Origin of the sequence: Nonomuraea sp. NPDC049480, assembly GCF_044465905.1 — a bacterium.
Lineage (GTDB): Bacteria > Actinomycetota > Actinomycetes > Streptosporangiales > Streptosporangiaceae > Nonomuraea.
Genome location: NZ_JBITMD010000044.1, coordinates 1 through 54434 on the forward strand (window position 1 = coordinate 1; position 54434 = coordinate 54434).

At 68.5% G+C, this 54434-nt stretch carries 59 protein-coding genes and 4 pseudogenes; 22 read left to right on the forward strand and 41 right to left on the reverse strand.

Annotated elements, in window-relative coordinates:
* From ACIBX3_RS57330 to ACIBX3_RS57345, 4 genes are all read right to left on the reverse strand, one after another.
* The coding region (locus ACIBX3_RS57330; protein WP_397129275.1) for a Tn3 family transposase at nucleotides 1-2863 on the reverse strand (2863 nt) is incomplete at its 3' end.
* A 251-nt stretch (nucleotides 2864-3114) separates the two neighbouring features.
* Entirely contained in the window at nucleotides 3115-3624 is a 510-nt protein-coding gene (locus tag ACIBX3_RS57335) for a RidA family protein (protein ID WP_397129276.1), read from the reverse strand.
* Nucleotides 3621-4727 carry a M24 family metallopeptidase gene (locus ACIBX3_RS57340; protein ID WP_397129277.1) on the reverse strand — a complete coding sequence of 369 codons (1107 nt, stop codon included), beginning with the start codon at nucleotides 4725-4727 and terminating at the stop codon, nucleotides 3621-3623. Before ACIBX3_RS57340 ends, ACIBX3_RS57335 begins: the two co-directional genes overlap by 4 nt.
* On the reverse strand, nucleotides 4727-5830 hold the full coding sequence (locus ACIBX3_RS57345) for an aminotransferase class V-fold PLP-dependent enzyme (RefSeq protein ID WP_397129278.1): 1104 nt from the start codon (nucleotides 5828-5830) through the stop codon (nucleotides 4727-4729). Before ACIBX3_RS57345 ends, ACIBX3_RS57340 begins: the two co-directional genes overlap by 1 nt.
* Before the next feature lie 308 nt (nucleotides 5831-6138).
* On the opposite strand from ACIBX3_RS57345, the gene ACIBX3_RS57350 reads away from it, so the two are divergent.
* Nucleotides 6139-6960: an IclR family transcriptional regulator gene (locus ACIBX3_RS57350; RefSeq protein WP_397129279.1), complete on the forward strand. Its 822-nt coding sequence runs from the start codon at nucleotides 6139-6141 to the stop codon at nucleotides 6958-6960.
* On the opposite strand, the gene ACIBX3_RS57355 is transcribed toward ACIBX3_RS57350, so the two are convergent.
* The 7 genes from ACIBX3_RS57355 to ACIBX3_RS57385 form a co-directional block, all read right to left on the reverse strand.
* Nucleotides 6938-7732, reverse strand: a complete 795-nt coding sequence (locus tag ACIBX3_RS57355) for an SDR family NAD(P)-dependent oxidoreductase (protein WP_397129280.1) — start codon at nucleotides 7730-7732, stop codon at nucleotides 6938-6940. The two genes, ACIBX3_RS57350 and ACIBX3_RS57355, sit on opposite strands and share 23 nt — an antisense overlap.
* The gene (locus ACIBX3_RS57360; protein WP_397129281.1) at nucleotides 7732-8715 is read right to left on the reverse strand and encodes an alpha-ketoacid dehydrogenase subunit beta; all 984 of its coding nucleotides are present in this window, start codon (nucleotides 8713-8715) and stop codon (nucleotides 7732-7734) included. The genes ACIBX3_RS57355 and ACIBX3_RS57360 overlap by 1 nt, the downstream gene beginning before the upstream one ends.
* Entirely contained in the window at nucleotides 8708-9697 is a 990-nt protein-coding gene (locus tag ACIBX3_RS57365) for a thiamine pyrophosphate-dependent dehydrogenase E1 component subunit alpha (RefSeq protein ID WP_397129282.1), read from the reverse strand. The genes ACIBX3_RS57360 and ACIBX3_RS57365 overlap by 8 nt, the downstream gene beginning before the upstream one ends.
* A gap of 78 nt (nucleotides 9698-9775) precedes the next feature.
* The gene (locus tag ACIBX3_RS57370) at nucleotides 9776-10849 is read right to left on the reverse strand and encodes an ABC transporter ATP-binding protein (protein WP_397129283.1); all 1074 of its coding nucleotides are present in this window, start codon (nucleotides 10847-10849) and stop codon (nucleotides 9776-9778) included.
* A 71-nt stretch (nucleotides 10850-10920) separates the two neighbouring features.
* Nucleotides 10921-11622, reverse strand: a complete 702-nt coding sequence (locus ACIBX3_RS57375; protein WP_397129284.1) for an ABC transporter permease — start codon at nucleotides 11620-11622, stop codon at nucleotides 10921-10923.
* Between the two features lie 86 nt (nucleotides 11623-11708).
* Nucleotides 11709-12596, reverse strand: a complete 888-nt coding sequence (locus ACIBX3_RS57380) for an ABC transporter permease (protein ID WP_397129285.1) — start codon at nucleotides 12594-12596, stop codon at nucleotides 11709-11711.
* A 116-nt stretch (nucleotides 12597-12712) separates the two neighbouring features.
* Nucleotides 12713-13753 carry an ABC transporter substrate-binding protein gene (locus ACIBX3_RS57385; protein ID WP_397129286.1) on the reverse strand — a complete coding sequence of 347 codons (1041 nt, stop codon included), beginning with the start codon at nucleotides 13751-13753 and terminating at the stop codon, nucleotides 12713-12715.
* Between the two features lie 221 nt (nucleotides 13754-13974).
* Between ACIBX3_RS57385 and ACIBX3_RS57390 the strand changes: the two genes are divergently transcribed.
* Complete coding sequence (locus ACIBX3_RS57390) at nucleotides 13975-14154, forward strand: hypothetical protein (protein ID WP_397129346.1); 180 nt, start codon at nucleotides 13975-13977, stop codon at nucleotides 14152-14154.
* A gap of 21 nt (nucleotides 14155-14175) precedes the next feature.
* On the opposite strand, the pseudogene ACIBX3_RS57395 reads toward ACIBX3_RS57390, so the two are convergent.
* A pseudogene (locus ACIBX3_RS57395) lies at nucleotides 14176-14274 on the reverse strand (helix-turn-helix domain-containing protein); the annotation flags it as partial.
* Between the two features lie 274 nt (nucleotides 14275-14548).
* Here ACIBX3_RS57395 and ACIBX3_RS57400 point away from each other — a divergent pair.
* A complete protein-coding gene (locus tag ACIBX3_RS57400) occupies nucleotides 14549-15523 on the forward strand; it encodes an AraC family transcriptional regulator (RefSeq protein WP_397129287.1) in 975 nt (324 codons plus the stop codon).
* Between the two features lie 31 nt (nucleotides 15524-15554).
* Here the strand turns inward: ACIBX3_RS57400 and ACIBX3_RS57405 are convergent, their stop codons facing one another.
* From ACIBX3_RS57405 to ACIBX3_RS57450, 10 genes are all read right to left on the reverse strand, one after another.
* A complete protein-coding gene (locus ACIBX3_RS57405) occupies nucleotides 15555-16322 on the reverse strand; it encodes a 2-keto-4-pentenoate hydratase (RefSeq protein WP_397129288.1) in 768 nt (255 codons plus the stop codon).
* 4 nt (nucleotides 16323-16326) lie between these two features.
* Nucleotides 16327-17769, reverse strand: a complete 1443-nt coding sequence (locus ACIBX3_RS57410; protein ID WP_397129289.1) for an aldehyde dehydrogenase — start codon at nucleotides 17767-17769, stop codon at nucleotides 16327-16329.
* Nucleotides 17766-17966 carry a 2-hydroxymuconate tautomerase gene (locus ACIBX3_RS57415; RefSeq protein ID WP_397129290.1) on the reverse strand — a complete coding sequence of 67 codons (201 nt, stop codon included), beginning with the start codon at nucleotides 17964-17966 and terminating at the stop codon, nucleotides 17766-17768. Before ACIBX3_RS57415 ends, ACIBX3_RS57410 begins: the two co-directional genes overlap by 4 nt.
* A 16-nt stretch (nucleotides 17967-17982) precedes the next feature.
* Nucleotides 17983-18762, reverse strand: coding sequence for a 2-keto-4-pentenoate hydratase (locus tag ACIBX3_RS57420; RefSeq protein ID WP_397129291.1), 780 nt, complete (start codon nucleotides 18760-18762; stop codon nucleotides 17983-17985).
* 24 nt (nucleotides 18763-18786) lie between these two features.
* Nucleotides 18787-19596: a 2-keto-4-pentenoate hydratase gene (locus ACIBX3_RS57425; protein WP_397129292.1), complete on the reverse strand. Its 810-nt coding sequence runs from the start codon at nucleotides 19594-19596 to the stop codon at nucleotides 18787-18789.
* A complete protein-coding gene (locus ACIBX3_RS57430; RefSeq protein WP_397129293.1) occupies nucleotides 19593-20075 on the reverse strand; it encodes a RidA family protein in 483 nt (160 codons plus the stop codon). Before ACIBX3_RS57430 ends, ACIBX3_RS57425 begins: the two co-directional genes overlap by 4 nt.
* An 82-nt stretch (nucleotides 20076-20157) precedes the next feature.
* The gene (locus ACIBX3_RS57435) at nucleotides 20158-21201 is read right to left on the reverse strand and encodes an amidohydrolase family protein (RefSeq protein WP_397129294.1); all 1044 of its coding nucleotides are present in this window, start codon (nucleotides 21199-21201) and stop codon (nucleotides 20158-20160) included.
* A complete protein-coding gene (locus tag ACIBX3_RS57440; protein ID WP_397129296.1) occupies nucleotides 21185-21739 on the reverse strand; it encodes a 3-hydroxyanthranilate 3,4-dioxygenase in 555 nt (184 codons plus the stop codon). Before ACIBX3_RS57440 ends, ACIBX3_RS57435 begins: the two co-directional genes overlap by 17 nt.
* 43 nt (nucleotides 21740-21782) lie before the next feature.
* On the reverse strand, nucleotides 21783-22307 hold the full coding sequence (locus ACIBX3_RS57445) for a flavin reductase family protein (protein WP_397129298.1): 525 nt from the start codon (nucleotides 22305-22307) through the stop codon (nucleotides 21783-21785).
* Nucleotides 22308-22394: 87 nt separating this feature from the next.
* Nucleotides 22395-23852 (reverse strand): 4-hydroxyphenylacetate 3-hydroxylase family protein, encoded by a 1458-nt coding sequence (locus ACIBX3_RS57450; RefSeq protein ID WP_397129299.1) that lies wholly within the window; start codon nucleotides 23850-23852, stop codon nucleotides 22395-22397.
* A gap of 192 nt (nucleotides 23853-24044) precedes the next feature.
* Here ACIBX3_RS57450 and ACIBX3_RS57455 point away from each other — a divergent pair, with 192 nt between their 5' ends.
* The 6 genes from ACIBX3_RS57455 to ACIBX3_RS57480 all read left to right on the forward strand — a co-directional run bounded on the left by ACIBX3_RS57455 (nucleotide 24045) and on the right by ACIBX3_RS57480 (nucleotide 30054).
* Nucleotides 24045-25010, forward strand: a complete 966-nt coding sequence (locus ACIBX3_RS57455) for an amidohydrolase family protein (RefSeq protein WP_397129300.1) — start codon at nucleotides 24045-24047, stop codon at nucleotides 25008-25010.
* Nucleotides 25011-25015: 5 nt separating this feature from the next.
* A complete protein-coding gene (locus ACIBX3_RS57460) occupies nucleotides 25016-25336 on the forward strand; it encodes a NifU family protein (protein WP_397129302.1) in 321 nt (106 codons plus the stop codon).
* Nucleotides 25337-25338: 2 nt separating this feature from the next.
* A complete protein-coding gene (locus ACIBX3_RS57465; protein ID WP_397129303.1) occupies nucleotides 25339-26268 on the forward strand; it encodes a CobW family GTP-binding protein in 930 nt (309 codons plus the stop codon).
* Nucleotides 26269-26320: 52 nt separating this feature from the next.
* Nucleotides 26321-28045, forward strand: a complete 1725-nt coding sequence (locus ACIBX3_RS57470) for an amidohydrolase (RefSeq protein WP_397129304.1) — start codon at nucleotides 26321-26323, stop codon at nucleotides 28043-28045.
* Between the two features lie 4 nt (nucleotides 28046-28049).
* Nucleotides 28050-29714 carry an amidohydrolase gene (locus ACIBX3_RS57475; RefSeq protein WP_397129305.1) on the forward strand — a complete coding sequence of 555 codons (1665 nt, stop codon included), beginning with the start codon at nucleotides 28050-28052 and terminating at the stop codon, nucleotides 29712-29714.
* 85 nt (nucleotides 29715-29799) lie between these two features.
* Entirely contained in the window at nucleotides 29800-30054 is a 255-nt protein-coding gene (locus tag ACIBX3_RS57480; RefSeq protein ID WP_397129342.1) for a DUF5996 family protein, read from the forward strand.
* Here the strand turns inward: ACIBX3_RS57480 and ACIBX3_RS57485 are convergent.
* Nucleotides 30041-30427, reverse strand: a pseudogene (locus ACIBX3_RS57485) (helix-turn-helix transcriptional regulator); the annotation flags it as partial. The gene ACIBX3_RS57480 and the pseudogene ACIBX3_RS57485 sit on opposite strands and share 14 nt — an antisense overlap.
* 137 nt (nucleotides 30428-30564) lie before the next feature.
* Here ACIBX3_RS57485 and ACIBX3_RS57490 point away from each other — a divergent pair.
* On the forward strand, nucleotides 30565-30960 hold the full coding sequence (locus tag ACIBX3_RS57490; protein WP_397129306.1) for a RidA family protein: 396 nt from the start codon (nucleotides 30565-30567) through the stop codon (nucleotides 30958-30960).
* Between the two features lie 208 nt (nucleotides 30961-31168).
* Here the strand turns inward: ACIBX3_RS57490 and ACIBX3_RS57495 are convergent, their stop codons facing one another.
* Entirely contained in the window at nucleotides 31169-31531 is a 363-nt protein-coding gene (locus tag ACIBX3_RS57495; protein ID WP_397129307.1) for a hydantoinase B/oxoprolinase family protein, read from the reverse strand.
* Between ACIBX3_RS57495 and ACIBX3_RS57500 the strand changes: the two genes are divergently transcribed.
* On the forward strand, nucleotides 31505-31675 hold the full coding sequence (locus ACIBX3_RS57500) for a hypothetical protein (protein ID WP_397129308.1): 171 nt from the start codon (nucleotides 31505-31507) through the stop codon (nucleotides 31673-31675). The two genes, ACIBX3_RS57495 and ACIBX3_RS57500, sit on opposite strands and share 27 nt — an antisense overlap.
* Entirely contained in the window at nucleotides 31672-31947 is a 276-nt protein-coding gene (locus ACIBX3_RS57505; RefSeq protein WP_397129310.1) for a hypothetical protein, read from the forward strand. Before ACIBX3_RS57500 ends, ACIBX3_RS57505 begins: the two co-directional genes overlap by 4 nt.
* A 263-nt stretch (nucleotides 31948-32210) precedes the next feature.
* Here the strand turns inward: ACIBX3_RS57505 and ACIBX3_RS57510 are convergent, their stop codons facing one another.
* Nucleotides 32211-33248 (reverse strand): FAD-dependent monooxygenase, encoded by a 1038-nt coding sequence (locus ACIBX3_RS57510; RefSeq protein WP_397129311.1) that lies wholly within the window; start codon nucleotides 33246-33248, stop codon nucleotides 32211-32213.
* A gap of 75 nt (nucleotides 33249-33323) precedes the next feature.
* Between ACIBX3_RS57510 and ACIBX3_RS57515 the strand changes: the two genes are divergently transcribed.
* A complete protein-coding gene (locus ACIBX3_RS57515) occupies nucleotides 33324-33911 on the forward strand; it encodes a TetR/AcrR family transcriptional regulator (protein WP_397129313.1) in 588 nt (195 codons plus the stop codon).
* Nucleotides 33912-34136: 225 nt separating this feature from the next.
* Here the strand turns inward: ACIBX3_RS57515 and ACIBX3_RS57520 are convergent, their stop codons facing one another.
* Both ACIBX3_RS57520 and ACIBX3_RS57525 read right to left on the reverse strand, forming a co-directional pair.
* The gene (locus tag ACIBX3_RS57520) at nucleotides 34137-34301 is read right to left on the reverse strand and encodes a hypothetical protein (protein ID WP_397129314.1); all 165 of its coding nucleotides are present in this window, start codon (nucleotides 34299-34301) and stop codon (nucleotides 34137-34139) included.
* 238 nt (nucleotides 34302-34539) lie between these two features.
* Nucleotides 34540-34764 (reverse strand): annotated as a pseudogene (locus ACIBX3_RS57525) (IS3 family transposase); the annotation flags it as partial.
* Nucleotides 34765-34808: 44 nt separating this feature from the next.
* On the opposite strand from ACIBX3_RS57525, the gene ACIBX3_RS57530 reads away from it, so the two are divergent.
* From ACIBX3_RS57530 to ACIBX3_RS57540, 3 genes are all read left to right on the forward strand, one after another.
* A complete protein-coding gene (locus tag ACIBX3_RS57530; protein WP_397129315.1) occupies nucleotides 34809-34964 on the forward strand; it encodes a DUF5372 family protein in 156 nt (51 codons plus the stop codon).
* A 13-nt stretch (nucleotides 34965-34977) separates the two neighbouring features.
* Nucleotides 34978-35055, forward strand: coding sequence for a DUF5372 family protein (locus tag ACIBX3_RS57535; RefSeq protein WP_397129343.1), 78 nt, complete (start codon nucleotides 34978-34980; stop codon nucleotides 35053-35055).
* A 213-nt stretch (nucleotides 35056-35268) separates the two neighbouring features.
* Nucleotides 35269-35739: a helix-turn-helix domain-containing protein gene (locus ACIBX3_RS57540; RefSeq protein WP_397129316.1), complete on the forward strand. Its 471-nt coding sequence runs from the start codon at nucleotides 35269-35271 to the stop codon at nucleotides 35737-35739.
* Between the two features lie 40 nt (nucleotides 35740-35779).
* Here the strand turns inward: ACIBX3_RS57540 and ACIBX3_RS57545 are convergent, their stop codons facing one another.
* The 3 genes and pseudogenes from ACIBX3_RS57545 to ACIBX3_RS57555 all read right to left on the reverse strand — a co-directional run.
* Nucleotides 35780-36166 (reverse strand): transposase, encoded by a 387-nt coding sequence (locus ACIBX3_RS57545; protein WP_397129317.1) that lies wholly within the window; start codon nucleotides 36164-36166, stop codon nucleotides 35780-35782.
* 216 nt (nucleotides 36167-36382) lie between these two features.
* Nucleotides 36383-36598 carry a Tn3 family transposase gene (locus ACIBX3_RS57550; RefSeq protein WP_397129344.1) on the reverse strand — a complete coding sequence of 72 codons (216 nt, stop codon included), beginning with the start codon at nucleotides 36596-36598 and terminating at the stop codon, nucleotides 36383-36385.
* Nucleotides 36599-36955: 357 nt separating this feature from the next.
* A pseudogene (locus ACIBX3_RS57555) lies at nucleotides 36956-37339 on the reverse strand (universal stress protein); the annotation flags it as partial.
* 115 nt (nucleotides 37340-37454) lie between these two features.
* Between ACIBX3_RS57555 and ACIBX3_RS57560 the strand changes: the two are divergent.
* From ACIBX3_RS57560 to ACIBX3_RS57575, 4 genes are read left to right on the forward strand one after another with little or no spacing between them, the layout of a single operon-like run.
* The gene (locus ACIBX3_RS57560; RefSeq protein WP_397129318.1) at nucleotides 37455-37913 is read left to right on the forward strand and encodes a hypothetical protein; all 459 of its coding nucleotides are present in this window, start codon (nucleotides 37455-37457) and stop codon (nucleotides 37911-37913) included.
* A gap of 3 nt (nucleotides 37914-37916) precedes the next feature.
* Complete coding sequence (locus ACIBX3_RS57565) at nucleotides 37917-38312, forward strand: nuclear transport factor 2 family protein (RefSeq protein WP_397129319.1); 396 nt, start codon at nucleotides 37917-37919, stop codon at nucleotides 38310-38312.
* Entirely contained in the window at nucleotides 38290-38847 is a 558-nt protein-coding gene (locus tag ACIBX3_RS57570; RefSeq protein WP_397129320.1) for a CGNR zinc finger domain-containing protein, read from the forward strand. The genes ACIBX3_RS57565 and ACIBX3_RS57570 overlap by 23 nt, the downstream gene beginning before the upstream one ends.
* A gap of 30 nt (nucleotides 38848-38877) precedes the next feature.
* Nucleotides 38878-40296 (forward strand): aldehyde dehydrogenase family protein, encoded by a 1419-nt coding sequence (locus ACIBX3_RS57575; protein WP_397129321.1) that lies wholly within the window; start codon nucleotides 38878-38880, stop codon nucleotides 40294-40296.
* Here the strand turns inward: ACIBX3_RS57575 and ACIBX3_RS57580 are convergent.
* The gene (locus ACIBX3_RS57580) at nucleotides 40186-40821 is read right to left on the reverse strand and encodes a pyridoxamine 5'-phosphate oxidase family protein (protein WP_397129322.1); all 636 of its coding nucleotides are present in this window, start codon (nucleotides 40819-40821) and stop codon (nucleotides 40186-40188) included. The genes ACIBX3_RS57575 and ACIBX3_RS57580 overlap by 111 nt on opposite strands.
* Nucleotides 40822-40839: 18 nt before the next feature.
* On the opposite strand from ACIBX3_RS57580, the gene ACIBX3_RS57585 reads away from it, so the two are divergent.
* The gene (locus tag ACIBX3_RS57585) at nucleotides 40840-41202 is read left to right on the forward strand and encodes a BON domain-containing protein (protein ID WP_397129323.1); all 363 of its coding nucleotides are present in this window, start codon (nucleotides 40840-40842) and stop codon (nucleotides 41200-41202) included.
* A gap of 277 nt (nucleotides 41203-41479) precedes the next feature.
* Here the strand turns inward: ACIBX3_RS57585 and ACIBX3_RS57590 are convergent, their stop codons facing one another.
* From ACIBX3_RS57590 to ACIBX3_RS57635, 10 genes are all read right to left on the reverse strand, one after another.
* Nucleotides 41480-42949 (reverse strand): NADH-quinone oxidoreductase subunit C, encoded by a 1470-nt coding sequence (locus ACIBX3_RS57590; protein ID WP_397129324.1) that lies wholly within the window; start codon nucleotides 42947-42949, stop codon nucleotides 41480-41482.
* The gene (locus tag ACIBX3_RS57595; RefSeq protein ID WP_397129325.1) at nucleotides 42946-44394 is read right to left on the reverse strand and encodes a proton-conducting transporter membrane subunit; all 1449 of its coding nucleotides are present in this window, start codon (nucleotides 44392-44394) and stop codon (nucleotides 42946-42948) included. The genes ACIBX3_RS57590 and ACIBX3_RS57595 overlap by 4 nt, the downstream gene beginning before the upstream one ends.
* Complete coding sequence (locus ACIBX3_RS57600; protein ID WP_397129326.1) at nucleotides 44394-45053, reverse strand: hypothetical protein; 660 nt, start codon at nucleotides 45051-45053, stop codon at nucleotides 44394-44396. Before ACIBX3_RS57600 ends, ACIBX3_RS57595 begins: the two co-directional genes overlap by 1 nt.
* A 14-nt stretch (nucleotides 45054-45067) precedes the next feature.
* On the reverse strand, nucleotides 45068-46012 hold the full coding sequence (locus ACIBX3_RS57605) for a respiratory chain complex I subunit 1 family protein (RefSeq protein ID WP_397129327.1): 945 nt from the start codon (nucleotides 46010-46012) through the stop codon (nucleotides 45068-45070).
* On the reverse strand, nucleotides 46009-48030 hold the full coding sequence (locus tag ACIBX3_RS57610; protein ID WP_397129328.1) for a proton-conducting transporter membrane subunit: 2022 nt from the start codon (nucleotides 48028-48030) through the stop codon (nucleotides 46009-46011). The genes ACIBX3_RS57605 and ACIBX3_RS57610 overlap by 4 nt, the downstream gene beginning before the upstream one ends.
* On the reverse strand, nucleotides 48027-48509 hold the full coding sequence (locus ACIBX3_RS57615) for an NADH-quinone oxidoreductase subunit B family protein (RefSeq protein WP_397129329.1): 483 nt from the start codon (nucleotides 48507-48509) through the stop codon (nucleotides 48027-48029). Before ACIBX3_RS57615 ends, ACIBX3_RS57610 begins: the two co-directional genes overlap by 4 nt.
* A gap of 149 nt (nucleotides 48510-48658) precedes the next feature.
* A complete protein-coding gene (locus ACIBX3_RS57620) occupies nucleotides 48659-49006 on the reverse strand; it encodes an ArsR/SmtB family transcription factor (protein WP_397129330.1) in 348 nt (115 codons plus the stop codon).
* On the reverse strand, nucleotides 49006-49206 hold the full coding sequence (locus ACIBX3_RS57625) for a hypothetical protein (RefSeq protein ID WP_397129331.1): 201 nt from the start codon (nucleotides 49204-49206) through the stop codon (nucleotides 49006-49008). The genes ACIBX3_RS57620 and ACIBX3_RS57625 overlap by 1 nt, the downstream gene beginning before the upstream one ends.
* Before the next feature lie 211 nt (nucleotides 49207-49417).
* Nucleotides 49418-52054 carry a family 78 glycoside hydrolase catalytic domain gene (locus tag ACIBX3_RS57630; protein ID WP_397129333.1) on the reverse strand — a complete coding sequence of 879 codons (2637 nt, stop codon included), beginning with the start codon at nucleotides 52052-52054 and terminating at the stop codon, nucleotides 49418-49420.
* Between the two features lie 102 nt (nucleotides 52055-52156).
* A complete protein-coding gene (locus ACIBX3_RS57635; RefSeq protein ID WP_397129334.1) occupies nucleotides 52157-53509 on the reverse strand; it encodes an MFS transporter in 1353 nt (450 codons plus the stop codon).
* 208 nt (nucleotides 53510-53717) lie between these two features.
* Between ACIBX3_RS57635 and ACIBX3_RS57640 the strand changes: the two genes are divergently transcribed.
* A complete protein-coding gene (locus ACIBX3_RS57640) occupies nucleotides 53718-54344 on the forward strand; it encodes a TetR/AcrR family transcriptional regulator (protein ID WP_397129335.1) in 627 nt (208 codons plus the stop codon).
* Nucleotides 54345-54434 lie beyond the last annotated feature (90 nt).

The following is a 54434-nucleotide window of genomic DNA, read 5'->3' on the forward strand; positions in this document are numbered from 1 at the left end:
CCCGACAGAACCTCGACAGGAGCCCATGGTCACTGTCCGTCGACCTACTCGTTGACCAGGGGGAACCCTGCGGTATTTCGGTCAACGGGTCCTCCATGCCGCGCTCGTAGCCGCGCTTCAGCTGGCCCAGGTTGCCGAAGAACACCGCTCGGGCCAGCCCGTTGCGGCCCTCGCCGACATTCAGCTGGGCGCCTATCATCCGCCGGTAGTCCTCCAGATGGGCCACGTGCAGCAGGTGCATCGACTTGAAGATCCGCCCGTAGTGCGCGAACGCCCGCCCCAGGCCGGTGATGCGGCCCTCGGCCATCATCATCCGGATCAGGTCATAAGCCCGCACCTGATTGGTGACCAGCGACCCGGCGACCTGAAGCATGTCCGGCCAATGCTGCTTGATCGCCGCGATGTTCACCCGCCGCAGGTTCAGCTCGTTCAACCGACCGTACCCGTTGGCCGACGGTGAGGTGCGCTTGTCGGCCAGGCCGACGTCGGCCGGGTCAATCCACCACTGCTGGGCGTCGGAGATGTCGGCGATCCGGGGCGCGAACTGATAGCCGCAGATCGCGAACAGACCGAACACGATGTCGCTGTACGACGCCGAATCAGTGGTGAGGATCTCCGGCTGCTCTTGGGCGTCCAAGCGGTGCAAAGCGTCCAAGATGAACAGCGAGTCACGCATCGTACCGGGCACCAGCAGCCCGCCCAGGCCCATCACTCGGTCGGAGACCACCGCCAGCCAGGTAGCGCCCTTGGAGCGCTTGGACTTCCCGAAGTAGTGCGGGTTGGGCCGCCCGTACAGGGAACGGACCGGAACCACGAACCGCAACCCGTCTGCGGAGGCGACCAGCCCACCTCCCCAGTCCTCCCGGGCGATGTCGATATCGGCCTGCTTGACGATCAACCGACCCGACGCCGCGCCCATCCCCTCGTGCTGGAAGTAGCCCTTCTCCACCCCGATCAGCCGATGCAGGCCCAGCGCGGGATCGCCGAGCTTGACCACCGGCTTCAACCCGACATTGCAGGAGCGAGCCACCATCAACGCCGCCAGGCTGATGTCCAGATCCGCCCGCCGCGACGTCGACCCGGAGATGTGGTCGAAGGCATCGAACATGCCGGTATGACCGTGCACCTCCAGCAGCAGCTCGGGGTAGTCGATGCGCGGCAGCATCGCCTTCACCGCCTCATACGCTTCCGGCAGCGGCACGGCCTCCAGCTTGGTCAGGTTCAGCTTCCCGCCCTTGATCGTGATGGCCGGGTTGGCCTCCAGCCCGTCGGCCAGGCCCCGGTACACCTCATCCAGGTCGACCGCGAGTTTGCGCAGATGTGCGTCCGGATCGGCCTCCAGGCCGAGCGCGGTCAAGACGCCGGGCCCGTGCACGCTCCACAGGGCATCGGAGATGAGCTTGGCTCGCGGGTCACCTGACTTGTCCGCGCCGACCGCGTAGACGTTCTTGCTGCGCAGCGCCGACCACAGCGCCTCCAGCACGCAGAAGGTGTAGGCATGCCTGTCGATCTGCCTGTCGCCCAGGTCGGGGTTGTCATACACCAGCCGCCGCCACGACCCCGACACCAGCTCCCGGTGCGCCTCGATGTGCTGGACGCCCGCGTGCTTGCCGTAGGCCAACACCTGGGGCAGCCCCCGCAACGCCGCAATCACCGGCGCACCGGCCTCGGTCCCGCCCCACGGGATCGTGTCGGCCAGCAACTCCACGAACCCGCGCACCGAGGCGAACCGGTTGGTCAGCTCGGCCCGCCACTCCAGATCGGCGTCGTCTTGTTCGGCCGGAAGAAACTCCTTGATCACCGCGAGCGCGGCCTCCAACTGCTCGATCGGCACCACCTGCGCGATCCGCGCGATCACCTCCGGTGCCGTCGTCACCCGCACCACCGGCTCCACCCCCGACCGTGACCCGTCCTCGGCCTCCTGCGCGGACCTGTCCGGCTGGGTCATCGGGGTATCCAGCGCCGCCCGCAGCGCCGATTCGGCCTGCAGAGCGGCCTTACGCAGCCGGGGCAGCGACTTCAGCTTCGCCTTCTCCTCATCGCGGCCCGCCCGCGCCAGCAGCTTCGTCGCCATCAACAGATCGAACAGCAGCAACGCGTCGTCGACCGAGACGCCCTCCAGATGCCGCATGGTCGCCAACAGCGTCGCGACCCGACGGGTGCCCTTCAGCCGCTCGATCTTCGGGGCCTTGGCGTGCATGCCGTAGGCGGCCAGCTCCGCCAGCTTCACCGGCGCCACCCCGCCGGCATCGACCGCACCCGCGCCGAACGCCCACACCGTCGCCGACCGGTTCAAGGCCTCCTTCATGCCCGACCCCGACACGTTCACCACCGCGGTGCGCATCCACTCCAGCGACGAAACCTTCTTTCCGTGGGGTACGACCAGGGTGGCCAGCAGCTCCCGCCGCATCTCAGGCGGCGTCTGCTCCACCAGATGGTCGTTGATCGCCGCCAGGCGTTCGGCCCGCACGCCTGCGACCAACGGTGCCAGTGTGGTGATCCCCGGCAGCAGCACCCGGCCCTCGATCAACCACAACACCGCCCGATCGAACAGCTCCCGCCGCGAGTCCCGAGTCTGCGCCGCCCGCGAGGCCACGAACGTGCACACCTCCGCCTCGGCCTCGGCGAACTCCCGGTACCCCAGCAGAGCGCGGATCTGGCGGGCATGCTCATGCTGGGTCGGCAACCGCTCCCGGTAGTGCTTGATACAGGAGGGGTCGGTCACACCCAGCTGCTCGGCCACGAACTCCACCGCGACGTGCGGAACATCTCCCGCATCAGACAGGAACGTGCCCAACATCCGCACCGTCCCCCACTGCACCGCGAAGCCCAGGCGGTTGTGATCGCGTCGCTTCTTCGCCACCTCGGCCAACGCCGCGGCATCCAGATAAAGAACCGCTCCAGGTCCCCCGGCGACGGATCGGCCAAGAACCGCCGATACCGAGCCTGCTGCTCACCAGATAAGTATTCAAACGACACAAACCGTGACCGTAGGAGATCAACGATCACCTACCAGTCGGTACACCCAAACCGAGACCAACACCGCAACCACACCACCACATCACCCCTTGACCTGCACCGGGAGGCTTAGCGTTCAATTTCAGCCGGATGGTCTCAGGACCCCGATTCGTCGCCTCTCTCGGCGGCGGATCGCGTGCTACCGTTCCGCAACGCGACGACGGCCTCGACTTCTACGGTGAGCTCCGGGGAGGCAAGCGCGGAGACGACGGCGAGAGAGTGCGCCGGGACGTCGCCATCGGGATACCAATCCGCGAAGACCTCCTCCCGGGCGGCGTAGAAGCCGGGCAGGTGGTTGGTGCCCGCCACGAAGGTCAACAGCTTGACCAGATCGCGCGGTGTCGCCCCTAGTTCCTCGAAGGCGGTCTGCAGATTGGCGAACACCTGGCGGGTCTGGGACAGAGCGTCCGGGCCTACGAGCGAGCCGTCCCGGAAATTCCCCACCTGCCCTGATACGAAAACCAGCGTGTAGCCCTCGGGCACCTCGGCCAGATGGCTGTATCGGCCGACCGGTGCGGGCATGGCCGCCGGAGTCCAGCGCCTTGACAACATGATCACCTCATCACTGATGACGTTCGGTACTTGCACGGAGGTGTAACGCTTCATGTCCAGACCGCACCTGGACAGAGTTCGCGTGCTCCGTCTTCGGCGATGAAGACAGGGCCGCCGATCATCGCGGTCTCCCCGCCAGGACGACGCACTGCTACGTGGATGGCGACGACGGCACCCGCAGCGACGATCCGACCTATGCCGTAGAGCAGGCGTGGATGCTCGGGGGTGTCGCAGCCCAGGCCGTGGCCGAAGTCGTATTCCTTGAATGCGAGTAGCCCATGTTCGGCCAAGACGGTGTCGCCGGCCGTGACGACTGCTTCCACGCTTCGGCCGGGGCGCAGGGCGTCGATCAACGCCGTCCGTGCCGCCCGGCATGCGGCGATTGCCCGGTAGTCCACAGGTCGTGACGGGGCGGGGGTAAGGGTGGTGTTGACGTGCATGAACGCGCCCGCGGCGTACAGGCTGACCTCCAGGCCGACCGGCTGGCCTGGAGCGACGACGACGCCGGTCGCCTCGGTGATCACTGCGCCGTCTCCGATGCCGACCAGGCACAGGCAGCGGAGCGCCCCTGCGGCGCGCGCCGCCGCCTCGACCCGTGCGGCGATCTCGTAGTCACTCATGCCGGGAACTGCCACGTCTCCCGCGGCGCGTAGCGCCAGGTCGCCGATGTGCGCGGCGTGTGTGAGGAGCTCGCGTTCGGGGTCGGTCTTGTGCTGGCGTGCTTCCGTGGCCCACGCGACCAGGTCGACAGGGTCGATGTTCCGGCTCCTCAGCCCCTCCAGCAGGGCGGGGGTTCTCTCGTCGATGACGAGGTCGCCGGCCAGCAGGCCGATCCTTTCGACGTCGGCCGGGATCAGGTCGAGCGGCGAGGACATGGGGACCGTGTGCACCCCGCTGTGTCGGGCGCGCTCCACCTCGAAGGGGAATTCCACGCCCAGCACGGGCTCACCTGCGGTGGGCATCCACAGCGCCGCGCTGTTGGAGATGAATCCTGGCGCGTATCCGGTCAGCCACGTGACGGCCGACCGTCGGCGGGAGTACACCAGGGCTCCGCGCAAGCCCAGTCGGGCGAGGTGATCGCGCAGGTGGGCGCGCCGGGTGGCGGCCGCCATGGCGATGGTGTCCTTGAGGGATTCGGTGGCAGCGGGGAACCTCATCACAGCGTGGATGCACCTCGCAGGGCGCTCGCGGCCCTCTCGACATCGGAGTTGTTGTTGAAGTAGTGGAAGCCGACTCGGAGTCGGTCGCCGAGCAAGGTCGCCCGTACACCGTCTCGTGCCAGTTGGGCGCCGACCGCGGCTGGATCGGTCACGCGTACCACGGCGATGTGGCTTTGGCCGCCGCCGACGACGGCGCCGATGTCGATCGCGCGGGCGCGAAAGTCGGCGGCGAGCTGTACACAGTGCCGTTCGACCTGCTCGGCGTCGAGGTCGAGCAGGAGGTCGAGCGCGGGCAGGGCGCCGATCCAGGACAGCCAGGCCGGCGAGGTGTCACAGCGGGCGGCGCCGCGGGCGGGGACGAACGGTCCGCCGAAGTATCGATGCGGTGGGTCGGTCGACTTCCAGCTCGGCAGCAGGGGGATGAGGTCCTCGGTCAGCTCCGGCCTGGTCGCCAGCCAGGCGGTTCCGCGGGGGCACAGCATCCATTTGTAGCCGTGCACTGCGAGGTAGTCGGGGCGTATCTTGCCCATGTCGAGGTGGAGGGCGCCAAGTGACTGGGTCGCATCGACGAACAGGTGGGCGCCCACATCGTTCGTGGCCTGGCGCAGCGCCATGAGGTCGGCTCGGTGGCCGTCGATCGACAGCACATCGCTGATGGCGAGAAGGGCGGTGCGCGTGTCGAGAGCGGCCACGATGTCCTCGGTTCGGGTGTGGCCGTCCCGGGCTGGTATCAGGACTATCTCGTGGCTGGTCCGCTCCAGTTGCTGCCAGGGAAAGAGGTTGCTGCGGAACTCTTGAGCGGGCACGATGATCCGGCCGGGCGGCAGTGACTTGGCCACGGTCGCGGCTGCTTCGGCGACTGATCCCATGAGGGCGATCTGCTCCTCGGCGATGTCCAGCAGCCGGGCGATGGAACTCTTGCTCGCGGCGGGTGCGCGGTCCCACTCCGTCCAGTCGAACTCCCCGTACAGCCACGCGTCCATGGCGGACTGCAGCGCTCGCACGACACCGAGCGCTGCCGGCGGGCTGGCTGGTGTGTCCAGCCAGACGTGGCGCTGCAACGCGGGAAAGTGTGCGCGAAACTGCTCCGAGGTGAGCATGTGATCCTTTCTGTCCGGATGATGGCTGCGACACCTGCCAGGTGCTTCGCAGCATGACCCGTCCGTGGACACCAGCCCCACTTGGCGGCGAGTCTTTTCGCTATAGTCGAAAAATCGGATCGACAATCCTAAGGTGTGCCTGGCCTGCGGCTTAGCGTGTGACCATGGGGCCGACCATGGGGCCGACCATGGGGCCGACCATGGGGCCGACCATGGGGCCGACCATGGGGCCGACCATGGGGGCGGCCCTTCGCGTAGAGGGCACCTGGCGGCGCCCTCTACGGGCCAGCCTTCTCTGGGAGCGCATCATGACCGACCCAGTCGTATCGAGCACGGCGACCGAGGACGACAAGAATGGCGTCCTGCAGACCTTGGTACGTGGGCTCGATGTGTTGCAGGCTGTCGCGGAGATGGGCGGCGGGGCCACAGCCAAGAGCCTCAGCCGGCACCTCGGCCTCAGTCTGGGCCGCTGCTACCACATCTTGAGGACGCTCAAGACGGCGGGTTACATCGTGCGGCTGCCTGGTGGAAGAGTTGACATCGGTGCGCAGGGCGCCTCGCTGGGACGGCAGTTGCGTGCACGGTTCGAGCCGCTGCCCGAGTTGTTCGCGGTCCTGTCCCGGTTGCACAGCCGGACGCGGGAAACCTCCTATGTCAGTGGGTGGCACCATGGCGTCATCACGCTCTTGCAGTTCATCGCCGGCGAGCAGGCGCTCAGTGTGCGCGGGCTCGACGTGGGCTACACCGGCGACATGCACGCTCGGGCCTCCTGCAAAGCGGTGCTCGCCCATCTGCCGCATGAGCAGATCGACATCATGTTCCGCGGGGTCGAACTCCGACGGCTGACCGCCCACACCCACTGCGACGCCGACGGCTTGACGGTGGAGCTGGGTAATGTCCGCCGGCAGGGCTACGCCCTCGACTTGGAGGAGTTCAGCGACGGCATCTGCTGTGCGTCGGCCGCTTACTTCGATCATGACGGCGCTCCCGCCGGCTCATACACGGTCTCGGTGCCCGTGACGAGGTTCAGGAGCTGTCAGCGGGAGTTGGTCGCCGCGGTGCAGGAGGCCGGCGCGATCGCGACGAACCTCCTGCGCAGTCATCGCCTCACGGTGCCTTGCCAGGACTGACTCGCTCGCCGGCCGTGCCGGACGGTTTCGGCTGGAGGAAACCGGCGCTCTGTCCGCCGTCTACCGGGATCGCCACGCCGTTCACGTAGCTCGCCTCGTCGCCGAGCAGCCAGGCGATCACGTTGGCGACCTCTTCGGGCCGGCCGAGCCGGGCTGCGGGGATCTGCGCTGTCACGGCTGCGCGCAGGTCGTCGTCGGCCTGCACTCTGGCCATCATCCTCGTGGCGATCTGCCCCGGGCAGACGGCGTTGAAGCGGATGACGTGGCCGAGTTCCAGGGCGAGCGACCTGGTCAGAGCGATGATCGCGCCCTTGGTGGCACTGTAGACGGACAGATCCTCCGCGCCGACGAGGCCGGCCACGGAGGCCACGCTCACCACAGCGCCGTGTCCGGCGGTGAGCCCCTCCAGACAGGCCTGGGTGAAGGAGAAGACGCTGCGGAGATTGACATCGTGGAGTCGCTGCCACGTCGCCTCGTCGCAGTCGGCGAAGCGGACGCGGGCGGTCTGGCCCGCGCTGTTCACCAGAGCATGGAGCCGCCCCTGGCCGATCTCCAGGGCTCTGTCGACGGCCCGCTGGACATCCGTGGGCGATCGCACGTCGCAGGGCACGAACTCGGCACCCGGCACCTTCGCGGTCACCTGGGGCCCGGCATCGGCATCAACGTCGACCACGACGACGCGGAAGCCGTCGCCGGAGAGCCGTTGTGCGCAGGCCAGACCGATGCCGTTGGCACCCCCGGTGACGACGGCCACCCGTGCGCGGCCGCCCATCAGTCGTTCCCGGGTTTCAACACCGACAGCAGCCGGCCGGCCACCAGGTCAGAGCCGGGGATCGCGGCCCTCTGCAGCCCCGGCGCGGCGGGGATCCGCAGGTCATCGGTCGCGACACGCAGCGGCGGCGCCGACAGCGGGACGCCACGCTCGACGACGCGGGCGACGATCTCCGCGCCGAACCCGCCCGTGAGATTCGCCTCGTGGACCACGGCCAGCCTTCCGGTACGGGAGACGCTCTCCGTGACGGTGTCGGTGTCGAAGGGATTGAGCCAGCGGGCGTCGATCACCTCGATGTCGATGCCGTCGTCCTCCAGGGCATGGGCGGCCTTCAGAACGGTGTGCAACATAGGCCCCCAGGTCACCACGGAGATGTCGGAGCCCGGGCGGTGGATACGCGCGCCGCCGATCGGCGACCGGGGTGCATCGAGGTCCACCGTGTCCTTCAGCGAGTGATAGAGCGCCCGGCTCTCGATGACGACGACGGGATCGTCGCACTCGATGGCGGCCAGTAGCAGGTCGTAGGCGTCCTGCGGGGTGGCGGGCAGGCATACCCGCAGGCCTGGGATGTGCGCGATCAACGCCTCCACGCACTGGGAGTGCTGGGCGCAGGAGCCTGGGGTCGCGCCTTGTTGGGTGCGGATGGTCATCGGCGCCTTCAGGCGGCCGCGGGAAACGTAACGGACATTGGCCGCCTGATTGATCAACTGGTCGAACGCGACGAAAGCGAAGTCCGCCCACATGATCTCGACGATGGGACGCAGTCCCATCATGGCGGCGCCCACGGCTCCGCCAAGGATGGCGGACTCGGAAATCGGCGTGTCGAAAACCCGGTCGCCGAACTCCCGGCGCAGGCGGCGGGTCACTCCGTGGACGCCTCCTGGGAGGGCGACGTCCTCCCCGAACAGCAGGGTCTTGGGGTCTTCGGCCAGAGCGCGACGCAGTGCGGCGTTGATGGCCTGGGCATAGGTGATCTCACCCATAGAGGTGCTCCTTCACAGCGGTGGGGTCGGCCGGCGGCGCCGCCAGGGCCGCGGTCGCGGCCGCGGCGACTTCGGCGCGGACTCGGGTCTCGATCCCGGCGAGTTCGTGTTCAGAGACGCCGTCGGCGCGCAGGGCCGCGGACAGGACGATGATCGGCTCCTTGGTCCTGGCTTGCTCCACCTCATCGTGTGGCCGGTAAACCTGCGCATCTCCGATGTAGTGGCCGACCAGGCGCTGAGTGAGCGCCTCGATGAGTACCGGCCCTCGGCCGGCCCTGCAGGTGGCGACCGCCTCGGAGATGGCCTCCCGGACGGCGTTGACGTCGTTACCGTCGATTCGCGATGCCCGCATGCCGTATGCGGCGGCCCGAGAGGCGAGGTCGTCGCGGCGCACCATCGCGGCGATCGGCGTGAGCTCGGAATAGCGGTTGTTCTCGACCAGGAAGACGACGGGCAGGTCGAAGGCGCTGGCCATGTTCATGGCCTCGTGAACCGCGCCCTGGTTCATCGCTCCATCACCGAACACGGTGAGCGCGACGCGTCCGGAGCCGTCGTACCTGGCAGCCAGCGCGGCGCCCATCGCGATGGGGGCGCCCGCTCCCACGATCGAGTTCTCGCCGTAGAACCCGTGATCCGGATCTGACAGGTACGCTGAGCCGGCCCGGCCGCCGTTGGTGCCGGTCTCGCGGCCCAGGAGTTCGGCGAACAGCGCCACCGGGTCGGTACCGCAGGCCAGCGCCCAGCCGTGGCCGCGGTAGGTGGCGAACACGGCGTCGCGGGTCAGATCGAGCGCCGCACAAGCGCCGACCGGTATGGCCTCCTGGCCGATGCACAGATGGACGGAACCGACGATCTGCTCCTCGATCCGCATCCGGGTGACTTCTTCTTCGAAGCATCGGATCCGCCACAGGTTCGTCAAATCGGCCAGTGCTGCTTCGTAAGGGAGAGAGGACAAGTCGTCCGCCTTTCTTGGGTTGTCCAACGGTGCGGTCGCAGCCACACTCAGGCAGCCGAAACGGGATGCCTTGTGCAGAGGCCGCTAGGAGCTAGCCGTCGTCGCTCATGACGTGGACTCGACGAACGGATCGCCGGGCACGCCGACCACTGGCACGCTCTGGCCGGGCACGATCACCCCGTCGCCGACTCGCCAGCACAGCGTCACCCGGTCACCAGGGATGGCGGAGGACTCCGCTCCGGCGGGTTCGCGTGCGCTTCCCGTCGTACCGGCGTCGGTCCGGAATGCCACTTTGCGGTACGAACCCTGGTAAACGATGTGGGTGACGGTGGCGGTCATCGCGTTGACGTCGTGCTCGACGGTGACGTCCCCGACTGTCAGACGGATCCGTTCCGGGCGCACCACGACAACGCCGGCCGTGCCTACGAGCCCCGCGCTGCCGCCATCCGTCAGCACCTCGAATCCTTCACCGACGAGGGACACGCGTCCGCGCCGTTCGGTGATCATCCCGTGGAACACGTTGGACTCTCCCAGGAACTCCGCGACGAACAGAGAAGCCGGGTGTGCGTAGAGTTCCTGCGCGGTGCCGACCTGCTCGATCCGGCCGCGGTCGAAGACCGCGATGCGGTCGGACAGGGCAAGCGCCTCCTCCTGGTCATGGGTGACGAAAACGAAGGTGATCCCCAGCTCGCGGTGCATACGGGCGATCTCGCCCTGGAGTTGCTCCCGCAGCTTCTTGTCCAGCGCGCCAGGCGGCTCATCCATGAGCAGCACGTGGGGTTCGAAGACGACGGCGCGGGCCAGGGCCACCCGCTGTGCCTGGCCACCTGAGATCTGACCGGGCAGCCTGTCGCGCAGGTGTGCCAAACCGACAAGATCGAGCACGTCGTCCACGCGCCGCTGGATGTCGCGCTTGCGCATCTTGCGCTGCTGGAGGGGAAAGGAGACGTTCTGTGCGATCGTCATGTGCGGGAAAAGCGCATAGTGCTGAAAGACCATGCCGAGGCCGCGCTTGTACGGCGGCAGGGACGCCACGCTCACGCCGTCGATGAGGATGTCCCCGGCGGTGAGCTGTTCGAACCCGGCGATCATGTTGAGCGTGGTCGACTTTCCCGAACCGCTGGGGCCAAGCAGCGTGATGAACTCACCGGCGGCGATCTCCAGGCAAACGTCGTTCACTACTGGTGGCTGGTGCTCCGAATACCGTTTGGTAACGCTGGAGAGCCGAATGGCGGCCCCTCGCATGTCGGTCATTGGGGAGCCCTCCGTTTCAGGAAGTCAGGAAGGAGGATGAGCGCGGTGGTAACGACGAGGATCACCGTCGATCCCGCCGCGATGGTGGGGTCAACGTCAGAGGTAACGCTGGTGAACATCTGCACCGGCAGCGTGCGCAGGTGCGGGGACTGCAGGTACAGCGAGATGACCGCTTCGTCGAAGGGGGTGACGAACGCGAACACCGCTCCGGACATCACGCCCGGCGCGATCAACGGCAACGTGACGAGCCGGAAGGTCGCCAGCGGCGAAGCTCCAAGGCTCGCCGCCGCACGCTCCAGCCGAGGATCAAGGGTCCGCAGACCAGCGCTCACGGTGATCACGACGAACGGCAGGGCCAGCACGACATGGGCGAGTACGAGGCCTTCCACCGTGCCCACGAGGCCCCATCGAAGGAACGCCGCATAGATCGCCAGAGCGACGATGACGTTCGGCACGATCATGGGCGCCACAAGGAGCCCTTGGAGGACGGCTACTCCACGGTGGCGGCTTCGCGTGATCGCGAATGACGCCAGTGTTCCGATGATCGTCGCCATCAGCGTGACCATGATGGCGACGTTCAGCGAGGCCAGCAGTGGTTCTCTCCACGCCGGGTCGGTGAAGAACCGCTCGTAGTAGTGGAGCGACCAGCCGCGCGGGGGAAACTCGAAGCTGTCCTTGTCGGTGAAGCTCAGAGGCACCACGACGAGGACCGGCGCGATGAGGAACGATCCGACCAGGACGCTGAACAGCCGCAGTGCCGGATTCGCGGGCCGATTGACGCCCATCAACGCTCCCCCCTCGTCGACATGCCGAGGGCGGCGCTCGGTGAGAGGAAGCGCGAGACCAGGGCCAAGAGCAGGAGCGTGAGCAGGAACAGCACCGTGGCGAGGGCTCCGCCCGCGCCGAAGTCCAGCAGTTGAGTGATCCGCACCGTCATCAACTGGGAGATCATCGACTCGCTTGGTGAGCCGAGCATCGCTGGAGTGACGTAGAAGCCCAGCGCGAGGATGTACACCATCATCGCGCCCGCCACGACCCCTGGCATGGAAAGCGGCAGGTAAACGCGGCGGAATGCGGTAAACGGCCGCGCGCCCAAGCCGACGGCCGCGTCGAGGAGGCGTCGATCGATGGTTCGCAGCGTGCCGTACAAGGGCAGCGTCATGAAGGGCAGCAGCACTTGCGTCATCCCGATCGTCACGCCGGCCTCTGTCCCGGCGAGCTCCAGCGGTCCGAGCCCGACCATCGCAAGCAGGTCGTCGATGGGTCCGTTGTCCTGAAGCAGGACGACCCAGGCGAAGGTCCGTGCCATGAGACTCGTCCAGAACGGCAGCAGCACCAGGGCGACCATCACCGAACGGGCACGTCGACCGACCAATGTCATGAGGTAGGCGTACGGGTATGCCAACAGCAGCGTGACCAGCGTGACAATGGTGGCCATGCGCAGGGTCCGCAGCAAGACCAGCAGGCTGACCCCGTCGGTGAGCAGCCGATGATAGTTCTCGAGCCCGAGAGACGGATCAGCGAAGCTCAGCCAAACGAGGGCTGCCACCGGATAGGCGAAGACGGTGGCAAGAAGACAAATGGCGGGCACGACGAGAAGAACGCCGTACCAGGGCTTGGTGCTCAGCCACAGCAGACGGCGTTCAGGCCGTTCAGGTGCTGAAGCGGACATGATGGAAGTGGACGAAATGGGCATGACGCCCCTACCTCCGAAATGTGACTTCTTCGCGTTTGGCTCCACAGGCACCGCCGGGGTCCGCCCCTGAGCGGGGCGGACCCGACGGCGACTCAGCGGGAGATCCAGGTCGTCCACTTCTGCGTGGCGGTGTCCAGGTTCTGCGCCCACCAGGACATGTCCCGCAGGAAGCCGGTTCCCTTGTCCTGACCGAGTGGCAGGTATTGCCGTGTCACCTCGTCCGCCGGCAGCTTCGCGTCGGGGTGGACCGGGGCGTAGGCGATGTGCTGGGTCAGCGTGGCCTGAGCCGCGGGAGTGATCGCGTGCGCGATGAACTTCATCGCCTCGGTCTTGTGCGCCGTCCCCTTCGGCACCACGAGCACGTCCCAGAAGAACATCGGCTGGTTCCACACCGGCGCGATCTTCGCGCCGTTGTGCGCAGCCTGGCTCGCTCTGCCCGGCCATGCGAGCACCATGTCGACCTGCGCGGTCTCCATCGCCTGCTGTTGCTCCGCACCGGTGGTGAAGAACTTCAGGTCGTTCCTGATGGTGTCGAGCTTGCGGAAGGCCCGCGTGTAGTCGATCGGGTAGAGCTTGTCTGTCGGCACGCCGTCGGCGACGAGCGCGATCTCCAGACCGCCCTCCTTGGCGTCGTTCATCATCCCGCGCTTGCCGGGAAACTTCTTGATATCGAAGAAGTCTCGCCAGGACGCGGGTGGGTTCTGGCCGAACTTCTCGGTGTTGTAGACCAAGAGAAAGGCTGACTTCATGTCGGGGACCCCGCACTCCGACACGAGTTCCTTGTCGATCTTCGAGACGTCGACGACGGTCAGGTCGATCTTCTCGACGTACCGCCCGCAGTTGGCGATCGCGTAGAACGGATCGGCCTCGACGACGTCCCAAGTGACGCGGCCGCTGTCGACCATGGTCTTGAGCTTGGCGTAGGTCACCGGCTGATCCTCGACGACCTTGATGCCGGAGGACGCAGCGAACGGCTTGACGAACGCCTCCCGCTGCGCGGCCTGATACGCGCCGCCGGTCCCGACGAAGACAACGGATCGGTCAGTGGCCGTCGGACCGGTTTCACCGCCGCATCCGGCGAGCAGCGCGACGGCCGCCAAGAACGCGGTGGCGCATGGGATGATTTTGATCATGACTGTACTCCGTCGGGGCATGTGCATGGGAGGCGGCCGGTTCGCCTAAACCTGCCGTTTCACATGAACAGGCAGGCTGACGAGGTGAACATCAGATGGATTCACCGTGGATCCGGCGGACTCTTTTCACCAGAAAGTGCCAGCAGAATTTGGACTATCTCGAAATGAATCATCTACCAGGTCGAGACTTTTGCCGGCAGCCGCCCTGCCATTCGAAGGAGATGCGCCTCGGCGACGTCGCCGCCAACGACATCTACTGCTTCACGAACCCCAACTCGCCGCTTGCCCCCAACGGGTTCGACGTGCCGGCCGCCTTCTTCCACAGCTTCCACAAGCCCAACACCATCACCCTCGACTTCACCGACATCAACCTCTACGTCGCCCACGGCGCGGCCGCCTGATCGCCGCGACAGTTCCTGGACGCCGCACCCGAGCACCGCGCAGATGACGTCCAGCTCATCCAGCCGGACGCTGTTGGGCCGCCCCGACCACAGGCCGGACATCTTTCCCGCGTTGATCACAGGCCTAGCGTCCCTCTGGGCACCCCACCGTCATCACCGTCTTGGGCGCCGAGCCCGAGCAATGGACGCGGGCCCATGAGACCATCCGTGACCAGGGGGCCGCCCAGCTCGGTCAGCAGGATCACCGCGGCGACCACCGGCAGCGGGGCTCACGCACCAGCTAACCAACGAACATGAACAGAAGGCGCAAGGAATAGCCCAATACCGCAGAAGCCTTGTCCCTGGTCACACCGGTTCGCGATACTTCTCAGAGGCATGAACCAAGGGACCGTCAATGGGGATACCACACGACAAGTCGGCTGACGGTACCGTTCTGCGGACCTCTGAGCCCGATGTCGCGCGAGACCTGCTCCGAAGCCGGTTCGCCCAGCATGAGTTGAACGTCCTCGGTCTCCGCCAGACCCTTGACTTCGCCCTGCGCCAGAGCATGCTGTACGACGTCGCATTCCATCTCGTCTCCTACGGCCGCGACGTAGAGGTGACGACCTCCGGATGGCATGACTTCTACTTGCTGCAGCTCACTCTCGCCGGGATGTGCGAACTGGTCGCGGGTGACGCCGATCCTGTGGCACTGACGCAGGGATCGGTATACGTCATCAACCCCGGCACCCCATACCGCAAGCGCTGGAGCGGCGACGCCCGGCAACTCATCGTCCGCCTGCCCCGCCGTTCCGTCGAACGAGTAGCCTCCACCGACAGTGCGAACGGACCAGTCCTCTTCGCTCCGCAGATCGATCCCGCCGCGATTGACATCGTGCCGTTGCTGCGGTTCCTCTGGGCACAGGTGGCCACATCGCGCTCTACGGTTCGGTCGTCGGCGATCGACCACAGCGCGGTCCGTCATCTCGTGACCGCCGTGTTGCACAGTGTGCCCAACTCCGTCACGCATCCGAGCGCCGAGTCGCTCCCGTCCTGCCTGGCCCGCGCCGACCGCTACATGCGCGAGCATCTTGCCACCGATCTCGCCGTCGACGACATAGCCCGGGCCTGCGGAATCGCCGGCAGGACGCTGCAAGATGCCTTCCGGAGGCACTGGCGGACGACCCCCACCGAACACTTGCGCAGTCTTCGGCTGGAGGCCGCCCATCGTTTGCTGACCGAGCGACCGTTCGAGGTGTCCGTGACCGAGGTGGCCTACACCATCGGCATGCCGCACTTGAGCCGTTTCTCCCACTATTACTTGTCTCGCTTCGGGGAGCTCCCTTCCGCTACGCTCCATCGGAGCCGAGCCGCTCACATCCGGCCCTAAAGCCCTGCCGTGGGGATCTCGTCTGAGGACCCTACCGGCGCACGCTCACCCGCACCGCCCTGGCGCCTTCTTCGAAGGTCGCGGCGATCTCATCGCCCGGTTCAAGCGGAACGGCGTGGGTCAGGCCGCCGGTGAGCACGATGTCGCCAGGCTCTAGGGCCTCCCCGCGACCGGCCAGCAAGCCTGCCAGCCAAGCGACACCCGCAGCCGGGTGGCCGCCGGCCGCGGCCCCGGTGGCCTGGCCCGTGACTTCCCCGTTGTGGGACATCGTCACGGCGATGGACGGAAGGTCGGCGAGGTCGAGGGGGGCGCCGAGCACGAAACACGCGGCGGATGAGCCATCGGCGGTGTTGTCCTCGATCCGGAACCGGCGATCCTGCCAGATCGGGTCGACCACCTCGAGACAGGCATACGCTCGCTCAGTCGCGGCGAGCACATCGGCCAGGCCTGCATTCACTGGCATGGTACGACCGAGGATCAGCGCGATCTCCGGCTCGACCAGCGGCTGCACGAGCGTCGCCGGTACGGTGGCCCCATCGCGCAGGCTCATGGCGTCGGTCAGCGGGCCCGCGTTCATCTCGGACACCCCCATCTGCTCGCGCATCGCCAGCGAGGTGTAGCCCAGTTTCCACCCGATGATCTGCTGTCCGGACGCGAGCCGCAGCCGTGTGACGCCGTCCTGCACGGCATACGCCTGCTCCATCGACAGCGTGCGCTCATCAGTCAGGGGACGCAGCGGTCGCCGCTCGGCACGAGCCCGCACGATGCGGGCGGCGAGTCCGTCGCTGTCGAAATCCATGAGCTCACTCCCCAATGTCCATGACGATGCTCTTGGCCTCGGTGAAGAATTCCCGTGAGTGCCGACCACCCTCGCGGCCGATTCCCGAGTGCCCCATACCGCCGAAGGGCGATCGCAGGTCGCGCACCCAGAAGCAGTTGACCCAGACGTTCCCCGCTCGCAGGCGACCCGAGATCCGGTGCGCCCTCCCGAGGTCGGTGGTGAAGACCATGGCCGACAGGCCGTAATCGGTGTCGTTCGCCAGACGTACCCCCTCCTGGTCGGTGTCGAAGGACTGGACCGTCACCACGGGACCGAAGACCTCTTCGCGGCAGATGCGCATCGACGACTTCATGCCATCCAGGACCGTCGGGGCCACCCACCACCCATGCCGGTCGCCACCGGTCAGTCTGGTGGCTCCCTCGCCGATGGCGGCGTCGAGACAGCCGGTGACCTTGGCGTGATGCCCTTCGGAGGCCAGTGGGCCGATCTGCGTGCCGCTGTCGCGCGGGTCGCCCAGTCGCATCGTCTCCGCCGCCGACACGAGCCGGTGGACCACCTCGGCGTAAACGGATCGCTGCACCAGCAGCCGGGTACCGGCCAGACAGACCTGTCCCGCATTGGAGAACGCCGCGTCCGCTACGACGGCGACGGCCTGCTCGAGGTCGGCGTCCTCGAAGACGATAGAGGCACCTTTCCCGCCGAGTTCGAGGCTCACCGCCCGGACCCCGCGGGCGGCACTCCGCATGATCGACTCCCCGGTGCGAGTCTCACCGGTGAACGTGATGAGATCGACCTGCGGATGCGCGACCAATGCCGCACCGGCGCCTCCAGCGCCGAAACCCTGCACCACGTTGAAGACGCCGCGCGGCAGGCCGGCCTGCGCCGCCAACTCGGCCAGCCGCGTCGCCGACGCGGGACTCTGCTCGGCCGGTTTGAGCACTACGGTGTTGCCGTAGGCCAGCGCCGGAGCGATCTTCCACGTCTCCTGCATGAGCGGGAAGTTCCATGGTGCGATGGCCGCCACGACTCCTGTCGGCTCGTAGCGCGTGTAGACATGATGACGCGCGTGCCCAGGCATCGACTCATCCATGGCCAGCCTCGCGTCGTCGGCGAAGAAGCGCAGGTTGGCGGCGCCGCGTGCCACGTCACGATCGCGGGTCTGGGTGAGCGGACGCCCCATGTCGAGGGTGTCGAGCAACGCGAGCTCTTCCGCGTGGGAGATCAGCAGATCGGCGAAGGAGTGCAGGACCTCGCCGCGCTCGGCCGGTGTCGCACGGGGCCATGGCCCGTCGTCGAAGGCGCGGCGCGCCGCGCTCACGGCGGCGTTGACGTCGGCTGTGGAACCGAGTGAGACTCGCGCCCAGGGTCGCCGCGTCGTGGGATCGACGCTGTCGAAGGTGGCCCTATCGGCCGAGGGGACGGCCACACCGTCGATGTGGTGCGCAATGGCCGGCAGCTCGCTCACGGCCGCGGCTTCTGCCGCTCGGCCGCCAGCACGCCGCCGGCCATGAAGGCTTCCGGTGACACCTCGACGACCCATACCCGTACCGCTTCGACCGGCACGCCGATGCTGTCGTGCACGGCGGTGGTGATCGCGGCGAGCAGAGCTCGTTTCTGTTCGGGGCTGCGCCCCTCCTGCATCGTCACTTGGATCAGAGGCATGAGTGGGTTCCTTCCGTCAGTTGACGTCGCACAGCAGCCGGACGGTGCCCAGCCGGGAGAATCGGGCGACCACCGAGGTCGCGGGCGACAGCGCCACTGGTGCCGTCAACCCGCCGGCCAGGATCACCCAGCCCGGCTCCAGGGAGAGGCCTCGCCGCCCCAGGTCGTTGGCCAGCGCGGCGACGGCTTCGGCGGGGTGGCCCAGCAGCGCAGCGCCCGCGGCGGAGTCGACCGCCTGCCCGTCGACCTCCAGAACGCAGCCCACCAGCGAAAGGTCGAAGTCGGCCGGGCGCTGGAGCGGGCCGAGGACGAACGCCGCGGAGGAGGCGTTGTCCGCGACGGCGTCGGGGAGGGTGAAGCGGAAGTCCCGGTAACGGCTGTCGATGATCTCAAGCGCTCCGGCGACCGCCCCCGTGGCGGCCAGCACGTCCAGGACGCCGACTCCTGGGCCTTTGAGCGGTTGTGCCATCACGAAGGCGATCTCGGGCTCGACGCGTGGATGGATGAAGCCGTCAAGCCGCAGAGGCTTCTCGGCTGGGTGGTTCATCGCGTCCGTCAGCCAGGCGTAGAGCGGCTCATGCACGCCCATGGCCTGCTGCTTCGCGCGCGATGTCAGGCCCAGCTTGGCGCCGACGATCCGCTCGCCCTCGGCCACACGGCGCGCCACCACGGCGTCCTGCACCTGATAGGCGGTCGCGAGATCGAAGCCGCCGGCGCCGTGGTTCCAGGGGTCCACCTCGGTCGCCTGCCGGGCGGCCGTATGGAGCAGGTCCGCGATTGCCTCGATAGTGGTCACGGTGATGTCCTCTCGGGAGCCATGTCAGATGAACCGGGTGCGTACGGCACCGAGATCCTCGGTGACGGCCTCGACGTGATCGCCAGGGCGTACATCCACCGCCCGCGTCGCCGAACCGGACAGGACCACATCGCCCGCCAAGAGCCGCACCCCGTGGCCGGCCAGCGCGTTGGCCAGCCAGACCACGGCGTTGACCGGGTTGCCGAGGACCGCCCCGGAGGCCCCGCTCTCGACGATCCGGCCATTGACGCGGAGCACGACCCCTAGGGCGGCCAGGTCAAGCCTGCGCAGGGAGCAGGGCACGCCACCGAGGACGACCCTGGCGGATGAGGCGTTGTCGGCGACGGTGTCGGGCAGGGTGATGCGCCAGCCGTCGTACCTGCTGTCGATGATCTCCAGGCACGGCAGCAGGAAGTCGGTGCATCGCAGCACGTCGGCGACCGTGATGCCGCCTTCGGGCAGGTCGCGGCCGAGGACGAACGCCAGCTCCGGCTCTACGCGAGGCTGTAGCAGCGCGCCGGCCGGCAACGGGACCGTCTCCAGCACGAACATGTCGTCGAGCAGGTGACCGTAGTCGGGCTCGTCGACATCCATCATGCGTTGCATGGCCGCGGACGTCAGGCCGATCTTGTAGCCGCGTACGACCGCGCCGGCTGCCAGTCGTCGCCGGATCCCCTCACGCTGCACGGCGTAGGCGTCCGCCACGCTCATCCCGGGATGCGCCTGGGAGAGTTGGCCGATCGGCTTGCCGCTCCGCTCCGCTCCCAGGAGACGGTCGGCCGCCTCCCGCACCTCTTCGTCGCCGAGCACCCGCCCGGCCGTCGGCGTCTTCATCGATCGCTCACCTGGACCACCATCTCGATTTCCACCGCGAAATTCCGGGGCAGTGCCGCGACGCCCACGGCTGTGCGCGCGTGCCGTCCTGCCTCGCCGTACAGCTCGCCGAGCAGGTCGCTGGCGCCGTTCACCACCAGCGGCGTCTTCTCGTAACCGTCGACGCAGTTGACGAAACCGAGGAGCTTGACGACACGACACACCCGGTCGAGGCTGCCGAGCTCGGCCTTGACCAGCCCGAGCAGGTACAGCGCGCCGTCCCGCGCGGCGGCGTACGCGTCGTCCAGGTCCAGGTCACGGCCGACCTTGCCCTGGTAGCGGTCCGTGCCCTGACCAGAGAGGAAGAGGAGGTCTCCGGTGCGGACCGCGCCGAGGAAGTTGCCCATGCGCTCTCGAGGTGGGGGGAGTTCGAGGCCAAGTGCGTGCAGGCGGGCCTCGACCTGATCGATGCCGGTTGTCGAGGTGGTCATACTGTTCATGTCGTCTCTTTCGTTTCCGGTGACGCCCAGGTGAGGGCGACAGGTAGTGGCGGCACAGCAGGAACGAACGGTCGTGCACATGTCAGGCGACGAGCAGCGCACGCGCGTTGGCCCACAGGACGCCTTCGCGCCGTGCCTCGTCCAGAGCCGCCCGCTCGACCATCTCTCCCGCGGTTCGCTCCCCGAAGGGGAAGGGGTAGTCGCTGCCGAGCACGATCCGGTCCCATCCCAGCCGCTCGGCGACAAGCTCCAGGTTGGTTCCGTCGCCGACCATCGAGTCGGCCCAGAAGGACCGGGCCAGCTCGGCCGGCCGCCGCCGGCCGGTGCCGCGCCGGTCCGGCCACGTCTCCCACCCGCGGTCGATGCGGGGCAGCAGGCCGGCCAGGGCGCCTCCTCCGTGGGCGAGCAGGATCCGCAGTGCGGGCAGCCGCTCCAGCACACCGCCGAGCAGCAGTGCCGTCGCCGCATAGGCGGTCTCGGCCGGCATCCCCACCGTGTACATCGCGTTGTACCGGGCGAGCCGATCGGCGCCGCGCACGTCCCAGGGATGGACCAGGATCGGCAGCCCCAGGTCGGCTACCGCGTCGAACACGGGTGCCAGCGACTCGTCGTCGAGTTCCCGGCCGGCGACGTTGGTCCCGATCTCGACTCCCCGCAGGCCCAGCTCGGTGACGGCGCGCTCCAGTTCGCGCAGCGCCAGGTCGGTGCTCGCGAGCGGTAGAGTGGCCAGGCCGACGAAACGCTCCGGCGCCTCCCGGACCATCTCGGCGATGCCGTCGTTGATATGCGCGGCCATCTCGGCGCCTTGTCGAGGGTCGGCCCAGTAGCCGAACATCACCGGGGTCGTCGACAACCACTGCACCGCCACACCGGCGGAGTCCATCTGTTCGAGTCGCGCCGCTCCGTCCCAGCAGGTGTGCGGCACCGTACGGAAGTGGCGGCCGCCGACGAAGATCTCGGCGCTGCAGGCGTCGATCCGGCGCCGTGCGGGCCAGCGGTCGTCCCCGTAGCGCTCGGCCAGGTCGAGCCACCGCCGGGGCAAGGTGTGCGTGTGGCAGTCGATCTTCCCAGGGCTCCGTGCCGCCACCTGTCCGCCGCTCACCGAGCCGTCACCGGACATCGGCATCGAGGACGAACTCCTCGGGGACCGGTACCACGGCGGCGCAGTTACCGCAGGTCCGCCGCTGCTCGCTGGCGTTGAACGCCGCCAGGAGCGGGCCGAGCGAGGAGATCATCTCTGTGGACTCCATCTCGACCCGCTCAACGAGGGTGTCACAGCTCTCGCACCACCACTCGGCGGTCTCCACATCCCCCGGCCGCCGCCGGATCTCCACGACGAGGCCGAGCGTGCCGGCTGGGCGTCGCGGTGAATGCGGAACGCCGCCGGGCACCAGGAACGCCTCTCCCTCTCGCACGACGTGCCGCCGCAGGCCGACCCCCGGCTCCCGGGTGTCGACCTGGATGGCGCCGCGCAGTTGCAGGAAGAACTCGTCATAGGGTTCCGTGTGGAAGTCGTTGCGCCGGTTGGGACCGCGCACCACGATCGCTTCGAAGAGCGAGCCGGCATAGAGAGAACGGGCGGCGAGGGCGCCCGCGAAGGCTCCGCCGCCGGTCTCCACGAGTTCGACCAGCCGGATCGGGTCCTGAATTGGCCGTTCGTTCATCGGACATCTCCTCATGTGGTCAATGAGCGTGCGCTGCCGGCGGTCACGCGGGTCGACGCTCCAGATCCTTACCGAGCCCCACGAACCGCCGGGCGTGGAAGACGAGCGGCTCTTCGGTGGACGCCGCCCGGACTATCTCGATCCCACCGATCAGCACGGTGTGGGTGCCGTGCGTGTACGCCTGCGCCACGCGGCACTCGAAGGCGACGAGCGCGTCGGCGAGCACCGGCACGCCCAGGCGTCCGCGTTCCCAGGCGCCGACCGTGAAGCGGTCGGCACCGAAGCGCTCCGCACCTGCGAAGGTCCGGGCCACCTCCAGATGCCGCTGCGTCAGGACGTTGACGGAGAAGACCCCGAGCCGTAACGCCTGTACCGCCGTTCCCGCGTCACGATGCAGGCACGCGATGAGACTCGGCGGCTCAGCGCAGAGTGAGCACACCGCTGTGGCGGTCATACCCCGTGGCCCGGACGAGTCGTCGTCGGAGAATCCGGTGGCGATGACGTTGACAGCGCCGGCCAGGCGGCTCATGGCCGCACGGAAGACGTCCGGGGCAATGGTTGCCGACATGATCTATTCCTCTCATCACCTGGTGAGCCTCATCAGCGGGCACAAGACCCCGCCCGAAGGTGGCCAGGGATGCGCCGGAGTCGTCGCTCAGCCGCTTGCCGCCGCGGCGGGGTAGGTGTAGGAGCCCATGAGCTCGTCGACGACGCGGTGGAACTCCTCCCACGGCGCCTCGCGGTAGTTGTGGCCGCGGACGATGAACCGGGCGCCCGGGTAGAACTTCTCGTACTGGAGATGCCGGCCGGCGAATTCCGAGCCGACCAGGTCCCAGGTGAGCTTGAGCAGTTTCATCCGGTTCACCGCGTCCAGTTGGGGGGTGTGCCAGAACTCGCGGAAGATCTTCGACAGTTCGGGATCTTCCAGGACCGAGGCGTCGGCCGGCATCTGGAGCACCCCGCCCCCGCACAGTTCGCGCAGCGTGTCGATCAGCGGGGAGTACTCCTCGACGCACCAGTTCAGCGCGGCGTACATGGATCTGCGGTTGAAGGCCACATACTCCCCCCAGGACTCGGCTGCCCACAGCTGCCCGTCGATCAGCCCGCTCAGCAGCGCCTCCTGAGAGGCCATGCGGCCGAGCGTCTCGCGAACGGCGGGGACCTGGGCGGCACCGGTGGATTCCGTGACCCGGCTCGCGAGTCCGATGATCAATTGCAGCTTCGCGAGGAAGCGGACATTCGAGTGGTGGTTGCCGTACACGTGTGCCGGTGTGCGGAAGTAGAGCTCGCGGGACAGCGCCACGTCGTTGTGCACGAACACCTGCTCCCAGGGCACCTTCACGTGATCGAACATGACCATCGCGTCGGTCTCGTCGAACCGCCACGTGAGGGGACTGTCGAACTCCGAGGTAGCCGTCGGTTCGAGCGGCTTGCGCGACCACAGCGACACTCCCGGCGCGTTGCACCGGACGACGAGCGTGATCGACTCCGCCTTGTTCTCGGGGGCCAGCGGGAGGATGTTGCCGATGAAGATGTCGTTGGCCAGAATCGCTCCGGTCGCGAGCATCTTCATCCCGTGCACGACCACCCCGTCGTCGCCCTCGCTCACCACGCGCAGCGTGGGGATGGGGCGGTTCTCGCGTTCGTAGTAGGCGGGGTCGCGGGCGGCCTGCGGCGCGACAATGGCGTGGGCGGCGTAGACGTCGTTGTCGCGCATGTAGCGCCAGTACGCGGTCACGTTGCCGGCGCGTTCGCCGAACACCTCGGGACAGATGGACATCCCGGTCACGAAGCTGGCGATGTAGTCGGGAGCGCGGCCGAGCAGGCCATGACTTATGTCCGCGATCTTCTTGTGCGCCGCGGAGCGCTGGGCGAGCTCCGCGCTCGTCCGCGCTCTCATGAAGTAGGTGCTGGCGCGGACTCCGTCGTCGTCGACGTAGCTCATGACGTCGCGGTGCGCAGGATCGGCCTTGAGATCGTAGAGGTCGGCGATCGTCTGCGCCGCACGGCGAAAGGCCGGGTGGGTGGTCACATCGTCGACGCGTTCCTTGCCGACGTACACGACGCGGCCGTCGCGAAGGCTGTCGAGATGCTCTTTGCCGGTCTTCAACATGGGGGTAGTCTCCAGCGCCGGACCAGCGCCGACTAGCCGTTAAACGCGGCCGTTGTCCCATACCCGCAGAGGCATTGTCCCAGGCCAGAGGCCCATGGAACGTTGGACGCACTCAGCAGCGAGTGTCCTCCGGGAGGCGGCATCGTGATCGGCGACATCTTCGTTTTCGACGGGGTCATTCATGTCTATGACATGTCTGACGAGAACCTCCTGCACGAGCGGCCCGATACCGCGACGCTCGTCCAGGGCTGGAGCGCGTCCATGGAGCCGTTGCGCTACCCGGTCCCCAGCCGGCTCGGCCAGGGCGCCGACTGGCCTCTTCGCGTCAGCATCGAGGACATGTACGACGTCGAATTCCGCGAGTCGCCCGTGGACATGGCCATGGCTCATGCGGTCCCTGTCTGGGACTGGATGCCCAACAGTCTCGCCTCGCTCCAGGCGCAGTACGACTTTGTGGCCGCCTACCCCGACCGCGCGGTGCTGTGCGGTGCGGTGGACCCGCTGTACCACGGCGTCGACGGCGCTCTCAAGCAGATGGAGTATCAGGTCAGGGAGCTGGGGGCGCGCTCGTTCAAGTTCTACAACGGCCACGTCGACAGGTCGTGGCGGTGCGACGACCGCGATCTCGCATACCCGTTGTACCGCAAGGCGCACGAGCTCGGTGTCGACATGTTGCAGTTCCACAAGGGGCTGCCGTTCGGCGAATGGGACGTCGACCTCCTCCGCCCGGTCGACCTGCAGGCGCCGGCGCGTGAGTTCCGCGACATGAACTTCCTCATCCACCATCTGGCGCTCCCGTACTTCGACGAGGCGGTGTCGATCGCGTCGCGTTTCCCGAACGTCTACCTGGCGCTGTCGGGTGTCCTCAACTACCTGCGTGTGGCGCCGCGAGAGGTTCAGAAGCAGATAGGCAAGCTGCTGCAGTACGTCGGGCCGCACAAGCTCATCTGGGGGTCCGAGGCCGCCATGACCGGACCGCCCGCGCCCTTCCTGAAGAACTTCATGGACCTGCAGATCCCCGACGATCTGCGCGACGGCTACGGCTACCCGCAGATCACCCACGAGGACAAGCGCATGATCCTGGGCGGCAACATGGCCAGGCTGCTCGGCATCGACGTCCCCGGCAAGCTGCGGCAACTGGCCGCGACAGGGATGTGAGCGCGATGGATCAGGACGCGCTCGGCGAACGTGTCCGGCAGGTGTCGACGTACCTCCGCATGCACGCGGGCGGGATCGAGCTGTCCCGGGTGTCCGACGAGGGTGAGGTGCACGTGCAGTTCACCGGCATGTGCACCGGCTGCCCCTACCGGCCGGTGACGATGGCGGCGACGGTGCGTCCGGCTCTGCTGCAGATCGAGGGGATCACCTCTGTGCATGCGCAGGGTAGCCGCATCTCCGAAGGGGCAGAACGACGGCTGGCCGACGACATGTCCGCACACCGGACGGGAATCCCCGCCTGGCCGGCATCCGCAGCCGAGGCATGACGATGAGGCGGCGCCTCCCGGTCACCGTGGTCACCGGATTCCTCGGCAGCGGGAAGACGACCCTGATCAACCACATCCTCACCGAAGGACATGGGCTCCGCCTCGCCGTCGTGGTCAACGAGTTCGGCGAACTCGGCATCGACGGCTCGCTCATCAACAGACGGGCCGGACAGGTCACGGAATTGGCCAACGGGTGTCTGTGCTGTGTCAATCAGGGCAATCTCGCGACGACGCTCGCGCAGATCGCTAGCGACGGGGCCGCTCTCGACGGCGTGATCGTGGAGACCAGCGGTCTCGCGGATCCCCTCGGTGTCGTGGACGTACTGGTACACGGTCGCTTCGCGTGCGACCTCGTGCTCGACTGCGTGATCACCCTTGTCGACTCCGCGAACTTCGACGCGGGCCTGGCCCACGCGACCGTGGCCTATCAGCAGCTCACGGGCGCCGATCTGCTGGTGCTGAACAAGGCGGACCTCGTCGACGCGGCGACCCTGAGGCTGCTGCGAGAGCGCCTGCGCATTCTCAACCGGCACGCCGCCTCCGTGACGGCCAGCCACGCCGGCCTACCGGTCGGCATGCTGCTCGGCACCGAGCGGCACGACGCCCGCCGGCCTCGCCGTGAAACCGAGCACCACACCGGTGAGGTGAGCGTGGCCTCGCTCACCCTCGACCGGCCCGTGGCTCACCAGCCGTTCCTGAACTGGGCGGAGACGCTGTCCGGGCGGGCCCTGCGCATCAAGGCGCTGGTCCGCTTCACCGGGGACCAGCGGGCCTTCGTGTTCAACGGCGTCGGAGTGCGGCAGGACCTCACCCCAGCACCGCCCGCGGCGCGACAGCGCCTCGGCGACGCCGGTGCGCTGATCGTCGTGCTCGGCGGCGACCTCGATTCGTCGGACATCGAGGGCGGGCTGCTGCGTTGCGGAGCGATCTAGCCAAGGCGCCGTCCAGCGCCGCACAGCCGACCCATCGCAAAGGAGGACACCTGTGTTCATCGAGCAGGACCGCATCGTCGCCGACCTGGTGCTGCACAACGGTAACGTGATCACGTTGGACCCGGCGTCGCGGGTGGCCGAGGCGGTGGCCGTCGTGGACGGTACCATCGTCGCGGTGGGATCCGACGAGCGGGTCAAGCGACTGGCCGGCGGTTCCACCCGCGTTATCGACCTGCTTGGCAGCAGCGTGATCCCGGGGCTGGTGGACAACCACACCCATCAGCTGATGGCCGGCCTCGACACCGCGGCGGCGGGCGTCAAAGTGAACATCTCCCTCTGCCGGTCGATCGAGGAGGTCAAGGCCGAGATCGCGGCCGCGGCGCACCGCGCCCGGCCCGGCGAGTGGATCACCACCTCGTGTCTGTATCGCGGCGGGATCGTCGAGGGACGCTTCCCCACGCGGCATGACCTGGACGCCGTCGCTCCGGACAATCCGGTCTACATCGCCGACGGTGGCCGCAACATCATCGTGAACACTCTGGCGCTCGAACTGGCGGGCATCACTCCGGACACACCCGATCCCGGTGCCGGCGACCCGGACATCTCCGAAGGACACATCGTCCGTGACAAGCACGGCGTGCCGACCGGTCACCTCATCGTGGGCGCCGGTGACCTCGCCCGCCGGAAGTGGTGGCAGCGCCTCGGCCAGCCGGTGAAGATGTGGGACCTGCTGTCGTTCGACCTAGAGACGAACATCCGCGCGCTCAGGGCCCAGATGGCGCTCTTCAACGCGGCAGGCATCACCGGGACCCGCGACATGGGGGTGGCGCCGAACGAGATCGACGCCTACGCCGAGTTGTCCCGGCGCGGCGAGGCCACCGTCCGCACCGATCTGGTGCTCGGGCTGCCCGTCCAGCACCTCACCACACAGGAGATCAGCGCGGCGCTGCGGCTGTACTTCGGCCCCAAGCAGGGGCTCGGCGACGACTGGCTGCGGGTCGGCGGGCTCAAGATCGTCGCACAGAACTACGGGTACTGGAGCATGCAGCCCGAGAAGCTGCGGCGGCTGATCACCGAGGGCAACCAGATGGGGTGGCGGTTCGCGATCCACGGCACGCCCGGTGACCTCCGCGATGACATCGAGGTCATCCTCGACGCCATGGAGGAGGCACACGCGCAGGCGCCTCTCGACGGTCGGCGCTGGAGCTACGAGCACGCCTTCGGCCTGATCAATCCCGAGCACCACCGGCGGCTGCGGCGTCTCGGCGTCATCATCGCGGCCAACCCCCTGCTGTCCTATTTCGCCGCCGGCCGGTCGCTGGAGATGCACGAGATGTTGGAGGCCGTACGGCTCGCCGAGGCGCCCGACGGGCTCGCTCCTCGTGACCGGACCGTCCGCGAATGGGCGCAGCCCATCCGGACCTGGATGAACGCGGGGCTGGTCGTCACCGGGGGCACCGACTGCCCGGCGGTCGTCTACGACGGCGACTGCCCGCTGCTCGGCCTGTGGGCCTCGTTCTCCCAGGACACGCTGGCCGGCACGCTCATGCCGGAGGAGACGATCAGCCGCGAGCTGGCGCTGCGCATGTGGACGACGAACAACGCGTACGCCACCTTCGAGGATCACCGCAAGGGATCGATCGAGAAGGGAAAGCTGGCAGATCTCGTCGTGCTGTCCGGCGATCCGCTGACTGTGCCAGACGGCGAATTCCTTGACCTGAAGGTGCTGGAGACCGTGGTCGGCGGTCGCACCGTTCACGAGTATGTGAGGACCTGAGCACATGGAAGAATCACCTCTCCCCGTCGCCGAGCGGGGCCCCGCCGACACACTGCTCCGCGTGGGCAAGGCGTATTCGATGACCGGCCCCGGGCGGATCCATCGAGCCGTCGCCATTCGCGACGGCCGCATCATCGCGACCTCGTCGAGCCCCGACGGTCTCGACGCGCTCCAGGGAACACGCACGGCGGTTGTGGACGACCCCGGGCTCGTCGTGTTCCCGGCCTTCAACGACACCCACAACCATCAGCTCTGGGCCTCCCGTGACCTCGACCATGTCGACCTGGCGAGCGCGAGCACTGTTGCCGATGTCGTCCAACTGCTGCGGCGTCGCGCCGCGGAGACGCCGCCCGGCGAGTGGATCGTGTCGTCGCGCTGCTGGCACGAAACCCACCTCAAGGAGGAGCGGCTGCCCACGGCGGGTGAACTCGACACCGCCTCCACCGAGCACCCGATCTGCGTTCAGCGCGGTGGCCATGTGATGGTGGTCAACTCGCGGGCCCTGGCCATGGCGGGCTTCGGACGGGACATCCCCGACCCCGACCGGGGAACGGTCGTCCGTGACGCGAACGGGGTGCCGACCGGGGTGCTCATCGAACCCGGAGCCGTGGAGCCGGTACGACGGCTGCTTCCTCAGCTCACAACCGAACGCCAGGTGGAACTGCTCGCCCGGCAGTGCGCAGCGTACAACGCCCGCGGCATAGGGGTGGTGCGAGACCCCGGTCTCTTCGTCGACGAGATGGAGCCCTATCAGCGGCTGTGGGAACAGGGCCGTCTGACCACCCGCAGCCGGGTGATGTTCTGGGTCATGCCCGACGCGGGCGTCGAGGAGAAGCTCGCGTTCATCGACTCGTGGGCCGTGCGCAGCGGATACGGAGACGATCTGCTCAAGATCTGGGGCTTCAAGTACATCATGGACGGCGGCGCCGAAGGCGCCCATCTCTGCGAGCCGTACGCGAACAACCCGGGCTACCACGGGCACGCGTTCTGGGAGCCGGACGAGTTCGAGAGACTGGTGGACCGTGCGGTCTCGCGCGGCTGGAAGGTCGGCTGCCACGCGGCCGGTGACGCCGCCGTCGAGCGGGTGCTCAGCGCCTACGAACGGGTCCTGCGGCGCCGCCCGGCGACGCCCCGTGGAACGCTGGTCATCGAACACGCCCTTCTCGTGAACGCGGACCAGAGGGCACGGGCGGTCCGGGCCGGCATCGGCATCACCGTTCAGCACCCGCTCCTGTACTCGCTCGGCGGCAACCTCGTGCGTTACTGGGGCGAGCAGCGCACCCGCGAGGTGATGCCGGTTCGCGCGTGGCTCGACGAAGGAGCTCTGGTCGCCGCGGGCAGCGACTGCAACGTCAGCTTCTTCGACCCCTTGCTGTCCATCTGGGGTCTGGTGACCCGGGGCACGCGTACAGTGGGCGTTCAGGGCCCTGAACACGCGGTGAGCCGCTACGACGCCCTGAGGCTCTACACTGCCGCCGGCGCCGCCCTGCTCGGCGAGTCCGCGAACCTGGGAACCATCGAACAGGGCCGACTCGCCGACCTCGTCGCCTTCCGCACCGATCTCATCGAGTGCCCGATCGATGATCTTCCAGAACTCGCGCCTGCCGCCACCCTGGTCGGCGGCCTTCCGGTCCATGACCCAGAAGGCCTGCTGGAAGCAGTGAGGTGAGTGTGGCGGTTAGAGCCGTCCAAGGGTCACGTGGGTAGCGCCGCGAACGTGCGGGAACGGTGGTGCCGTGGAGTTGTTCACCGCCGTGCCGTCGGCCGAGTGGCGAGCGACCAAAGCGACGCTGCACCGGTTCTGCCAGGTGGTGGGCAAGATCCGGCTCGCCTCGGCGGTGCGGCGCAACCACTGGTGGAACGCGCCGTTCCATGTCACCGGGCAAGGGATCAAATGTTCTGCGTGGTCACGCTCGTTGCGCAGCCGGCGACGACTGATCGGCGACTCCGTAGAACCACGTAATGGGGTGCCTAATCGTGCCGATCAGTCCCGCGCTCCGGGTCGATGAGCAATCGCTCGGCCGTGCCGGCCGCGGTGTCGCGATAGCTTTCGGGTAGTGCGTCAACCACCTTGAGCATCGCCGAAGCGAGCGCCGAGCCGAGGTCGAATGCCTGCGCGCCGCGCCGCGATCCGGCGACCAGCAGGGCAAGTGCCTCGTCGGGGTTCAGTCCGGTGAGCTCGGTCCGGAAACCGGGCAACAACGCGAAACCGCCGTGCCGGCCGCGTTCGGCGTAGACCGGGACGCCGGCTGCGGACAGCGCCTCGATGTCGCGCAGCACGGTGCGGGTGGATACCTCCAGCTCGCGGGCCAGCGTGGTCGCGGACAGCCGACCGTGCTGGCGCAGCAGCAGCACCAGCGAGACCAACCGGTCGGCGCGCATACGAAGACCTTTACCGAGATACACGACAGAGGATGTCGTGATTTGTTGGGAGGCTCATCAACGCGACCAAGAAGATGGCGGCTACCGAGCCGATGGACGTACGTGATGTCGACGAATCGAATGGAGCTGATGTGGCAATGGAGCGAACTGCGGTCAACCCGTGGGCGTGGTCGGTGGAGATGGGGTACAACCAGGGTGAGATCGTCTCCGGGCACACCCGGACGCTGTACTGCGCCGGGCAGACCGCGATGAGCGGTGACGGCAAGCCTCAGCATACGGATGACATGGCGGCGCAGTTGGCGCTGAGCCTCGACAACCTGGAGGCCGTGCTCGGCGAGGCCGGCATGTCCCTCGCGAACCTCGTCCGGCTCAACGTCTACACCACCGACGTCGACCGGCTCTTCGAGCACTACGGCGTGCTGGCGTCGCGGTTGGGCGCCGCCGGGGTCGCACCGTCCGGCACGATGCTCGGGGTGACACGGCTGGCGATCCCCGACCTGATGGTCGAGCTTGAGGGGACCGCCGTCGCGTGATGTGACCTCGCCGCCTCCGGCAGGCTGCCGGAGGCGGCACAAGTAGTAGGCAGGTGGGTGATTTCCGGTGCTCAGGATGGCGACAATCGGCGTCTATGGCTTCGGCGGCGAGTCCTTCCTGCAACGACTGCGGCACGCCGACGTTCGTCTGCTGCTCGACGTACGCCAGCGCCGCGGTGTCCGCGGACCCGAGTACGCCTGGGCGAACTCACGCCGGCTGCAGGCGGCTCTCGCCCACAACTTGGACCCGCTGCACACAGTGGCGAACCCCCACACCGGGGTGCCCGCGGGCGGCCACCGCGATCTCGTGGCCCATCCCGCCCCGGTACTTGCCGAAGGCCTGGTTGTCGCACTTGATCTTCTTGGCGGTCAACTGCAGGAACGGCACCTCGTCCTCGATGACCTCCTGCTCGCCGATGTCCGCCATGAACCCGAAGAACGGGGTCACCGCGTTCTCCCCGTCGCGGTAGGCGCGGGCGCCGCCGCCGGCGGCGTTGAGGTCGGCGCGGGCGGTTACCGGCCGGCCCTGCTGGTGGAGGTCAGCGTGGCGCTGGCCGCCGACGCCGGGCACGGTGAGCGCATCGACGCCGTCACGGCCTGGCCGCTGGAGCACGGCCTGCACTGGGTGGCCAGGGTGGACGCCGCTGTGGACGCCGGCCCTGAGGCGGCCCCGGGCTGGACGGTCGACCTGCATGGCCCGCCGGCCTGCAGGTGATCGGCTCGTTCGGCGCGCTGTATGACGGAGACCTGCAGGTGACCCCGCCCTGGTACGGCAGGTCATGCAGCCTTCGTCTTGATCGTGCAGGGAGTGCAGCGATGGTGGATCTCGGTTTCGTCGGCCCCAGCCGCCCGGCTCAGGACTACCGCTTCGTGAAGGTGACCGACGGCGACACCCCGACGATCGAGATGTCGATCCGGATGGTGTCGATCGACACCCCTGAGAGCGAATTCGGCGGGTTGCTTATCTGGGGTTGTCAAGCGATCTAGCTGCTCAGCGGCTTGAAGGTCGTGAAGCCACGTTAGGCAAGTGGGCTGCTTGCAGCCGCCGCGCCAGTGGACCGTCGAGAGGTGGCGGGACGAGTAGGCCTTGCCGGCGGCGACCGCACCGGGCCGGGTGTGGGGCCGGCCGACAGGCAGGCGGATCTTGATGCCGGCCAGCACGGCGGGCAAATCATTGCACGGACCGGAGGGCCGTGAGGCGTGCCGCGGATCGCGCCCGACCCGAGCGTCAGGCGCAGAGGCGCGACCCTTCAGGCGGGCAGGAGACGCAAGAGGAGGTTGCGTGGTCCTGCCAGGCGGTGGCCGGCCAAGCCGGTCATGCGGCGCGACAACGTCACGATGCGCTGGGCGGGCTTCCTGCGTCGGGCGTCGTAGACGTGCAGCCCGGACTCCACATCTCCGGCGGTCTGCAGGCAGTCGGTGAGCGCGGCCGCATCCAGCAGCGCTTGACACGCCCCCTGCCCGAGTGAGGGTGTCATGGCGTGCGCCGCGTCGCCGACCAGAGCGACGTTGCCTGCCACGAACGACTCCAGGTGGGGAGACAGGTCGTAGATCTCGTGCCGCAGCACCGCATCCTCGTCGGCTTCGGCGAGGATGCGTGGGATGGGGTCGTGCCAGCCCGCGTAGCGGGCGCGCAGGTCGTCAAGGGTTTCGCGGTGGCCCTCAGGGGTCGACACGGCGGCGTACCAGTTGGTGGAGCCAGGCTCTTGAGGTGTGATACCGAACACCTGGCCGGGCCCCCACGTCTCGCCGTGCTCGGGTGGCTCGAATCCGGCGACGCCCCGCCAGGCCACGATCCCGGTGTAGCGAGGTTGGGTGGCGGTACCGAAGTAGGCGGTGCGAACCACGCTGCGCAGTCCGTCCGCCCCAACCACCAGGTCGTAGTCCTTGCGCAGCGACTCCGGGTCGGTGATATTTATCCCGGTCACGATCGCGGTATCTCCCACGGCGCTGAGCAGCAGGCCCATCAGTGAGATCCGAGACAGCATCAAGACCGGTGCGCCGCCCTTGCGCTCGATGCGTTCCAGTGGCAGATCGGCGATCCGGCGACCGCCAGGCGTGCGGATCCGGGCCTTGCGGTAGGGAATCGTATGGTGGCGTAGTTCCTCGGCGAGGCCGAGTCGCGCGAGCGCGGCCTGTGCGTCGGGACGTAGGCCGAGCGCGGTGCCCTCCGGTCTGATCTGCGGCCAGCGTTCGAGCACGGTCACCTCCCAGCCGATGCTGCGCAGCCCGATGGCGGTGGCCAGTCCGCCGATGCCGGCACCCACGACGGCCGCGGTTCTATTCATGTCACATCTCCTTCGTTCACCACAAATGTGGTACCACGGTTGTGGTAAACAGGGCAAGTCGCGATAATGAGGGCCATGGCGGAGAACCGGGATCGGCGCGACCAACTGCGTGACTCAGCGATCGAAGTGCTGGCCCATCAGGGCGGCAGAGGCCTGACCCACAGAGCCGTGGATCGCCAAGCAGGACTGCCGGAGGGCACGGCCAAGAACTACTTCGCCAGCCGCGACGCGCTGCTGCAGGCCGCCGCCGAGCGGTGCGTCGAGCGCTACTGGGCCGACCTGAAACGAGCGCAGGCAACCCGGATCGAGGGGCGCGACGGGCTCGTCGCACTGCTGAGCGACCTGCTCGCCCGTGCGCTCACGGCCAACAGATCCAGAGTGCTGGCCTACCTCGAGTTGCATGCCGAGGCCGCACGAAGGCCGGGCCTGCAGCAGACGCTGGCCGAACTCACCAAGGCCGACCTGGCGCTGCACCTGGAGTCCCAACGGGCGGCGGGTCTACCCGCGACGCAGGCGGCCGCCGCCATGGTGACCATGTGTGTCAACACGGCCCTGACCTACCTGCTCACTCAGACCCCTCAGACGCTCAAGGCCTACGGTCTAGACGACCTCGACACCTTTCTGCGCGACCTCATTGACACCGCCTATTCCCTGAACCGGTAATGGCGGGCCCGGAGGCCGAGCGCTTCGCCGCCGGGTGCGGCGGCGGGCCGGGGGTGTGAACCTGGAGACGGCGCCAGTGTCCAGCACGGCCCCCAGGGCGTCGTGGCCGTCCTCGCCCGCCTCCTCCGTCCGCGCGCCGTGCACCTGACCGTCGTTCAGGATCAGGGAGACGATGCGGTCGGCTCGGACCAGGCCTACCGCCGCGGGCGGCTCATGCACGGTGGGTCAGCGGGCGGAGTCGGGAAGGCTTCCTTCGCGGATCATCCGGCGCAGGCTGGTCCTCGCGGCGGCCAGATCGTCCTCGAGTTCGGTGACGCGGCCGCGTAGTTGCTGGGTCTCGGTCCTGGCCTGTTGAAGGTCGGTGTTCAGTCGTTGGTTGTCGCGGGTCAATTCATCGATCCGTTCGACGAGGGTCTTGTTGGTGAGCTGGTCGAGTTGGTGGCCGAGGTGGAGGCGGAGGTGGAGGCGGAGGTTGTGTTTGAGCTGGTCACGTTCGGTTCGAAGCTGGATGATCTCGCGGCGTGCGAGCTCGAGGTCGGTGCGCAGGCTTGCCGGGCTGGGCGAGCAGCCGGAGCGTTGGTCGTCGACTGGAATTGCCCCGGTTCGATAGACACATCAGGGCTTGCGACTACGCGGCAGCATAGTCGAGGTCGTGGGCGTTCTTGAGCGCGTGTCGGCGTTCGTATTCGGCGGGGCTGAGCTGGCCGTTGGCGGGGTGACGGCGGCGCGGGTTGTAGAACTCCTCGATGTAGCTGAACAGGGCTCGTTCGGCTTCTGACCTGGTGTGGAAGGTGCGCCGGTCGATCAACTCGCACTCCAGCGAGGCGAAGAAGCTCTCGGTGATCGCATTATCCCGATCCGTCAACTCCTCAGGTTCGTGATCCTGAAGATGGTCTGGTGAGGGTCACTCATCCGTTCCATCCGCTTGCCGGGCAGGTGCTGCAGTTCGTGGCCAGGTCGCGGTGCTGGAGCGGCGATGTGGTGTTCTATCTCGATGAGCAGGGCCGACGGCGGCCTATCCCCGCAGCGTGGACGGACGTGGTGGCCGATTGACCCGTTTCGGGTCATGGCTGCGGGACGGTGTCCGTTTCGGACCGCGGACCTGGTGGCGCTGGCGGATCTGGTCGATCGTCGGACCGCGTAACGCTCCCGGGCGCGGACTCTGATCATGACCAGGAGTCTGCGCCGCGAACGTCAGAAGATTACGCCGCGTCGAGCCGTCCCTGTCTCGCAGTCCCGTCCGGCTATCCGCCTGGGCTGGTAGTTATGCCTCGGGATCGGGGTGGCTGAGCTTGCCTTCCGGAACACGCGGCGTAATCATCTGAGCATAGATCGTGACAGAATTCCGGGAGAGAGCATGGACGGCAAGGCGGCGGTGCTGACAGCGGCCGGGGTGTTCAACCAGCGGGCCGGCGCGGTGGTCGATCCGCTGTTCTCCTCCTCGGCGTTCTTCGACCCGCGTGATCTCGTGCAGGTCAAGTACGAGATGGTCCGCAGGGTCCTGGTCGATCGGGTGCCGGTCACGGTGGCGGCCGCCGCGTTCGGCTTCTCCCGTGCCTCGTTCTATACCGCCGCTGCCGCACTGGACGCGGCGGGCCCGGCAGGGCTGGTGCCGGGCAAGCCCGGCCCCAAAGGGCCGCGCAAGCTGACCGAGCCGGTCATGGACCGGGTCGAGCAGTGGCGGGCCGCCGATCCGAGTCTCAAGGGCCGGGCGCTGGCCAAACTCATCGAAGCCGAGTTCGGCTTCCCGGTGCATCCGCGCTCGGTGGAGCGGGCGCTCACACGACGACGCGAACCCCGCGACCCGGAGGCGGCGACTGGGCGCTGACCCCCGGCGACACGCCCAGCCGAGCCAAGATCAGTGAACACTACGAGAGCCTGCGCGCGGCGGTGCTCGGCGGCAGGGGAAACGGCCGGCGGCACGCTTGGAGCGTGCTGGCCCGCCGGCCGGCCCGCTTGGGCACCAGCACTGGCTCGAAGGTGCCGGCCCGGTCCCGCGGCACCGCCAGGCGGACCGGGCCGACTCCGGTCTGCACCGTCTTGGCGATCTTCCCGTTACGGGAGTTGCCCGAGCCGTTGCCGGACTGATCGTGCTTGCCATAGCCCAGATGCGCGGTCAGCTCGGCCTCCAGCGCGCGCTCCAGCACCGCCTTGACCAACTGTCCGAGCATCGAGCCCTCACCGGTCAGCCGCAGTCCGCCCTTGCCGTCCCGCGAGCCGGCCAGCAGCAGGTCCAGTACCTCATCGCCGAGCAACTCCCGCAGCGGAACCTCCGCCGCTTCGGACGGGGGTTTTCCCCGCCATGATGAGAGGCGGCGGCCACTCCGAGCCGACAGTTGCCCTCCTGAGCCGATCCACGTGTGGTGGCCAGAGCGGCGGTTCCCCGTGTGGTAGACATGATCACATTCCCCCGAATGCTGTGTGGTTGATCTTTACCTTCGATCATCTACCCAAAGTGATCGTTCCCATACTTAGAGTGATATCCCTCCCAGGCCGAGGTCGAGGCGTCGGCCCATGTCGATGTCGATGGTGCCGTAGAGGTTGGCGTTGGACCAGAACAGCGGCGACAGGCCGCGTTTGTCGGCGTCGGTGAGTCGCTGCTGCCAGGCGGGGTCCTTGAGGACGGACTGGACGAGCAGGGTGTTGATGAACACCAGCGCGGACTGAAGGAGGTGGAGGTTGAGCATGGAGACTTCCTGGTGCTCCTTGTCGCTGCCGGCCTTCTGGGTCCGCGGTTTAAGGAGTTGCTGGGTCTGTCGGCGCCGCAGCAGGCGTTGCTGGTGGCGGTGCCGGTGATCGTCGGTTCGCTGGGGCGGATTCCGGTGGGGGCACTGACCGACCGGTACGGCGGCCGGGTGATGTTCCCGCTGATCTCGGCCGCCGCCATCGTGCCGGTGCTGTTCATCGGTGTCGCGGGGCAGAGCTCGCTGGCCGTGTTGCTGGTCGGCGGGTTTTTCTTGGGCGTCGCCGGCACCGCGATCAGTCCGTACGACGGCCACTGGGCAGTACGCGTGATGCAGTACGGCCTGGCTCACCGAGCCGAGCAACATGCCGGCGAGCTGGCCGTACCCATGGGAGCCGACCACCAGGAGCGCGGCGTCCTGCGACGCGTGTCTCAGGACATCGGCCGGATGGCCATGGACGACCTCCTGCACCACTTCGATTCCGGGGGAGCGGTCGATCCAGCCCGACAGCGCCTTGTCGAGTAGCCGTACCTCTCCCTTCTCAACCTCGCCGTCATCCGGCAGAGGCATGAACCCGTCGCGTAGATCGAGCGATGACCAGCCGTGTACGGCACGCAGGGGCACACCACGCAACGCGGCCTCCGCGAAAGCGAATCCGACCGCCTTGTCGCCGTCGGGAGATCCGTCCACGCCGACCACCACCTCACTTCTCGGCGCGACCGCGGTGAGCGCGACCTGGCGCACATCCCCGCGACACCCGCCGTCCGACGGCCGGCCATGGCCTCGTGCCCTCGGCGCGCCTTGTCAAGGTTTACGACACCTGCTATCTATTTAGCAGGTGTTGATTTGAGGAGGTTGGATGGGCACTGGATATCGACCCCGCACGATCAGCTTTCACGGCATCGAGGCGGTCGGCGGGTGGGCGGTGAAGATGTACGGCATCGCCGCGCACGCCGAGGCTCCGCGTACCGCTCTGATGACGGCGACCGCGAAGATCGCGGCCTCGGCGCTGCCGCAGCAGGCGCACGGTGGCGGACGCCACGGCGTCGGCTTCGCCATCGCGCATGACGCGGGCGACTTCTGCTTCGCGCTGATCGACTGGTGGTCCGGCGACAACGAGGTGCATCAGCGGCTGTTCTCGTCGCCGCTGGATCGGCCGGAGGAGCTGCGGCCCCATCCGAGCCAGGCCATCGGGTGCGTATGGGAGCTGGAAGCCACCGATTTCGAGCGGCGGGCGTGGCTGCGGCACGTGCTGGCCAACCCGGAAGGACCGGATCTGGACGCCTACATGGCGGACCACTTCGAAGGAAGGATCTGAGCGATGGACATGACGGTGGAGAGGCTGGCCGAATTCGGCGCGGCGTGGAAGAAGAAGGACCTCGACCTGCTCATGGAGTTCATGACGGACGACTGCGTCTTCGTGGCCTCCGTCGGCATCGAGCCTGGAACCACTTTCCGCGGGCGCGAGGAGGTGCGGCGCGGCTTCGCGTTGATGCTCGCCTACGACGAGGGATACGAGTCGCAGGGCGGCGAGGCGTTCATCGTCGGTGACCGCGGCGCCTCGAAGTGGTCCTACACCCGCACGGATGAGGACGGGCGGGTGCACGAGGTGCACGGCTGCGACATCTTCGCCTTCGACGGTGACCGCATCCGGGTGAAGGACGCCTACCGCAGAGTCCGGGGAGACATCGGCGATGCTGCCGCCGGCCAAGCCTGAGGAGGTCACCGGCCTGCCCGACGGCGTCGCGCTGATCCACCATTTCGCCAACACCGACGATCAGCGCGCCTTCGTCGTTCACGGCCGGCGTCTGGAAGCGAACGACAGCCTGGCCACACCCGCCGACCTGGAACGCTGGCTGCGCGAGCACGACCTGCTGGGTCCTGACGGTGTGGCCGACCACACCCATCTCGCCCGCGCCCACGACTTGCGCGCGGCCCTTCGCCAGGCCCTTCGTGAGCACGGCGAGGTCCTGCTCGACTTCCCCCTGAAGGTCAAGCTGACCGCACGCGGCGCTGAGCTGGTGGTCCTCGGTGACCCGGTGACCGTCGCGCTCGGCCAGATCACCGCGGCGGCAGTCACCGCCACGGCGGATGGTACCTGGCAGCGGCTCAGGGTCTGCCCGGCCCCCGACTGTCAATGGGTCTTCTACGACCAATCCCGTCCCGGCCGGGCCCGGTGGTGCTCACCGCACCTGTGCGGCAACCGCATGAAGACGCAGGCCTATCGCCGTCGAAGCCCCGCGGGGACCTGATCCAGTCACACCAGCAAGGAGCAGCACGAGATGAGTGAGTACTGGCCTCTCCTGGCCGGGGGAAGCTGGTCGCCGAGCGACCATGCCGTCGCGGTCACCGATCCCGACACGGGTGAGCTCGTCGGCCAGGTCGCCGTGGCGGGCCGGGCGGAAACGGAGGCGGCTCTGGCCGCGGCCGTGAAGTCGATGCAGGGCCCGCGCTGGCCTGCCAGTGAGCGGGCTGCCGTCCTGAACCACGCCGCCGACCGGATCAGCCACGCCGACGAGAAGTTCGCACAGCTGATCGCCGCTGAGGGCATCAAGACGATTCGTGAGGCGCGCAAGGAAGCGGTTCGCGCCGCCCACACCCTGCGGCTGAGCGCGGCGGCGGCCCTGAGCTCATCCGGTGCCGCACCACCGGCGGACGACCGGCCGGGCACTGCGGGCTGGCGAGGCTCGGTTCACCGTCAACCTGTCGGCGTCGTCGTCGCGATCACTCCCTACAACGACCCTCTGAACCTGGTCGCCCACAAGGTCGGGCCGGCCCTCGCGGCAGGCAACGCCGTCATCGTCAAGCCGGACGAGCGCGCACCGCTGTCAGCTCTCCTGCTCGCCAGGGCACTCTGCGACGCCGGTCTTCCCGCCGGTCGGCTCAGCGTGCTCCCCGGTGACGCGTCCGTCGCGTCCTCGATGATCGCCGACGCGCGGGTTCGGTTCGTCAGCTTCACAGGCGGGCGAAGGGTCGGCGCGCTGGTGCACAGAACCGCCGGCCTGAAGCGGATGCTCATGGAGCTCGGCGGCATCTGCCCGACCATCCTGATGGCGGACACCGACCTCGACGTCGCCGTCCCCGCCCTCGTCGACGGGGCTTTCGGCGCCGCCGGACAGAACTGCCTGCACGTTCAGCGGATCCTGATCCACCGGTCGCTCTACGCCGAGGCTCGCGAACGCCTCATCGAGGCCACGGAGCTTGTACTTGGGGGACTCAAGTCACGCGAAGACAGCGATATGGGCCCGCTCATCGACTGGGCGGCGCTCCAGCGGGTGAGCAAGCTGGTCGAGGACGCCCGCGATCGTGGAGCGGTCGTTCTCTCCGGTGGGGACACCGACGGGCCTCGCTATCTCCCGACGTTGCTGGAGAACATTCCCGATACCGCAGACCTCGCCCATGAAGAGGTGTTCGGTCCGGTAACCGGCCTTGAGGCCTTCGACAACACCGCCCAAGCGATCGAGATGGCCAACCGTGGTGGGGGCGGCATCCACGCGGGTGTGTTCACCCGCAGTCTCGAGGTGGCTGAGACTCTTGCCACCGCGCTTGATTTCGGAGGGGTCGTCATCGGCGGCACCAGCGACCGCCGCTCAGACGCCCTGCCGTTCGGCGGGACAGGATACGCCGGCCTCGGGCGGGAAGGAGTCGTCTACGCAGCCGACGCCATGGCGGAGCTCAAGACCGTCCTGCGCGTTGGCTGACAGCAGGATGGCAGCGTCGGCGACCGCCCTCCGCTCGGGCCCGCGCGCGATCGCACACAAGGGAGCTGTGAGTGACCGAGAGTTCCCGGGCGGCTCGACATAAGGCCCCTTCCGGGCAGGTCGAGCGGGGGAAACGAGCCGCACATCGTTGTCACTGCTACGAGCGCCGGACACCCCCGGAGTGCCGCCGCGCGGGCACCCGTTCGCTGATTGGTGCGGCCTGCTGAATGCCTCCTTCATCCCGTCGATCCGGTCCACCTGGAAACCGATCAGGATGTCCACGCCCTGCACGCCGGTGCGCAGGTCCTGATCCATCGGCCCGCCGTAGGAGGTGCGGAAGACGATGGCGCCGTCGTGGAACTTGTAGTTGACCGGCAGCACCGTCGGCCCGTGTGAGCCGTTGAACGCCACCCGGCCGATGCCGCCCGGTGCCACCAGGGCCAGGCACTCCTCACGCTCGAGGACCTCCAGCACCGGCTCGGCCGCGGCTGGACGCGACGTCCCGAAGTCGCCACTGCTTGTCATGCCTATCTCCTCCTGGTGATGGTCACGACGATGACGCACCTGCCGGGTGCAGGGCCGGAGGTCGGTTGGCGGAAAGGCCGAAGGACCCTGTCTGCCGCCAGGCGCGACCTGCTCAAGGCGTACGTGCGTGACGATGCGGAGCTGAAGCGCTGGGTCGAGAACTCGATCCCCGAGCAGGCCCGGTGGAACGACCGGACCGGGATCGTCGTGCAGGTGCAGAACGGCATCGTGACGCTGTCCGGCCACACGGCGACGCGCACCGAGGCGGCGGCGGCTGTGACGATGGCCAAGGGGCTCGGCGGCGTCGTCGACGTCCGGGAGAACCTTGTCTGGGATCGGTATGACCGGTTCGAGCTTCCCCTGCTCTGGGACCGCTCTTGAACGCGGAAGGCCTCGAGTTGACGTGGGGTAACCCACCAAAATCCGTGGTGGAAGAAGCCGGGTAGACGCCCGCTGCGCCGCCCGACAGTGCGGCGACTTCATCGGTGGCCCCCACGGCCCCCGGCGGTTCACTCCAGAGGTGCCTGCTTCACGTACACGCGCGCAGGCCTGGCCAGGGGCGGCTGTCCGGGAAGAGCAAGCGAGCGGTCGGGTGGTTGAAGCTCACGTCCACGATGGCGACCTTGACGGGCCGCTCGCGTGCTGGCGCATCTTGCTGTCAGAGGTCGTTGCCGGCGTAGGACAGGTTGAAGCTTTTGTTGACCAGGGGAAAATCGGGGACGATCGCGCTGTTGAGCGCTACCGGAAGAGCGGGCCAGTTGAAGAATGACGGATCGACGATCTTCACGCGGGTGAGGGTCCCGTCGGGGGCGAGCTCGATGCGGTGGGCGATCGTGCCGCGCCAGCCCTCGACGAGTCCCACACCCGAGGAAGATCCCTCGGCCGGCGGAGAATCCGCCGGAGCCGTGGGCCCGTTGACCAGATGAGTGATCAGGGCGATGGAGGTGGCGATTTCCTCGGCCCGGATCTGGAAGCGGGCCAGCACGTCCCCGCTGGTGCGGTGGGCGGGGGTGAAGTCGCCGAGGTCGGTGAAGGGGTGGTCGCGGCGGGCATCGAGGTCCAGGCCGCTGGCGCGGGCGACGTAGCCGAGCGTGCCGAGGTCACGGGCGGCCTCGCTGGACAGGACGGCGGTGCCGGTGAAGCGGTCGGCGACCACGGTGTGCCGCAGGGCGAGCTCGGCGATTTCGGCCACGTCGGTGCCGATGGCGCGCAGCCGATCGGGGTCGGGGAGGGCTTGCAGGTGGGCGCCGCCGAGGCCGATGCCGCCGCGCAGCAGCCGGTGTCCGGTGACCTCGGCGTTGAGCCGCAGCAGCTGTTCGCGGATGCGCCCGGTGTGTGCGTGCAGGATGCCGAAGGCCACGTCGTTGCAGAGCGCGCCCAGGTCGGTGACGTGGTTGTAGAGGCGTTCCAGCTCCAGCAGCATGGCGCGGGCCCGCTGCGTCCGCACGCTGACCGGGGTCTGGGTGGCCTCTTCCACGGCCAGGCAGTAGGCGAGCGCGTGACCGACGGAGGTGTCGCCGCTGACGCGCTCGGCCAGTTCCAGCCCGTCGGCGGGCCGACGGCCCTCGAAGAGCTTCTCGATGCCCTTGTGCACGAACCAGAGCCTGGCCTTGAGCTTGATGATGGTCTCGCCGACCACGGAGAAGCGGAAATGCCCCGGTTCGATGAGGCCGGCGTGGACGGGTCCGACGGGGATCTCGTAGACGCCCTGGCCCTCCACGGTGACGAACGGGTAAGGCCCTTCGGGGTCGCCGAAGGAGGGCGGCGGCCCGGCGTCGGCCCGCATCGGGTACCAGCCGCGCGGCCAGTGGTGGTGGCGCACCAGCCGCCGGGGGAGCGGGTGGCCGAGTGGGGTGATCCCGTACAGGTCGCGGATCTCCCGCTCGAACCGGCCCGCGGGGAAGGACAGGTGGGCCAGGCTGGGCACCGCCGGCTGCTCGGAGGGGAGGCGGAGCCGTAGCTCGGTACGGCGATCCGGGCCACCGGCGACGTACAGGTAAGCCAAGCCGAACCCGTCGGCCTCCTGGCGTGCGGAGACCAGCGCCAGCCGGTGGCCGTCGGCCAGCAGCCGGGCGGCTTGCTCGGGCAGCTCGCCGGGGCTGATGTCGGCGATGGTGCGCATGCTCATGGTGTTGCTCCGGCGATGGTGGCGGCGGCTTGTAGCAAGGAATGCAGCGGCCCCAGGGCGATGCCCAGGACGGCACACGCGGCCAGGCCCGCGATCAGCGGGACGGCCACGGTTCGGGGCAGCGCGATGGCCTCGCCCGCCTCGCCGCCCAGCAGCATCCGCCGGCTGTGACGCCCGATGGCCGCGACGATGACCAGCATCAGCGCCAGGGCCGCCGCGATCGCCCAGCCCAACCCGGCGGCGAAGCCCGCCCGCGCGATGCCCAGCTCGCTGGAGAACAGGCTGAACGGCGGCAGGCCGAGCAAGGCCAGCAGCCCCAGCCCGAACGCCCCGGCCAGCAGCGGCGCTCTGGTCATGAGGCCGCGTACCACGTGGATCCGGCTGCTGCCGAGCGCCTGGTGCAGCTGTCCTGCGGACAGGAACAACACCGACTTGCCGAGCCCGTGCCCGAGGATGTGCAGCAGGACCGCGACCAGGGCGAGGGTGTTGCCGATCGCCGCGCCTAGGGCGAGCAGGCCCATGTGCTCGATGCTGGAGTAGGCCAGCAGCCGCTTGTAGTCGCGCTGCCCGAGCAGCAGCAGCGCGGCCACGGCCAGGGAGGCCAGCGCCACGATGACGAGCAGCGTGCGGGTGAACCCGGCGCCGAGCGCCACGTCGGCGATGACCTTGACGCGCAGGATGGCGTAGAACGCCACCGACAGCAGCACCCCGGACATCAGCGCCGACACCGGAGCCGGGGCCTGGCTGTGCGCATCCGGCAGCCAGGCGTGCATCGGTGCCAGCCCTGCCTTGGTGCCGAACCCGAGCACGAGCAGCATGACCGCGATCCGCATCACCCCGGGGTCGAGCCGGCCCGCATGCTCGGCCAGCACCGCCCAGTCCAGGGAGGCCACACCGGCGTGGGTGCCGGCGTAGTGGACCATGACGATGCCCAGCAGCGCGAGCGCGATGCCGACCGAGCAGATGACCACATATTTCCACGCGGCCTCCGTGGCCTGGCGGGTGCGCCGGTGCCCGACCAGGAAGGCGGTCAGGATGGTGGTCGCCTCGATGGCGACCCACAGCAGGCCCAGGCTGGAGGCCAGGACGGCCAGCGCCATCGCGGCGATGAAGGACTGGGTCAGCACCCCGTAGCGGCGCATCGCGCGCGGGCCGGTATGCCCGGCGGCCAGCTCGGCCGCCAGGTAGGCGGGGCTGGCCACCATCGCCAGTAGCGCGACCGCGCCGATCACGAGCAGCATGAACGCGCTCAGCGCGTCGCTGAGCAGCAGCCCGCCCAGCGCGTCGCGCCGGCCCACCGCCGCCAGCGCGACGGCGCAGGCCAGCAGCCCGGCCGCGGACAGCGCGCCCAGCCAGGCGGTGATGCGGTTCCATCCGAGCACCGCGTAGACGCAGGCGGCGGCCGCGGGCACCGCGACCGGAGCGATCACCAGCAGGCTGTCCATCAGTCGTGCAACTCCCGCAGCTCGTCGAGGTCGGTACCGCCGAACGCGGCCCGCATCCGGGTGGTCAGCACCTGCAGCACCAAGACGGCCAGCAGGACGTCCAGGGAGATCCCGAGCTCGACCACCAGCGGGACACCGCTGGTGGTCAGGAACGCGGTGGCGGTGATGGCGTTGTCCATCAGCAGGAACCCCACCAGCTGCGACAACGCCCGCCGCCGGGTCACCAGGACGAAGAACCCCATCAGCAGCACGGTCAGCGCGATCGGCACTGCCTGCGTGGCCGGGGTGGGCGACAGCCGCACCAGCGGTTGGGATACCGCGTAGGCCAGCATCGCCAGCACCGCCGCCACCAGCAGCGAGGTCGCCACGTTGACCAGCGGCTGCGTTTCGCGGCCCTCGCCGCTCGCCACCAGCGCGCGGCGCATCAGGTACGGCAGCAGCACGGCACGCAACGCGCCCACCCCGAGACCGACGAGGATCAGCTCGGGGTCTGCCTGCCGGACGCCCATGACGACAACCAGCGCGGTCAAGGCCACCCCTTGCAGGGCGAACAGCCACACAATCGCCGCCAGGTCGCGCCGCCACAGCACCAGCACGCCCGTGAGCAAAAACGCCCCGCAGGCCAGGTCCAGCAGCTGGATGTACATCGCATCAGTCATGTTCACGCCCATGTTCAGGCCAGGAAGAAGGAAGCGGCCACGGACAGCAGCGCCAACAGGAACGAACCGGCCAGCAGCTCAGGAACACGGAACAACCGCAGCTTGGCCATGAACACCTCACCGACCGCCAGCAGCACCCCCAGCAGCCCCACCTTGGCCACAAGCGCGATCATCGACACCAGCAGGGCGAGTACTCCCGCGTCCGTGGTGGCGATCCCCAGCGGGAAGAACAGGCTGGCCAGCAGGCCCAGGAGCACCGACAGCCGCATCGCCGATGCCCACTCGATCAGCGCCAGGTCAGGCCCGGCATACTCCAGCACCATCGCCTCGTGGATCATGGTCAGCTCCAGATGCGTGGAGGGATTGTCCACCGGGATCCGGCCGGTCTCCGCGATCGTGACGATCGCCAGCGCGACCGCGGCCAGCACGCTCACCGGCGAGATCACCGACAGCGGATCCTCCACCGTCGCCGTCACGATCGCTCCCAGGCTGGTAGAGCCGACCCTGATCGACAGCGCGAACACCGACACCAGGATCGTCGGCTCCACCAGCGCCAGCACGGTCATCTCCCGGCTGGCGCCCATCCCGCCGAACGCCGTCCCGGTGTCCAGGGCGCCCAGCGCCAGCGCCACCGACCCCAGCGCCAGCAATGCGGTCACCGCGAACAGGTCGGCCACGCCGTCCAGCGGCGAGGCCGTGGTCACCAGCGGCACCACCGCTGCCACGACCAGCGCCGTGCCGGCCAGCACCAGCGGCGCCAGCCGGAACACCCAGCCGGTGCCGTGCGGGGTGATCGCCTGTTTGCGCATCAGCTTGCGCAGATCCCGCCATGGCTGGCCAATCCCGGCCCCGGCGCGTCCCTCCAGCCGGGCGCGAACCTGGCGCATCATCCCCACCAGCAGCGGCGAGCCGACCCCGACGACGAGCACCTGGACCACCGCTCCGATCACACCCGTCACCACAGCACCACCAAGACGATCAGCGCTGCGGTCAGCGCCCAGAACCCGTAGCCGAGATAGCGGTGCACGCTGCCAGTGGCCAGCCCGCGGGCGCCACGCCCGACGGCCTCCGCGACGGCGATCAGCGGATCGTAGAGCCGATGCTCAATCCGGTCCGGCACCCGCGCGTGGAAGCGCACGCGTTCCACCAAGTAGGCCGACTCCTTCACCGGAGTGACGTCCACATCGCTTTCGGGGGCCAGCACATCGTCGAAGACCCGCTGCAACGGCTCGGCGAACGACGTCGCGGTGTACTCCATCCGCGCCGACATCGGTCCCGCGCCGCAATCCCACAGCCGGGCGGCGCGCCGTGCCCGCCGGGTGGCCGTCACCCGCACCAGGCCCAGCACGCCCGCGACAGCCGCTACCAAGGCCAGTGCGATCAGCAGCGGCGAGACCATTCCTGCGACCCCGGTCAGCCGCAACGTCAGCTCCCCGCTCACCACGTCCCGTCCCGGGAACACCACGCCGACCGCCCGGCCGAGCGCGGGCACGACCAGCGTGGGAGCGAGCGCCAAAGCCACGCAGCCCGCCGCCGAGAGCGCCATCCCGCCGAGCATGGCCGACGGGCTCTCGCTCGCCCGCTCGGCCTCCGCGCTGCGCGGCCGGGCCAGGAACCCCACGCCGAACGCCTTGACGAAGGTGGCCACCGCCAGCCCCGCCGACAACGCGATCACCCCCACGGCCAGCGGCATCGTCACCGCACCCGCCACCCCGGAACCGGGCAGGGCGTGGATCAGGCTCTGCAGCAGCAGCCACTCGCTGACGAAGGCGTTGCCGGGCGGCAGCGCCGAGGCGCACAACGCGCCGACCGCGAACACGACAGTGGTGTACGGCAGGCGCGTGCGCAGCCCGCCCAGCGCGTCCAGATCGCGGGTGCCCGTCGCGTGCAGCACCGAGCCCGCCGACAGGAACAACACGGTCTTGAACGCGGCGTGGTTGACCACGTGCAGCAGCGCCGCGGCCAGCGCCAACGCCGCCAGGACGGGAACCCCGGAAGCCGCGAAGAAGCCCGCCGCGCCCACCCCGACCAGCACCAGGCCCATGTTCTCCGTCGTGGAGTAGCCCAGCAGCCGCTTCAGATCCGAGGCCACCACCGCCTGCAAGATCCCGAACAGCGCCGACGCCGCGCCTGCCGTCAGCACCAGCAGCCACCACCAGGCCGGCCCGCCACCCAGCAGATCCAGCCCGACCCGGACGACGCCGTAGGCACCCATGTTCACCATCGCCGCGCTCATCAGGGCCGAGACGTGACTCGGCGCCTCCGGATGCGCCCGCGGCAGCCACACGTGCAGCGGCACGATGCCGGCCTTGGAGGCGAACCCGGCGAACGTCGCCAGGAACACGACGCTCCTGGCGCCCGGCGGCAGTTCGGCGGCGCGCAACTGCTCGAAGCTCTCTCCGCCGGCCCCGGCGGCGAACGCGACCAGCCCCGCCAGAATCGTCACCAGGCCGAGGTGGGTCATGACCGCGTACCACAGCCCGGCCCGGCCCACCGCCGCCCGCCGCCCGTGGTCGGCCAGCACCAGCAGCAGCGACGACACGGCCATCAGCTCCCAGGCCAGCAGGAACGTGCTCACGCTGGCCGCGGCGGGCACCAGCAGCATGGCCGCCACGAACATCGGCAGCACGGACTGGAACACGCGACCGTCCAGGCCGTGGTCGCAGTAGCCGATCCCGTAGATCGCCGCGCACACCGCCACCACCCCGGTGACCGCGACGAACACCCCGCCCAAGGGGTCGAGCGCCAGCCGTACCCCGGCCAGCGGCAGCAGCTCCGGCAGCCAGGCCGACCAGCTCTGACCGGCCCCGGCAGCCACGATGGCCGCTATACCCGCCGCCGCTCCCAACCCGCCCGCGCCTGCCGTGCACCAGCCCGCCAGCTGCAGCCGCGCCCGTGGCGGAGCCAGCAAGGCGGCCAGCGCGGCGACCGCACAGCCGGACAGCGCCAGCACATACAGCGTGCCGACCAGGTTCATCGGCCGGTCAGTCCCCGCAACGCCGCCACGATCGCCGCAGGCTCCGGCGGGCACCCCGGCACCTCCACGTCCACCGGCACCACGTCGCTCACCGCCCCGGCCACCCCGTAGGCTCCGGCGAACGCCCCGCAGTTGCGCGCGCAGTCACCCAGCGCGATCACCAGCCGCGGCTCGGGAACCGCGTCATGGGTGCGGCGCAGTGCCACCTCCATGTTGCGGGTCACCGGCCCGGTCACCAGCAGGGCGTCCGCATGCCGGGGTGAGGCCACCAGGCGCGCGCCGTACCGCTCGGCGTCATACACCGGGCCGAACGCCGAGGCGATCTCCACCTCGCACCCGTTACACGACCCCGCATCCACATGCCTGATCTGCACCGATCCAGCGAGCTCCGCCGCCTTCGCCGTCGGCTCACCGCCTTCGCGCTCCGGCGCGGGCTCGGCCACCCGGCCCGTTTTCGCGATCTTCCGCCACAACCCCATCGTTGCCTCTCCCCCCGCTCACCAGCCAATACCCACACGATCAGCCGAAGATCACCCGGGCCGGGGGCTGATGCGCTGGCTGCCACAACCCGGCCAGCAACCCGCTCCGAACGGCGAACACCTCGCCGAGCCCGCCGAGGTCAACAGGCTCACGAGGCGTCGCTTCCGGCTTTGTCCTCCAACAGCTCACTGAGCAGCTCATGCTGCCCGGACAGCTTCTCGGCCAGCAGCTCGCGGGCCGCGCGCAGCAGCCCGGCCACCCGGCCACCAGCCAGCGCGTAGACCACGGTGGTCCCCTCGCGCTGCGCGGTCACGATGCCCGAGCGGCGCAGCACCGCCAGATGCTGCGACAGCCCGGTCGGTTCCACCTCGATCTCGGCCAGCAGCTCCCGCACCGGCATCGGCCCGTCCTGCAGCAGCTCCAGCACCCGAATCCGCACCGGATGGCCCAGCAGCCGAAACAGCTCGGCCTTGGCCTCATACAGCGGTACCGACATCAGGCCCCCGCCTCCCCCTGCGGGCCGGGCCGGCCCTGCTCGATAGCGATCCCGTGCGCCTGTGCCAGCCGCCAAGCATCCTCCCACTCGGCCTCGGCCACCAGCACTGCGTGCGCGTCATCATCGTCGCGGGCAGCCTGCAGCGCCTGCCAGGCCAGGCCGGCCCGTTCCCGCACCGCAGCAGCAAACACCGTGCTCACCCGCACCTCTCATCCGCCCGCGCGACACAGCCCGCGAACACCACGTTCGAAGCAATTACGCATCTTCGCAATTACGATAGCGTAAGGGGTGGGTGGTCCGTGACCCGCATCGCGTCCTGATCCAGGCCTACACCCTCAGCGTGCGCAAGGGTGGTGCGGTCCACTTATGTCCGTCACGTCGGCAGGGACGTGGATGGTCTGCCTCGGTTCGTCAGGAAAGGGGCTGCCGCCGGGAGAAGCGGCCCGGACCTGTGTGAAACGTGGTGCCGTCCGGGAAGCGAACCTGTGCCTGCGAGCCTCCGGGGACGTCGACCGAGATGGTCAGGTGATCGTCCTGGATGCGCCAGGCGACGGCGATCCGCCCCTGCGGGCTGTCGAACGTGCCCTCGGCCCAGGTGATCGCGTCGTTGAGCACGGGCGCGACGAGGAAGGACTCCCATGCGACGGAGCCTGCGGCCTGGCGTAGGCCGAGGGTGTGGGTGTGCAGGAAGCGGATGACCGCGCCCTTGCTGTAGTGGTTGAGGGAGGCGGTGGCGGTGCCGTCCTCGGAGACGCCGTCCCAGTCTTCCCAGATGGTGGTCGCGCCCCGGTCGAGCATGCCCAGCCAGGAGGGGGAGGTCCGCTGGTGCAGCAGCCGGTAGGCCACACCCGGGTGGCCGGTGTCCGCGAGGACGGGGAGCAGATCCGCTGTTGAGAGGAAACCGGTGGTGAGGTGACCGCCGGCCTCCTCGATCAGGGCGACGAGGTGCCAGGCGACCTTGTCGCGCAGGTCCTCGGGCACGAGGTCGAAGGCGAGGGCGCGTACATAGCCGGCCTGGGTGCCGGACTTCGTGCGGCCCTCGGCGTCGAGGAACTCGCTCTGCCACGCCCGGCGCACCTTCTCGGCCGTTTCGCGGTAGCGGGCCGCGTCGTCGGCGTGGCCCAGCACATCGGCGACGGCGGCGAGAGTGCGTACGGAGCGGTACAGGAAGGCGGTGCCGACCTCGCCCTTGTCGGCGGTGTACCAGGCGATGGGGTCGCTCATCACGGGGTCGACGAGGGATCCGTCGGCCGCGCGCTGCTTCGGCTCCGTCCATTCGCCCCAGTGGAAGGAGCCGTCCCAGATGAACTCCTCGTGGGGGAGTGGGTCGGCCGAGCGTTCGACCCGGGAGGGGTGCCGGGCGGTGCGTGCGGTGGCGAGCGCCCAGCCGACCCAGCGCCGCATCGCGGGCCAGTTCTCGGTGAGGGCGCCCTGGTCGCCGTAGGTCTCGTAGAGCACCCACGGGACGTGGACGATGGCGTCGCCCCAGCCGGCCGAGCCGGTGATCGCGTTCGCCATCGGGTCGTCGTGGGTCTTGAGCCGGTTGGCGTCAGGGGAGGAGTTGACCACGCGGCCGTCGCCGAGCTGGTCGTCGCGGACCGAGCGCAGCCACTTGCGGCTGAAGCCGTCCACGTCGTACAGGCGCGCGGCGGTCGGCGCGAAGATCTGGTAGTCGCCGGTCCAGCCGAGGCGTTCGCGGGTGGGGCAGTCGGTGGGGATGTCGACGGCGTTGCCACGGAAGCTCCAGCGCGCCACCTCGTGCAGGCGGTTGAGGTCGTCATCGCTGCAGGCGAAGGTGGCCGTCGGGCGCAGGTCGGTGTGCACGACCTGCATGGTCACCCTCGCCGGGTCCACGGCGCGGGAGATGCGTGCGTAGCGGAAGCCGTGCACAGTGTGCCGCGGCTCGAACACGTCGCCGGGCTTGCCGGAGGAGACGACTTCGTCGCGCTGCACGAACGGGATCGCGGCCTCACCCGGCTTCTGGCTGTCCAGATGGGTCGTCGTCAGGTCTCCGGCCGGGTCCAGGTGCTCGCCGTGGTCGATCACGGTACGGGTACCGGCCGGGCCGAGGTCGGTGAGGGTGATCCAGCCGGAGGCGTTCTGGCCGAAGTCCACGATGTACGCGCCGTCGCCGTGCCGGGTCACCGAACGCGCCGGAAGCTGCTCGACCCGCCGCACCGGCGGCGCCGGAGACCAGCTGATCGGTGGCGCGGTGACCGCATCGGCGAGCGCCGGCCGTGTCGTGCCGGGTTCGGCGGTGAAGTCGGTCGTCTGGCCGTTCATGAGGTCGGCCGCGAGGATGGCGCTGCGGCGCGAGGTCCAATCCTCGCCGGTGACGGCGGCCGTCTCGGTGCCGTCGGCGTAGCGGACGTGGAGCTGGAGCCGGGCCGCGGTGGTCGTGCCCCAGGCGTCGCGCTTGCGCCAGGTTCCGACACTGCCTCGGTACCAGCCGTCCGACAGCAGGATCTCCAGGTCGTTGACGCCGTCGCGCATCAGCGCGGTGACATCCATGGCCTGGGCGTAGAGCGTGTCGCCGTACGATGTCCATCCCGGCGTCAGCTCCGCCGTCCCCGCCCGCGTGCCGTTGGCGAACACCTCATAGACGCCCAGCGCGGTGGAGTAGAGGCGAGCCTCGGCGATGTCACCCCGCAGCTCCACGCGGCCGGCGAGAACGTAGGCCGGGCGCGGCTGCGTGTCGTCCTCCTGCGGGGAGATCCAGCGCGCCGACCAATCCCCGTCCAGCAGGCCCGATTCGAACTCGTGCCACGGCGACCACTCGGACGATCGCCCGCCACTATGGGTGCGAACACGCCAGGCGACGCGCTGCCGGCTGCGCAACGGCGGCAACGGCCACTCGAGGAACAGATGCCGTGCCGAGACGACGTTCTCCACCGTCTTCTCGACGCCGTCCACGCGAAACTGGAGGTCGTAACCGTCCTGCCCGCTCCACTCCCGCGGCAGCTTCCACGACAGCCGAGGCCCGGGGCCCGAGACGACGAACTGGTCTCCGCCGCTGTCGATCTGCAGGTCGTAAGGGGATTGGCTCATCATCGTCTTTTCCAACTCGGGTGACGTGGTCGACGTGGTCAGGGGCTCGCTCGTTCGGCGAGAGCGGCGCTCCGCCGTGCGGGAGCGCCGCGAGGAGGTGGGCTACCGGACGGACTTGACCTTGAAGAGGATGAGCAGGCCGCCGACCAGCGCGAGCACGGCTCCGGCGAGGTAAAGCCCGGTGTAGTTCTTGTCCGCACCGGACGCGCCGATCGTGATGATGAACGGGGCGATGAGCGGGGCGATCGCACTGGGGATCCTCTGCGCGAACGCGACCACCGCCATGTACCGGCCCGCCTGCGCCCGGTCGGGCAGAACCGCGAAGATGATCGCCTGGTCGACGGCGGCGAACACGGCGATGGCGAGCTGCATCAGCACCGCGCCCACGATCAGCGGCGGCAACGAGTGAGCGAAGGCCTCGACGCAGGCGCCGGCGACGAACAGGAGCGCGCCGATGAAGGTGAACAGCTTCCGCCTGCCGAGCTTGTCGGACAGGAATCCACCGGCCAGCGCTCCCACGGAGGCCGCGACAACGCCCAGAATCCCGATGGAGGCCGCGACCCCCGCGACCTCCCTGACGGGCAGGTTGAGGCGCTGGGCGTAGAAGAACGCGCCGAAGGTCGTGTTGAAGTACAGACCCATGAAGAAGATGAAGCGACCGAGCCAGTTCCATCCGAAGTCGGGGTACTTCCTCGGATTGAAGACGAAGCTCGCGAACAGCTTCTTCATGCTGACGTGGGTGGAGTGCACGAGATCGTGCGAGCTGCCTTCCGCTTTGAGGATCGGAAGCAGTACGAGCATGACGGCGCCGATGAGTCCGGGCACCATGAACACGAGCAACGTGCTCGAGGACACGGCGTAGGCGATGCCGATGCCGATCACGGGGGCGATCTGCGTCGTGAGGCCGGTCAGGGCCGACACCCGGCCGCGCTGCTCCTCGGGGACGTGATCGGCCTGCAGGTTCTGGATCGCTCCACCTGCTGTCGACCAGCCGATCATCCCGAACACCCACCCCAGACCGATCAGCGGAACGGTGGGCGCGGTGGCGACGACGACCAGCGCGGGCAGACCGAGAAGCGCTCCCGCGACCATGAAGGGCGCGCGCCGCCCGAACCGCGACCGGGTGCGATCGCTCCACATGCCGATCAGCGGGCTGAGCACGAGATAGACCAGCTGTGCGGTACCGGTGACGTAGCCCAGCATCTCTTCCTGCCCCGGCGCGATCTCGGAGATGCGCACGGCGAGCGCGTACGTCAGCGGGACCATGAGCGCGATCGAGCCCCCGAAGCTGGCGATCATCATCAAGATGATGTAGCTCGCGCTGATTCTCTGCAGCGGTGGCGCCACGATGTCCGCCTGCTCGGTGCCCGGCACGTCACGGGCGCCCGCCGCCACCGGCCGGGATGCCGCGGCTCCCACGGCGACGGCGTCGCTTTCCGATCGTTCTTCGACCACTGGGGCTCCTTCGGTTTCGAGGGTTGCTACCGGCGCGCAGGCCCCACGAATGCAGCGCGCGTTGGGAATCTCGGACGGTCGCGTCAGTGCGCGCCCCCTCGCACCATGCAAAAGTAACCACAGTGGAAACTTTTTAGCAATACTAGACTTGGATCGATCGAGGCAGGCAATGCCGCCTCGAGCTGCAGCAGCCGACCGAAGGACGTTCGTGACCGCTCCTGAACAGGGCAAGGAACCCGCAAGACGCCGCCGGGGCCCGAACGCCTCCACCCCGGCCCGGCGCGCGCAGATCGTCCGTGCCGCGCTGGAGAGTTTCGCCCAGCACGGTTACGAGAGGGCGTCATTGCGGGACATCGCCGCGCGGGCAGGCGTGACGCACGCGGCGTTGCTCCGCCACTTCTCCGGCAAGGACGAACTCCTCCTGTCCGCGCTGGCCCAGCGGGAAGAGGATGAGGAGAAGCTGGCGGAGCAGATCCTCCAGTCCGGGCTGGCCGGGGGGAGCGTTCTCGTTGCGGTGCTCCGCGACGAGTTCAAGAACCCCGACTACCAGCGCAACTGGATGGCGCTGGCCATCGCGGCGACCGACCCCGCGCATCCCGCGCACGAGTTCTTCACCAGCCGGCGCGAGCGCATGCGCACACGCTTCAACAGCAGCCCGCTGCCCACCTCGCGAGACAGCGCGTACCTTTCGGCGGACGAGAAGGTCACCCTGGTGCTGGCGATGATCGACGGCCTGCGCATCCAAGCCCTCCTCGACCCTTCTCGTGAGACCCTCGCGCTCCTCGAGGTCTTCATGAAACTGGTCGTCACCCCCCTGGAAGACTCCGAAGCCTGAGTCGGCGGTCTTCTCGGCGGTAGCACGTGCCGGCATCCGACGGTGCCGGCACTCGATTGATCTCCATCCCGGTATTGATAAATGTTTCCA

Excerpts from the sequence above, each read along its gene's own strand:
- ACIBX3_RS57595 (WP_397129325.1), bottom strand. The coding sequence starts at position 44,394 with ATGGACAGCCTGCTGGTGATCGCTCCGGTCGCGGTGCCCGCGGCCGCC.
- ACIBX3_RS57610 (WP_397129328.1), bottom strand. The coding sequence starts at position 48,030 with ATGAACCTGGTCGGCACGCTGTATGTGCTGGCGCTGTCCGGCTGTGCG.
- ACIBX3_RS57445 (WP_397129298.1), bottom strand. The coding sequence starts at position 22,307 with ATGTCGGCAACCATTGCCCCGGACGTCTTCCGTGCGGCCATGAGCCGC.
- ACIBX3_RS57385 (WP_397129286.1), bottom strand. The coding sequence starts at position 13,753 with ATGATCAAAATCATCCCATGCGCCACCGCGTTCTTGGCGGCCGTCGCG.
- ACIBX3_RS57535 (WP_397129343.1), top strand. The coding sequence starts at position 34,978 with ATGGCTGCGGGACGGTGTCCGTTTCGGACCGCGGACCTGGTGGCGCTG.
- ACIBX3_RS57620 (WP_397129330.1), bottom strand. The coding sequence starts at position 49,006 with ATGTCGGTACCGCTGTATGAGGCCAAGGCCGAGCTGTTTCGGCTGCTG.
- ACIBX3_RS57400 (WP_397129287.1), top strand. The coding sequence starts at position 14,549 with ATGGGGATACCACACGACAAGTCGGCTGACGGTACCGTTCTGCGGACC.
- ACIBX3_RS57340 (WP_397129277.1), bottom strand. The coding sequence starts at position 4,727 with ATGAGGTTCCCCGCTGCCACCGAATCCCTCAAGGACACCATCGCCATG.
- ACIBX3_RS57575 (WP_397129321.1), top strand. The coding sequence starts at position 38,878 with ATGAGTGAGTACTGGCCTCTCCTGGCCGGGGGAAGCTGGTCGCCGAGC.
- ACIBX3_RS57380 (WP_397129285.1), bottom strand. The coding sequence starts at position 12,596 with ATGTCCGCTTCAGCACCTGAACGGCCTGAACGCCGTCTGCTGTGGCTG.
- ACIBX3_RS57430 (WP_397129293.1), bottom strand. The coding sequence starts at position 20,075 with ATGAACAGTATGACCACCTCGACAACCGGCATCGATCAGGTCGAGGCC.
- ACIBX3_RS57475 (WP_397129305.1), top strand. The coding sequence starts at position 28,050 with ATGGAAGAATCACCTCTCCCCGTCGCCGAGCGGGGCCCCGCCGACACA.
- ACIBX3_RS57355 (WP_397129280.1), bottom strand. The coding sequence starts at position 7,732 with ATGGGCGGCCGCGCACGGGTGGCCGTCGTCACCGGGGGTGCCAACGGC.
- ACIBX3_RS57360 (WP_397129281.1), bottom strand. The coding sequence starts at position 8,715 with ATGGGTGAGATCACCTATGCCCAGGCCATCAACGCCGCACTGCGTCGC.
- ACIBX3_RS57345 (WP_397129278.1), bottom strand. The coding sequence starts at position 5,830 with ATGCTCACCTCGGAGCAGTTTCGCGCACACTTTCCCGCGTTGCAGCGC.
- ACIBX3_RS57405 (WP_397129288.1), bottom strand. The coding sequence starts at position 16,322 with ATGGATTTCGACAGCGACGGACTCGCCGCCCGCATCGTGCGGGCTCGT.
- ACIBX3_RS57590 (WP_397129324.1), bottom strand. The coding sequence starts at position 42,949 with ATGAGCATGCGCACCATCGCCGACATCAGCCCCGGCGAGCTGCCCGAG.
- ACIBX3_RS57450 (WP_397129299.1), bottom strand. The coding sequence starts at position 23,852 with ATGTTGAAGACCGGCAAAGAGCATCTCGACAGCCTTCGCGACGGCCGC.
- ACIBX3_RS57540 (WP_397129316.1), top strand. The coding sequence starts at position 35,269 with ATGGACGGCAAGGCGGCGGTGCTGACAGCGGCCGGGGTGTTCAACCAG.
- ACIBX3_RS57630 (WP_397129333.1), bottom strand. The coding sequence starts at position 52,054 with ATGAGCCAATCCCCTTACGACCTGCAGATCGACAGCGGCGGAGACCAG.
- ACIBX3_RS57515 (WP_397129313.1), top strand. The coding sequence starts at position 33,324 with ATGGCGGAGAACCGGGATCGGCGCGACCAACTGCGTGACTCAGCGATC.
- ACIBX3_RS57460 (WP_397129302.1), top strand. The coding sequence starts at position 25,016 with ATGGATCAGGACGCGCTCGGCGAACGTGTCCGGCAGGTGTCGACGTAC.
- ACIBX3_RS57415 (WP_397129290.1), bottom strand. The coding sequence starts at position 17,966 with ATGCCTCTGATCCAAGTGACGATGCAGGAGGGGCGCAGCCCCGAACAG.
- ACIBX3_RS57565 (WP_397129319.1), top strand. The coding sequence starts at position 37,917 with ATGGACATGACGGTGGAGAGGCTGGCCGAATTCGGCGCGGCGTGGAAG.
- ACIBX3_RS57455 (WP_397129300.1), top strand. The coding sequence starts at position 24,045 with ATGTCTGACGAGAACCTCCTGCACGAGCGGCCCGATACCGCGACGCTC.
- ACIBX3_RS57550 (WP_397129344.1), bottom strand. The coding sequence starts at position 36,598 with ATGCTCAACCTCCACCTCCTTCAGTCCGCGCTGGTGTTCATCAACACC.
- ACIBX3_RS57440 (WP_397129296.1), bottom strand. The coding sequence starts at position 21,739 with ATGAACGAACGGCCAATTCAGGACCCGATCCGGCTGGTCGAACTCGTG.
- ACIBX3_RS57390 (WP_397129346.1), top strand. The coding sequence starts at position 13,975 with ATGCGCCTCGGCGACGTCGCCGCCAACGACATCTACTGCTTCACGAAC.
- ACIBX3_RS57435 (WP_397129294.1), bottom strand. The coding sequence starts at position 21,201 with ATGCCGATGTCCGGTGACGGCTCGGTGAGCGGCGGACAGGTGGCGGCA.
- ACIBX3_RS57600 (WP_397129326.1), bottom strand. The coding sequence starts at position 45,053 with ATGACTGATGCGATGTACATCCAGCTGCTGGACCTGGCCTGCGGGGCG.
- ACIBX3_RS57490 (WP_397129306.1), top strand. The coding sequence starts at position 30,565 with ATGGAGCGAACTGCGGTCAACCCGTGGGCGTGGTCGGTGGAGATGGGG.
- ACIBX3_RS57335 (WP_397129276.1), bottom strand. The coding sequence starts at position 3,624 with ATGAAGCGTTACACCTCCGTGCAAGTACCGAACGTCATCAGTGATGAG.
- ACIBX3_RS57615 (WP_397129329.1), bottom strand. The coding sequence starts at position 48,509 with ATGGGGTTGTGGCGGAAGATCGCGAAAACGGGCCGGGTGGCCGAGCCC.
- ACIBX3_RS57560 (WP_397129318.1), top strand. The coding sequence starts at position 37,455 with ATGGGCACTGGATATCGACCCCGCACGATCAGCTTTCACGGCATCGAG.
- ACIBX3_RS57425 (WP_397129292.1), bottom strand. The coding sequence starts at position 19,596 with ATGAAGACGCCGACGGCCGGGCGGGTGCTCGGCGACGAAGAGGTGCGG.
- ACIBX3_RS57570 (WP_397129320.1), top strand. The coding sequence starts at position 38,290 with ATGCTGCCGCCGGCCAAGCCTGAGGAGGTCACCGGCCTGCCCGACGGC.
- ACIBX3_RS57510 (WP_397129311.1), bottom strand. The coding sequence starts at position 33,248 with ATGAATAGAACCGCGGCCGTCGTGGGTGCCGGCATCGGCGGACTGGCC.
- ACIBX3_RS57465 (WP_397129303.1), top strand. The coding sequence starts at position 25,339 with ATGAGGCGGCGCCTCCCGGTCACCGTGGTCACCGGATTCCTCGGCAGC.
- ACIBX3_RS57585 (WP_397129323.1), top strand. The coding sequence starts at position 40,840 with ATGGTCACGACGATGACGCACCTGCCGGGTGCAGGGCCGGAGGTCGGT.
- ACIBX3_RS57580 (WP_397129322.1), bottom strand. The coding sequence starts at position 40,821 with ATGACAAGCAGTGGCGACTTCGGGACGTCGCGTCCAGCCGCGGCCGAG.
- ACIBX3_RS57350 (WP_397129279.1), top strand. The coding sequence starts at position 6,139 with ATGACCGACCCAGTCGTATCGAGCACGGCGACCGAGGACGACAAGAAT.